The sequence below is a fragment of the Mesorhizobium sp. ES1-1 genome (assembly GCF_020164785.1).
Classification (GTDB): Bacteria; Pseudomonadota; Alphaproteobacteria; order Rhizobiales; family Rhizobiaceae; genus Mesorhizobium.
In genome coordinates this window covers 286159-341004 of record NZ_JAIUGX010000002.1, presented here as the reverse complement: position 1 = coordinate 341004, position 54846 = coordinate 286159, and the positions used below count along the sequence as shown (strand labels likewise).

The 54846-nt window shown below is 62.7% G+C and carries 59 protein-coding genes, 2 tRNA genes and 1 pseudogene (2 of these 62 cut by a window edge); 24 read left to right on the top strand and 38 right to left on the bottom strand.

Annotation, left to right across the window (positions count from 1 at the left end; all coding sequences use genetic code 11):
• Positions 1-549, bottom strand: the 5' portion of a protein-coding gene (locus LB513_RS04415; RefSeq protein WP_224662249.1) for a response regulator transcription factor. The gene continues 117 nt to the left of window position 1, outside the view; the window shows 549 of its 666 coding nt (coding positions 1-549); it begins with the start codon at positions 547-549; its stop codon lies beyond the left edge, outside the window.
• Between the two features lie 140 nt (positions 550-689).
• Here LB513_RS04415 and LB513_RS04410 point away from each other — a divergent pair, with 140 nt between their 5' ends.
• Together LB513_RS04410 and LB513_RS04405 are read left to right on the top strand one after the other, a co-directional pair.
• The gene (locus tag LB513_RS04410) at positions 690-1199 is read left to right on the top strand and encodes a hypothetical protein (protein ID WP_224662248.1); all 510 of its coding nucleotides are present in this window, start codon (positions 690-692) and stop codon (positions 1197-1199) included.
• 35 nt (positions 1200-1234) lie between these two features.
• On the top strand, positions 1235-1579 hold the full coding sequence (locus tag LB513_RS04405) for a hypothetical protein (RefSeq protein WP_224662247.1): 345 nt from the start codon (positions 1235-1237) through the stop codon (positions 1577-1579).
• 68 nt (positions 1580-1647) lie between these two features.
• Here LB513_RS04405 and LB513_RS04400 read toward each other — a convergent pair.
• Together LB513_RS04400 and LB513_RS04395 are read right to left on the bottom strand one after the other, a co-directional pair.
• Positions 1648-1724: transfer RNA gene (locus LB513_RS04400), tRNA-Arg, on the bottom strand.
• A 45-nt stretch (positions 1725-1769) separates the two neighbouring features.
• Entirely contained in the window at positions 1770-2075 is a 306-nt protein-coding gene (locus LB513_RS04395) for an ETC complex I subunit (protein WP_224662246.1), read from the bottom strand.
• 125 nt (positions 2076-2200) lie between these two features.
• Here LB513_RS04395 and LB513_RS04390 point away from each other — a divergent pair.
• A tRNA-Pro gene (locus LB513_RS04390) sits at positions 2201-2277 on the top strand.
• A 298-nt stretch (positions 2278-2575) separates the two neighbouring features.
• Here the strand turns inward: LB513_RS04390 and hdaA are convergent.
• The 3 genes and pseudogenes from hdaA to LB513_RS04375 form a co-directional block, all read right to left on the bottom strand.
• The gene (gene hdaA, locus LB513_RS04385; RefSeq protein ID WP_224662245.1) at positions 2576-3280 is read right to left on the bottom strand and encodes a DnaA regulatory inactivator HdaA; all 705 of its coding nucleotides are present in this window, start codon (positions 3278-3280) and stop codon (positions 2576-2578) included.
• A gap of 1 nt (position 3281) precedes the next feature.
• Positions 3282-4484, bottom strand: coding sequence for an AI-2E family transporter (locus tag LB513_RS04380; RefSeq protein ID WP_224662244.1), 1203 nt, complete (start codon positions 4482-4484; stop codon positions 3282-3284).
• Positions 4465-4575 (bottom strand): annotated as a pseudogene (locus LB513_RS04375) (CDP-alcohol phosphatidyltransferase family protein); the annotation flags it as partial. The gene LB513_RS04380 and the pseudogene LB513_RS04375, both read right to left, overlap by 20 nt.
• A gap of 166 nt (positions 4576-4741) precedes the next feature.
• Between LB513_RS04375 and purM the strand changes: the two are divergent.
• Positions 4742-5836: a phosphoribosylformylglycinamidine cyclo-ligase gene (purM, locus tag LB513_RS04370; RefSeq protein WP_224662243.1), complete on the top strand. Its 1095-nt coding sequence runs from the start codon at positions 4742-4744 to the stop codon at positions 5834-5836.
• Positions 5833-6546 (top strand): phosphoribosylglycinamide formyltransferase, encoded by a 714-nt coding sequence (gene purN, locus LB513_RS04365; protein ID WP_224662242.1) that lies wholly within the window; start codon positions 5833-5835, stop codon positions 6544-6546. Before purM ends, purN begins: the two co-directional genes overlap by 4 nt.
• Before the next feature lie 172 nt (positions 6547-6718).
• Here purN and LB513_RS04360 read toward each other — a convergent pair whose 3' ends face one another.
• The 12 genes from LB513_RS04360 to LB513_RS04305 all read right to left on the bottom strand — a co-directional run bounded on the left by LB513_RS04360 (position 6719) and on the right by LB513_RS04305 (position 18161).
• On the bottom strand, positions 6719-6943 hold the full coding sequence (locus LB513_RS04360; RefSeq protein WP_224662241.1) for a DUF680 domain-containing protein: 225 nt from the start codon (positions 6941-6943) through the stop codon (positions 6719-6721).
• Between the two features lie 51 nt (positions 6944-6994).
• Positions 6995-7219 carry a DUF680 domain-containing protein gene (locus tag LB513_RS04355; protein WP_224662240.1) on the bottom strand — a complete coding sequence of 75 codons (225 nt, stop codon included), beginning with the start codon at positions 7217-7219 and terminating at the stop codon, positions 6995-6997.
• 493 nt (positions 7220-7712) lie between these two features.
• Entirely contained in the window at positions 7713-8036 is a 324-nt protein-coding gene (locus LB513_RS04350; protein ID WP_224662239.1) for a DUF1036 domain-containing protein, read from the bottom strand.
• Positions 8037-8087: 51 nt separating this feature from the next.
• Entirely contained in the window at positions 8088-8315 is a 228-nt protein-coding gene (locus LB513_RS04345) for a hypothetical protein (protein WP_224662238.1), read from the bottom strand.
• 206 nt (positions 8316-8521) lie between these two features.
• Entirely contained in the window at positions 8522-10612 is a 2091-nt protein-coding gene (locus LB513_RS04340) for an ATP-dependent helicase (RefSeq protein ID WP_224662237.1), read from the bottom strand.
• An 81-nt stretch (positions 10613-10693) separates the two neighbouring features.
• Complete coding sequence (locus LB513_RS04335) at positions 10694-10858, bottom strand: hypothetical protein (RefSeq protein ID WP_224662236.1); 165 nt, start codon at positions 10856-10858, stop codon at positions 10694-10696.
• A gap of 486 nt (positions 10859-11344) precedes the next feature.
• On the bottom strand, positions 11345-13453 hold the full coding sequence (locus LB513_RS04330; RefSeq protein WP_224662235.1) for a molybdopterin-dependent oxidoreductase: 2109 nt from the start codon (positions 13451-13453) through the stop codon (positions 11345-11347).
• A gap of 82 nt (positions 13454-13535) precedes the next feature.
• Positions 13536-15413 (bottom strand): ABC-F family ATP-binding cassette domain-containing protein, encoded by a 1878-nt coding sequence (locus tag LB513_RS04325; RefSeq protein WP_224662234.1) that lies wholly within the window; start codon positions 15411-15413, stop codon positions 13536-13538.
• Positions 15414-15543: 130 nt separating this feature from the next.
• Positions 15544-15996, bottom strand: coding sequence for a MucR family transcriptional regulator (locus LB513_RS04320; protein ID WP_224662233.1), 453 nt, complete (start codon positions 15994-15996; stop codon positions 15544-15546).
• A 162-nt stretch (positions 15997-16158) separates the two neighbouring features.
• Positions 16159-16359 carry a hypothetical protein gene (locus LB513_RS04315; RefSeq protein ID WP_224662232.1) on the bottom strand — a complete coding sequence of 67 codons (201 nt, stop codon included), beginning with the start codon at positions 16357-16359 and terminating at the stop codon, positions 16159-16161.
• Complete coding sequence (locus LB513_RS04310) at positions 16352-17284, bottom strand: DMT family transporter (protein ID WP_224662231.1); 933 nt, start codon at positions 17282-17284, stop codon at positions 16352-16354. The genes LB513_RS04315 and LB513_RS04310 overlap by 8 nt, the downstream gene beginning before the upstream one ends.
• Before the next feature lie 43 nt (positions 17285-17327).
• Entirely contained in the window at positions 17328-18161 is an 834-nt protein-coding gene (locus tag LB513_RS04305) for a hypothetical protein (RefSeq protein WP_224662230.1), read from the bottom strand.
• Between the two features lie 110 nt (positions 18162-18271).
• On the opposite strand from LB513_RS04305, the gene LB513_RS04300 reads away from it, so the two are divergent.
• The gene (locus LB513_RS04300; protein ID WP_224662229.1) at positions 18272-19213 is read left to right on the top strand and encodes a LysR substrate-binding domain-containing protein; all 942 of its coding nucleotides are present in this window, start codon (positions 18272-18274) and stop codon (positions 19211-19213) included.
• Between the two features lie 101 nt (positions 19214-19314).
• On the opposite strand, the gene LB513_RS04295 is transcribed toward LB513_RS04300, so the two are convergent.
• A complete protein-coding gene (locus LB513_RS04295) occupies positions 19315-19827 on the bottom strand; it encodes a DinB family protein (protein ID WP_224662228.1) in 513 nt (170 codons plus the stop codon).
• A 60-nt stretch (positions 19828-19887) separates the two neighbouring features.
• Here LB513_RS04295 and LB513_RS04290 point away from each other — a divergent pair, with 60 nt between their 5' ends.
• Positions 19888-20580, top strand: coding sequence for a glutathione S-transferase family protein (locus LB513_RS04290; protein WP_224662227.1), 693 nt, complete (start codon positions 19888-19890; stop codon positions 20578-20580).
• A gap of 71 nt (positions 20581-20651) precedes the next feature.
• Here LB513_RS04290 and LB513_RS04285 read toward each other — a convergent pair whose 3' ends face one another.
• A complete protein-coding gene (locus LB513_RS04285) occupies positions 20652-20909 on the bottom strand; it encodes a DUF2934 domain-containing protein (protein ID WP_224662226.1) in 258 nt (85 codons plus the stop codon).
• Positions 20910-21104: 195 nt separating this feature from the next.
• On the opposite strand from LB513_RS04285, the gene ndk reads away from it, so the two are divergent.
• On the top strand, positions 21105-21527 hold the full coding sequence (gene ndk / locus LB513_RS04280) for a nucleoside-diphosphate kinase (protein ID WP_224662225.1): 423 nt from the start codon (positions 21105-21107) through the stop codon (positions 21525-21527).
• Between the two features lie 174 nt (positions 21528-21701).
• Here ndk and LB513_RS04275 read toward each other — a convergent pair whose 3' ends face one another.
• The 5 genes from LB513_RS04275 to LB513_RS04255 form a co-directional block, all read right to left on the bottom strand.
• Positions 21702-22178 (bottom strand): molybdenum cofactor biosynthesis protein MoaE, encoded by a 477-nt coding sequence (locus LB513_RS04275; protein WP_224662224.1) that lies wholly within the window; start codon positions 22176-22178, stop codon positions 21702-21704.
• A gap of 3 nt (positions 22179-22181) precedes the next feature.
• Complete coding sequence (moaD, locus tag LB513_RS04270; protein WP_224662223.1) at positions 22182-22439, bottom strand: molybdopterin converting factor subunit 1; 258 nt, start codon at positions 22437-22439, stop codon at positions 22182-22184.
• 1 nt (position 22440) lies between these two features.
• On the bottom strand, positions 22441-23037 hold the full coding sequence (gene pgsA, locus LB513_RS04265; protein ID WP_224662222.1) for a CDP-diacylglycerol--glycerol-3-phosphate 3-phosphatidyltransferase: 597 nt from the start codon (positions 23035-23037) through the stop codon (positions 22441-22443).
• Between the two features lie 158 nt (positions 23038-23195).
• Positions 23196-25259 carry an excinuclease ABC subunit UvrC gene (uvrC, locus tag LB513_RS04260; RefSeq protein ID WP_224662221.1) on the bottom strand — a complete coding sequence of 688 codons (2064 nt, stop codon included), beginning with the start codon at positions 25257-25259 and terminating at the stop codon, positions 23196-23198.
• Positions 25256-26020 (bottom strand): SDR family oxidoreductase, encoded by a 765-nt coding sequence (locus tag LB513_RS04255; RefSeq protein ID WP_224662220.1) that lies wholly within the window; start codon positions 26018-26020, stop codon positions 25256-25258. Before LB513_RS04255 ends, uvrC begins: the two co-directional genes overlap by 4 nt.
• A gap of 413 nt (positions 26021-26433) precedes the next feature.
• Here LB513_RS04255 and LB513_RS04250 point away from each other — a divergent pair, with 413 nt between their 5' ends.
• Complete coding sequence (locus LB513_RS04250; RefSeq protein WP_224662219.1) at positions 26434-27096, top strand: outer membrane protein; 663 nt, start codon at positions 26434-26436, stop codon at positions 27094-27096.
• 79 nt (positions 27097-27175) lie between these two features.
• Here the strand turns inward: LB513_RS04250 and LB513_RS04245 are convergent, their stop codons facing one another.
• Entirely contained in the window at positions 27176-27772 is a 597-nt protein-coding gene (locus tag LB513_RS04245) for a glutathione S-transferase family protein (protein WP_224662218.1), read from the bottom strand.
• Between the two features lie 329 nt (positions 27773-28101).
• On the opposite strand from LB513_RS04245, the gene LB513_RS04240 reads away from it, so the two are divergent.
• Positions 28102-28710: a hypothetical protein gene (locus tag LB513_RS04240; RefSeq protein WP_224662217.1), complete on the top strand. Its 609-nt coding sequence runs from the start codon at positions 28102-28104 to the stop codon at positions 28708-28710.
• A gap of 520 nt (positions 28711-29230) precedes the next feature.
• On the opposite strand, the gene LB513_RS04235 is transcribed toward LB513_RS04240, so the two are convergent.
• The 5 genes from LB513_RS04235 to LB513_RS04215 all read right to left on the bottom strand — a co-directional run bounded on the left by LB513_RS04235 (position 29231) and on the right by LB513_RS04215 (position 33413).
• Positions 29231-29683: a hypothetical protein gene (locus LB513_RS04235; protein ID WP_224662216.1), complete on the bottom strand. Its 453-nt coding sequence runs from the start codon at positions 29681-29683 to the stop codon at positions 29231-29233.
• A 167-nt stretch (positions 29684-29850) separates the two neighbouring features.
• Positions 29851-30699 carry a 23S rRNA (adenine(2030)-N(6))-methyltransferase RlmJ gene (locus LB513_RS04230; RefSeq protein WP_224662215.1) on the bottom strand — a complete coding sequence of 283 codons (849 nt, stop codon included), beginning with the start codon at positions 30697-30699 and terminating at the stop codon, positions 29851-29853.
• Complete coding sequence (locus tag LB513_RS04225; protein WP_224662214.1) at positions 30696-31307, bottom strand: hypothetical protein; 612 nt, start codon at positions 31305-31307, stop codon at positions 30696-30698. Before LB513_RS04225 ends, LB513_RS04230 begins: the two co-directional genes overlap by 4 nt.
• Before the next feature lie 133 nt (positions 31308-31440).
• Positions 31441-31890, bottom strand: a complete 450-nt coding sequence (locus LB513_RS04220) for a DNA polymerase III subunit chi (protein ID WP_224662213.1) — start codon at positions 31888-31890, stop codon at positions 31441-31443.
• Positions 31891-31916: 26 nt separating this feature from the next.
• The gene (locus LB513_RS04215; protein WP_224662212.1) at positions 31917-33413 is read right to left on the bottom strand and encodes a leucyl aminopeptidase; all 1497 of its coding nucleotides are present in this window, start codon (positions 33411-33413) and stop codon (positions 31917-31919) included.
• Here LB513_RS04215 and LB513_RS04210 point away from each other — a divergent pair.
• From LB513_RS04210 to rsmA, 7 genes are all read left to right on the top strand, one after another.
• Complete coding sequence (locus LB513_RS04210) at positions 33398-33733, top strand: hypothetical protein (protein WP_224662211.1); 336 nt, start codon at positions 33398-33400, stop codon at positions 33731-33733. The genes LB513_RS04215 and LB513_RS04210 overlap by 16 nt on opposite strands.
• Before the next feature lie 30 nt (positions 33734-33763).
• Complete coding sequence (gene lptF, locus LB513_RS04205) at positions 33764-34966, top strand: LPS export ABC transporter permease LptF (RefSeq protein ID WP_224662210.1); 1203 nt, start codon at positions 33764-33766, stop codon at positions 34964-34966.
• Positions 34963-36048 (top strand): LPS export ABC transporter permease LptG, encoded by a 1086-nt coding sequence (lptG, locus tag LB513_RS04200; protein ID WP_224662209.1) that lies wholly within the window; start codon positions 34963-34965, stop codon positions 36046-36048. The genes lptF and lptG overlap by 4 nt, the downstream gene beginning before the upstream one ends.
• Complete coding sequence (locus tag LB513_RS04195) at positions 36048-38483, top strand: LPS-assembly protein LptD (protein WP_224662208.1); 2436 nt, start codon at positions 36048-36050, stop codon at positions 38481-38483. The genes lptG and LB513_RS04195 overlap by 1 nt, the downstream gene beginning before the upstream one ends.
• Positions 38484-38570: 87 nt before the next feature.
• Positions 38571-39506 (top strand): peptidylprolyl isomerase, encoded by a 936-nt coding sequence (locus LB513_RS04190; protein WP_224662207.1) that lies wholly within the window; start codon positions 38571-38573, stop codon positions 39504-39506.
• Between the two features lies 1 nt (position 39507).
• Positions 39508-40536 carry a 4-hydroxythreonine-4-phosphate dehydrogenase PdxA gene (gene pdxA, locus LB513_RS04185; protein ID WP_224662206.1) on the top strand — a complete coding sequence of 343 codons (1029 nt, stop codon included), beginning with the start codon at positions 39508-39510 and terminating at the stop codon, positions 40534-40536.
• Between the two features lie 25 nt (positions 40537-40561).
• On the top strand, positions 40562-41410 hold the full coding sequence (rsmA, locus tag LB513_RS04180) for a 16S rRNA (adenine(1518)-N(6)/adenine(1519)-N(6))-dimethyltransferase RsmA (protein WP_224662205.1): 849 nt from the start codon (positions 40562-40564) through the stop codon (positions 41408-41410).
• A 33-nt stretch (positions 41411-41443) separates the two neighbouring features.
• Here the strand turns inward: rsmA and gmk are convergent, their stop codons facing one another.
• The 7 genes from gmk to fabD form a co-directional block, all read right to left on the bottom strand.
• Positions 41444-42100: a guanylate kinase gene (gene gmk / locus LB513_RS04175; RefSeq protein ID WP_224662204.1), complete on the bottom strand. Its 657-nt coding sequence runs from the start codon at positions 42098-42100 to the stop codon at positions 41444-41446.
• A 3-nt stretch (positions 42101-42103) separates the two neighbouring features.
• Positions 42104-42994, bottom strand: a complete 891-nt coding sequence (locus LB513_RS04170) for a YicC/YloC family endoribonuclease (protein WP_224662411.1) — start codon at positions 42992-42994, stop codon at positions 42104-42106.
• A 156-nt stretch (positions 42995-43150) separates the two neighbouring features.
• On the bottom strand, positions 43151-44383 hold the full coding sequence (mltG, locus tag LB513_RS04165; protein ID WP_224662203.1) for an endolytic transglycosylase MltG: 1233 nt from the start codon (positions 44381-44383) through the stop codon (positions 43151-43153).
• Between the two features lie 102 nt (positions 44384-44485).
• The gene (gene fabF, locus LB513_RS04160) at positions 44486-45748 is read right to left on the bottom strand and encodes a beta-ketoacyl-ACP synthase II (RefSeq protein ID WP_224662202.1); all 1263 of its coding nucleotides are present in this window, start codon (positions 45746-45748) and stop codon (positions 44486-44488) included.
• A 35-nt stretch (positions 45749-45783) separates the two neighbouring features.
• Positions 45784-46020 (bottom strand): acyl carrier protein, encoded by a 237-nt coding sequence (locus LB513_RS04155; RefSeq protein WP_006203723.1) that lies wholly within the window; start codon positions 46018-46020, stop codon positions 45784-45786.
• 210 nt (positions 46021-46230) lie between these two features.
• Positions 46231-46968: a 3-oxoacyl-[acyl-carrier-protein] reductase gene (gene fabG / locus LB513_RS04150; RefSeq protein WP_224662201.1), complete on the bottom strand. Its 738-nt coding sequence runs from the start codon at positions 46966-46968 to the stop codon at positions 46231-46233.
• 60 nt (positions 46969-47028) lie between these two features.
• Complete coding sequence (gene fabD / locus LB513_RS04145; RefSeq protein WP_224662200.1) at positions 47029-47970, bottom strand: ACP S-malonyltransferase; 942 nt, start codon at positions 47968-47970, stop codon at positions 47029-47031.
• Between the two features lie 367 nt (positions 47971-48337).
• Between fabD and LB513_RS04140 the strand changes: the two genes are divergently transcribed.
• The 7 genes from LB513_RS04140 to LB513_RS04110 form a co-directional block, all read left to right on the top strand.
• A complete protein-coding gene (locus LB513_RS04140; protein ID WP_411962681.1) occupies positions 48338-50173 on the top strand; it encodes an LTA synthase family protein in 1836 nt (611 codons plus the stop codon).
• A 353-nt stretch (positions 50174-50526) separates the two neighbouring features.
• Complete coding sequence (gene rpsF / locus LB513_RS04135; RefSeq protein ID WP_224662198.1) at positions 50527-51027, top strand: 30S ribosomal protein S6; 501 nt, start codon at positions 50527-50529, stop codon at positions 51025-51027.
• Positions 51027-51275: a 30S ribosomal protein S18 gene (gene rpsR, locus LB513_RS04130; protein WP_006203718.1), complete on the top strand. Its 249-nt coding sequence runs from the start codon at positions 51027-51029 to the stop codon at positions 51273-51275. Before rpsF ends, rpsR begins: the two co-directional genes overlap by 1 nt.
• Positions 51276-51486: 211 nt before the next feature.
• Complete coding sequence (gene rplI, locus LB513_RS04125; RefSeq protein WP_224662197.1) at positions 51487-52071, top strand: 50S ribosomal protein L9; 585 nt, start codon at positions 51487-51489, stop codon at positions 52069-52071.
• A gap of 170 nt (positions 52072-52241) precedes the next feature.
• Positions 52242-53543, top strand: a complete 1302-nt coding sequence (locus LB513_RS04120; RefSeq protein WP_224662196.1) for an SAM-dependent methyltransferase — start codon at positions 52242-52244, stop codon at positions 53541-53543.
• 64 nt (positions 53544-53607) lie between these two features.
• Complete coding sequence (locus LB513_RS04115; RefSeq protein WP_224662195.1) at positions 53608-53931, top strand: YnfA family protein; 324 nt, start codon at positions 53608-53610, stop codon at positions 53929-53931.
• Positions 53932-53934: 3 nt separating this feature from the next.
• Positions 53935-54846, top strand: the 5' portion of a protein-coding gene (locus LB513_RS04110; protein ID WP_224662194.1) for a small ribosomal subunit Rsm22 family protein. The gene runs 72 nt beyond the window's last position; 912 of the gene's 984 nt are visible here — the first part of the coding sequence; it begins with the start codon at positions 53935-53937; its stop codon lies beyond the right edge, outside the window.

Here is a 54846-nt window from a genome sequence, read left to right as displayed (position 1 = left end):
GGCATCACCGTCATAGACGCGCTCGAGCAGGTCGGCGCGCGTCAACACAACTTCCTTGCGCAGAACGAGGCTGGACAGCACGCGCCATTCCAGCCCGGTCAGCTTCAGCGGCAGGCCGTCCAACTCGAACGTGCCAAGTTGAGCGTCGAACGCCAGCGGGCCGCAGACAATTTTCGCTTGCGCGTGCCCGGCGGCGCGCCGCACCAGCGCACGCAGCCGCATGATCAGCTCCTCGGTACGGAACGGCTTGGTCAGATAGTCGTCGGCGCCGGCCTTGAAGCCCTCGACCTTCTCCGACCAGCCGTCACGCGCCGTCAGGATCAGAACCGGCAGGGTGCGTCCCGCGCTGCGCCAGGCCGTCAATATCGCCTTGCCTTCTACCTTGGGCAGGCCAAGGTCGAGAACAGCGACGTCATATGTCGCGGTATCGCCCATATGCTGCCCGTCCTCGCCGTTGCGGGCGATGTCGACGACGAAGTTCTCGCCGCGCAGGGCCTCCGCCAACTGGTTGGCGATCGAAGCATCGTCTTCAACGAGCAACACCTTCATCGGATCGAGTTTCCCGCTTGGCCTAGAGGCCGGCACCTACCCCCGCCGGCTTAACTGAAGCTGAACGGCCCGGTTCAGGCTGGGTTCCTAGGGGTCGGGTAGAACGGTTGCCATTCCACCACAACCGAAAGGCGCCCATCATGACCGATACCTCAGAAACCTCCCGTAAGGGGACAGTCGCCGGCCTGCCGGCCCGGGAACGCCGGCGACCCTATCTGACCGGCCTGTTTGCCGCCGGACTGATCACCGTCGGGCTGATTGCCGGAGCTGGCGCCACGATCGTGGCTGCTCCTCGCGACAGCGTCATGCTGATGCAGCCCACCAGCATCGCCAAGCTGTCGCCCTATAGCGACGTTGCCGTCAAGGGCAAGGTCGCCGAGATCTTCGGCAACAAGTTCGTCATCGACGACGGCAGCGGCCGCGCGCTGGTCGAGACCGGTCGACGCGGCGAAGGCGGCACTCTGGTCGCCGCTGGCGAAACGCTGACCGTGCAGGGCCGGTTCGACGACGGCTTCATTCATGGCGACCTGCTCGTTCATGCCGACGGCAAAGCCGAGAGCCTGAAGCCGCCTCGGCCGGGTCCCCGCGGCGTGCTCGACCGGCTGCACGGGCCGGATGTCGATACCGTCGTTCCCGGCAAGCCCGGATAAATGTTCACCCACGACCAAACCGAAAGGAAACAGAGATGAAGAAGCTCCTCCTGGCAGGCCTGGCCCTGACGCTCATGGCCACAACCGCCTTTGCCCAGGCCGACGCGCCGCCCCCGCCACCTCCAGCAGGCGTCGATGCAGCTGCCGACCAGACGCCGCCGCCACCGCCGCCGCCCGGCCCGGACGGAATGCGCGAACATCGCGGACCGCATGGCCGCGACGCCGGTCCGCCGCCGCCGCCACCATCTAAGGCAGCCCATTTCCACCTTCGACGCGGTGATGTCGAGATCGACGCAAAGTGTGCCGACGACGAACCGATGAAGGCCTGCGTGGAGTCGGCTTCGCAGCTGATCGACAAGTTGGCGGCTTTGCCGCGCTAGGCAGGTGCAAGCGACAAGGACGGGCGCCGAAAGGCGGCCGTCCGCATCCGGAACGGACCGAGGATTGTTGGCGATCCCGACAGGATTCGAACCTGTGACCATCGGCTTAGAAGGCCGGTGCTCTATCCAGCTGAGCTACGGGACCACTGGCCGGCCCTAAGGCCGGATCGATATCTGGCGCCGGCCGCGATCAATGCGTCCAGGGCGTCTTGCGGTCATAGCGGAAATTCTCCGCATAGGAAATCTGGCGGCGCTTGGCCTCTTTCGGCTCTTCGACCCTGTAGGCAAGGCCTTCCTTTTCGGCGTAGGCCACGGCTTCTTCCCTGGTTTCGAAGGTAAGCCTGATCTGGCTTCTCATGTCACCCGAGGTGGTATAGCCCATCAGCGGGTCGATCTTCTTGCGCGTCTCGGGATCGAATTCCAGCACCCAGTGGCCGGTCTTGGCCTTGCCGGACTGCATCGCGGTTTTGGCTGGGCTGAAAATGCGCGCGGACATGGCCACCTCGTTATTTTGCAAGGCAGCATCGCCGCCCCTTTGGTCCGTCATTACTGCGCAATGCGCATGGCGGCAAGGTTTTTGCTCTTGCCATGCCGCTTCGAAGCCACTAGGCACAAACCGTTCGGAGTGTAGCGCAGGCTGGTAGCGCATCTGGTTTGGGACCAGAGGGTCGGGAGTTCGAATCTCTCCACTCCGACCACTATCTCGAGTGACATACGAACAGCTTGGCGCGACGGGGGATCGAGGTCGGCCCTCGCTTTCGAGCACGAGCACTCTCCGGCTTTCGCCGACCTGGATGCCTTTGAAGGTAAGCTCGCCGGGCGAGAGCCCCACCACCCTCATTCCCGGCGAGCCTACAACCTGATCAGGAACGCGATCAGGACCGGGGTCAGCCGGCAAGCTCTCGTTGCAAGATCGAGGCCAGCGATCTTTCCCGAAATGACACACCGGATTGCCGGGACCGAGAGCACAGTGGCGAGCCGCCATATCAAGCCGGCCTAGTTGCCGAAATCGCCCTGCCCCTCATCCATGGCGCTGACGATTTCGGCGGTAAGCGCCCGGGTGATCGGCGTCTTGCGCTCCAGCGCGACCCGGTCCAATCGTTCCACCACGCGCATGGCGGTCGCCAGCGAGCGCTCGATGCGCCGCACCAGATACTGTACGACATGCGGTTCGACCTCGATCTGGCGGTCGGCGAACAGCTTGGTGATGACGCCGGCGAGCAAAAGGTCGTCGGGCTCGTGGATTTCGACAGTCGCCGCCGCCCTCAGTCGCGAGGCGAGGTCCGGCAGCGCCACACCCCAAGCCGACGGAAAGCGCCGCGCCGTCAGGAGCAGCGTGGAGCCCGCGCCGCGCACCGCATTGATCAAGTGGAACAGACCTTGTTCGTCCACCGCTCCTGCATCGACGTCGTCGATGAGCACAGGGCGCGCGCCGATATCAGCGATGCTGTCGCCAATGCCGCCGGCTTCGATGGCAACCGCGCCGGCATGGTCGCGCCAGATCGAGGCGAGATGCGTCTTGCCGGAACCGGCAGGGCCAGCCAGAACCACCACCGGCGAGGGCCAGTCCGGCCAGCGGTCGACCAACGCCACCGCGTCGCTATTGGTGCTGGATACGACGAGATCGTCGAGCGAATAGCCTATGCCGTGGCCGAGATCGAGCGGCAGCTGGCGCGGCGGGCCGGTTCGCCGGGCAGCCACGTCAGCGACGCGTGCGCGTGCGTTGGCCGCTGCGGTCGGGCCTCGGCTGTGGCGGCACGGGCGCCGCGCCACGACCCCTGTAGAGCGGCGATTCCAGATAGCGGGCTATGGCGAACCGCACCAGCACGGCCACCGCCGCCGAGGCCGGCACCGCGATGAGCAGTCCAACGAAACCGAACAGCGCCCCGAAGGCGAACAGGGCGAACATCAGCCATACCGGGTGCAAACCGACGCTCTTGCCGACCAGCCTCGGCTGCAGGATGTTGCCCTCGATGAACTGGCCGATGAAGAAGACCACCGCGACGGCGACGATCATCGTCCAATCCGGCCAGAACTGGACAAAGGCAACGCCGACGGCCAGCACCAGCCCGGTAAGCGAGCCGACATAGGGGATGAACGAAATCAACCCGGCGAACAGACCAATAAGAATGGCAAAGTTCAGTCCCGTCAGCGTCAAGCCTATGGCATACATGGCGCCCAGGACCAGGCACAGTGTCCCCTGGCCGCGCACGAAGCCAGCGGTCGCCGAGTTGATGTCGCGCGCGATGGCACGCACGGTCGCGACATTGTCGCGCGGTACCCAGCTGTCGATAACCGCGACCATGCGATCCCAGTCGAGAAGCATGTAGAAGGCGACCACAGGCGTCACCACGAACAGGCTGACCACCGAGACCAGGGCCATCCCGGAACTCCACAGCGAGGTGAAGACAGTGGTGACGAGGCCGAAACCGGAGGTCAGCAGCGAATTCAGCCCATCGCGCAAGCTGTTGGCATTGACGCCGAATCTTTGTTCTAGCCATTTCGGATCGAAGGATGTGAGCAGGCTCTGCAGCCGCGTTAGATATTCCGGCAATTTGCCGGCGAAATCGGCCATCTGCGTGGCCAGCACCGGAATGAGGATTACGAAAGCCAACACCAGCACGATGAGGAAGGTGATGAGAATGACCACCGTCGCCATGAGGCGGGACAGGCCGAGCCGCTGCAGCCGGTCAGCGACCGGGTCAAGAAAATAGGCAAGCACCATTCCGGCGACGAAGGGCAGCAGGATGTCGCTGAAGATATAGAGGAAGAGCGCAACGACGGCGGCGCCGGCCAGCCAGAAAAGGATCTGCCGGCGAAACGCGGCAGCCGTGACGATATCGACGGCCGCAGCCTCGATCACCGCCGCCTCTTTCTCGGATGTCAGGATCGGAGCCTTCGCCATAGCCGCTCATATGCCTCAGCCAAGGCACGAGATAGGCCGCGGCTGAAGCCATGGTCAAGACCCCGGACAGCAATATCGGGCCGGGCGCAAGGTCCGAGCTTCCAGCCATTGCGAGACGGATGCGCCACCGCGATGTCCAGCGCGCATGCGGCAAGCCGCTCCAGTTTTGTCGGGCTAAACAAGGCCCGCCTCGGTCGTTATCCTTGCGGACCGAAACCGTTCATGCGAAGAGCCCGAAAACGAGCAGGGAAAGTGCGATGACCAACCGTGACACGGGCCAGCCCGACACCGGCAACCGCGAGAACGGGCTCACCTATGCCGAGGCCGGCGTCGATATCGACGCCGGGAACCTCATGGTCGAGAAGATCAAGCCTCTGGTGCGCGCGACGCGCCGCCCGGGTGCCGATGGCGAGATCGGCGGCTTCGGCGGCCTTTTCGACCTCAAGGCGGCCGGCTTCACCGATCCGGTTCTCGTGGCGGCCAATGACGGCGTCGGCACCAAGCTGAAGATCGCCATCGATGCCGGCAAGCACGACACAATCGGCATCGACCTCGTCGCCATGTGCGTCAACGACATTGTCGTACAGGGCGCCGAACCCCTGTTCTTCCTCGACTATTTCGCCACCGGCAAGCTCGACCCCGAACAGGGAGCGGCCATCGTCGGAGGCATTGCGGAGGGCTGCCGGCAGGCCGGCTGCGCGCTGATCGGCGGTGAAACGGCCGAGATGCCCGGCATGTATCACGGCAAAGACTATGATCTGGCCGGTTTTGCGGTTGGGGCGGCTGAGCGCGGGCAGTTGCTGCCCACAGACGATATCGTCGAAGGCGACGTTCTGTTGGGGCTCGCATCGTCCGGACTGCATTCCAACGGTTTTTCACTGGTGCGCCGCATCGTTGCCACCAGCGGCATCGCCTGGGGCGGTGCGGCACCGTTCAACGATGACGCAAGCCTTGCGGAGGCGCTGCTCGAGCCGACGCGCATCTATGTGAAATCGATCCTGAAAGCCATCCGCAACACGCATGGCATCAAGGCGCTGGCCCATATCACCGGCGGCGGCTTCCCGGAGAACATTCCGCGCGTGCTGCCCAAGGACTTTTCGGCGGAGCTCGACCTCGAGGCGATCGACGTGCCGCGCGTTTTTTCGTGGCTTGCCAAGACCGGCGGCGTGGCGCCGGAAGAGATGATGCGCACCTTCAACTGCGGCATCGGCATGATCCTGGCGGTCGCATCCGGTCAGGCGGCACAGGTAGCCGCCGTGCTGCAGGAGGCCGGCGAAACGGTGACGCCGATCGGTCGTATCGTTCCTCGCCGCGACGCCGGCGTCATTTATCGGGGTTCGATCGGCCTATGAACATGCAGAGAAAGCGAACAGTCATCCTGATTTCCGGGCGTGGCTCAAACATGACGGCGCTGATCGCGGCGGCCAGCGATCCGGCCTTCCCGGCCGAAATCGTCGGCGTCATTTCAGATAAAGCGGATGCCGTTGGCCTCGGCATCGCCAAGGCGCGCGGCATCCCCACCGAGGTCGTTGCCCGCGCAGACCACGGCAGCAAGCAGGCGCATGACGCGGCGATCGGAGCAGCGCTCTTGGCTTTCAATGCCGAAATCGTGGCGCTGGCCGGTTACATGCGCATCCTCACCTCCGGACTGGTGCAGAAATGGCAGGGGCGTATGATCAACATCCACCCTGCCCTGCTGCCGGGGTTCAAGGGGCTCGACACTCACGCGCGCGCGCTGGCCGCCGGCCTGCGCATCCATGGCTGCACAGTGCATTTCGTCACCTCAGAAATGGATGACGGCCCGATCATTGCGCAAGCGGCCGTGCCGGTGGTGGTCGGCGACACCGCCGATACGCTGGCGGCGCGTGTTCTAAAGGCCGAGCACCAACTCTATTCGCTGGCGTTGAGGCTGGTCGCCGAGGGTAAGGCGCGGATGGAAGGCGGCCGCACCGTTCTTGCCCATTTCGACGACGATGCCGACAACGGCACTTCGCTGGTGATGGCACCGAACCCGCAGCGCGAGGAAGCCGACCTGGAACATTTGGCGCGGATTACGCTCTGAGCCGGGAGATGCCGATAAACCAGCAGCTTGGGATTGGCCACGCAAAATCGAGTCGGGAACACCCGTACAGAGATTATCTGCATAATAGGCGACGGACGCCTATCCACATTGCGCAAAAACAAGAGCGGTGGGCCAAGCCCACCGCTCTTTGTGTATTCCAAGGTCTTGGAGATCAGCGACCCCAGATGCCCTGGCCAGACTGAGCCGGCACGTTGGCGTTGGCGTCACCCTGGGCCTGGTCGGACTTCAGGATGGAACCGGTGTAAGTCGTGTCGACGTTGGTCGACTGGTCGGCAACCGGCTGGTTGACGTTGTCGGAACCAAAGTTATCGCTGCCGGCAAAAGCGGTGCCTGTTGCGACAAGGATGGCGGCGGCGGTAAGAGCGATCTTGGTCATTGTAATACTCCAATCTGAAATTTGTACTTGTGGGAGTTGTGGACGCTGAACTCAGCGCCCCCAGATGCCTTGGCCCGATTGAGCGGGTACGTTTGCATTGGCGTCACCCTGCGCCTGGTCGGACTTGAGGATCGAACCGGTGCGAGTGGTGTCGACGTTGGCCGACTGGTTGGGAACCGGCTGATTCACATTGTCGGAACCGTAGTTTCCGCTGCCCGCAAATGCGGTGCCGGTTGCAACGAGAATTGCGGCGGCGGTCAGTGCGATCTTGGTCATTTTGAGTACTCCAGTATGCTTTTGTTCTGTCCATCTAGTGGCGTGCCCTTGGGAGGAATTCGCGTCGCTTGGACCACCCCGAAATGGGTGGAGAGGCTTATATGTTCCAATCACGAAGATGTGCCCCGCCGAGTCCGATCCGGGTCTTGAAAACTGTGTCCGCTTCGAGCGGTCAGAATTTTGTCTTCCAAATCATGATGTTATAGGAACCGTGCTTTGGCATGGCATCACGCCAGCAGGCCCGGCGTTCATCCAGGGTGCACGGTCTGTCAACATAAATCGAACCGAACGGTTCGGTTTGAATGGATTTCGGTGTCACGGGCGCGTCTTTGCAGCCGACTATCGCCGGTCGGTGCACGCGGTTGAGCCGGCTACGAGCGCTATGGCAGAGAGATCATCCGGGTCTCATACCGGTCACTCGGGCCAGCTTGCCGCGCATATCGTGTTCGCGTGTTATTCCCCACCCGGTCTCGCAGCGATGGGGCGGCCTCGGCTACAGACGGATGTAGAGGTTCGAGGGCTTGTTGGCTCCGCCGTCGATGAGGCGAAATCCCAAGCGCCTGTCCGGCAACCCACTGAAGTTGGGGTTGTTCAACAGGCCGATGCACGCCTGAAATCGCGGCTGGGGACAATCCACCGGCCCGTATGGGCCGCCCCAGACACGACCGTCGGACGCCTCGGCATAGAAGGCAAGATAGCGGTTGTCGGTATCGATGGTCGTCTTGATGGTTTTTCCGAAATCTACCTGCCACCATCCCTGGACGTACCAGTCGCCACCGCCGGAGCCGCCGCATATGTCAGGCGCATAGGTCATCATGCTCACCCAGATGGGACCTTGAGTCTTGCCGACAAGGTGGATCCGCACCCGTCATGCCCCCTTCTTGGTGGAGGCCGCTTTCAGGCGCTGCGCGAGTGAAACCCGGCTGATGGTCTTCAGGTTCACCATGGGTGGAATATTGGCTCCCTCGGCGACTTTCATCCTCTTGATGGCAGCATGCGACTGCCAGCCATGATCGAGGACAAATTCCGCGTCCGTGCCGGATTCGGGGACAAGCTCGAAATCTCCCGGTCCGACGCCATCATCCTCACCTGCCATCGCTGCGTCCTCTCGCTTCAGGGAGTACCGATCGGGTCAGAGTGGGAACCAGCCGTCTCTTTGACCAGTCGTCAAATGACGACCATCGTCGTTTATCCACGGTCTCCCTCGATGTTGGATCGTTTCAAACACGGCGAGAATCGGATGAGGTGCCTGGCCAACCGACAGGGGACCGGCGTTATGCCTGGTGTGCCGTTGCCGGCGATCTATTTCCACATGCCGCGCATGCGGGCGCCGATATCGACGCGCACCTCAGGCCGGGCCGCCCTGCCCTGCGCGGCCTGCGCGCCCGGCCACGCCATCTGCTCGAAGGCGCCCAGAATGGAAGCGGGAATGAATCGCGTGCGCGAGGCGTAGACGTGGCGATCGCCTCGCGCTGCCTGCCCGTGCGTGAAGAAGCGTTGGGGCATGACCAGGTTGAGACTGTCCTTGGCCCGCGTCATCGCCACGTAGAGCAGGCGGCGTTCTTCATCGATCTCTTCCCTGGTTCCGACTCCAAGGTCGGCCGGAATGCAACCGTCGACGGTGTTGAGGACAAAGACGTTCTTCCATTCCTGACCCTTGGCCGAATGGATGGTCGACAGGATCAGATAATCCTCGTCGCGATGCGGTGGACCGGCCTGGTCACTCGTCGCATCCGGCGGATCTAGCGTCAGTTCGGTGAGAAACCGCTCGCGCGAGGCATAGGCCGCGCCGATCTGCTCGAGCTGAAGGAGATCGGCACGGCGCGTGGTCGCGTCCTCATGGAAGCGTTCCAGATGCGGCTCATACCATAACCTGACTTGCTCGAGGTCAGCCGGCCATTTGGCGCCGGCGCGCAGGCCGGAATAAAGCGAGACGAAAGCCGGCCAGTCGTCCGCGGCGCGTTGCGGCGGACGCCATCCGGCCAAGCCCATGGCTTCGTCAAGCGCTGTCGTCATCGTCTCGACGATCTGCGCGGCGGCCGAGGGCCCGATGCCCGGCAAAAGCTGCAGCACACGAAATCCGGCGACCCGGTCGCGCGGGTTTTCCGCGAAACGCAACACCGCCAGCACGTCCTTGACGTGTGCGGCATCGAGGAACTTCAGCCCGCCAAACTTGACGAAAGGAATGTTGCGGCGGGTCAGTTCGATCTCCAGCGGACCGCTGTGATGCGAGGCGCGGAACAGCACCGCCTGGGATTTCAGCGCTGTGCCTCCCTCGCGCTCTGCCAGGATCGTATCGCAGACGAAGTTGGCCTGCTCGACCTCGTCGCGCACGCTCACCAGTCTTGGCCTGTCCGTGGATTTGCGCTGCGACCAAAGGTTTTTCGTAAAGCGCTCCGAGGCCTCGCCGATCACCGCGTTCGCGGCGGCCAGAATCGTCTCGGTGGAGCGGTAATTGCGCTCCAGCATGACCACGTCGGCGGCCCGGGCGAACTGCTTGGGAAAGTCGAGGATGTTGCGCACTTCGGCGGCTCGGAACGAATAGATGGATTGCGCGTCGTCGCCGACCACGGTCAGTCCGGCGCCGTCGGGTTTCAGCCCCATCAGGATCGAGGCCTGCAACCGGTTGGTGTCCTGATATTCATCCACCAGAACGTGGTCGAAGCGTCCCCCGAGATGGACTGCTATCTCGGGCTCGGCCGCCATTTGCGCCCAGTAGAGCAGAAGATCGTCGTAATCGAGCACGTTCTGCGCCTGCTTGGCTTCGACATAGGAAGCGAAAAGTTCTTTCAATTGATCGGCCCAGCCAGCGCACCAAGGGAATGCGGCGCCCAGGATTTCGCCGAGCGGCGCCTGCGCGTTGACGGCGCGCGAATAGATGGCCAGGCAGGTGCCTTTGGTTGGAAAGCGCGATTCCGTCTTGGAGAAGCCGAGTTCATGGCGCACGAGGTTCATGAGGTCGGCGGAATCTTCGCGGTCGTGGATGGTGAAGGCCGGATCCAAGCCGATCTCCAGCGCGTAATCGCGCAACAGCCGCGCGCCGATGCCGTGGAAAGTGCCGGCCCAGGTCAGCGCATCGGTAACCACGGCAGCGTCACGACCGAGCACTTCGCCTGCGATGCGCTCGACACGCTTTGCCATTTCGGACGCGGCGCGGCGGGAAAATGTCATCAACAGAATGCGGCGGGGATCCGCACCCTTTACGATAAGGTGGGCGACACGGTGCGCCAGCGTGTTGGTCTTGCCGGAGCCCGCGCCCGCGATCACCAGCAGGGGACCGCCGATCTTGCCGTCGCCGTGCTCGACGGCAAGACGTTGGGCGTCGTTCAGACGGGCCAGATAAGGCGGTATGGTCGGGTCGCGAAACGTCGAATCAGATGCGGCGAGGCTCATCGCCCATCAAGCATCGTTTCCACTTTGTTCGCAACGCCGATGGCAGTTCCGCCGCGCCGATCGTCGGCTAGGGCGGCCGGGCTAACGACGCGCGTTGGCCGCCGACTGCCGACGCAACGCGCCCCGGTCATTTTGCGGTGGCGGCAGCAGGAGCGGATCTACCGCGTCCGGGACATCCTGGATCATTCGCTGGGTGACGCGGTAAGCGACATAGACCAAAGCGCCGGTGACAAGCAGACGAAACATGGCGGGATCTCCGTTGGAGCAGAAGGAACCGGCAAATTGACATTTGGTTCCTTTCTCCACCCGGTGACGGTGGCGCTGGAAGGTGGACCAAAATTCAGCTATGCCACGGTCTTCCCGTCCATGTCGGCGAGGCAGTCTTCAAGCAGTTCCAGACGGGACTTCGCGTTGCGTAATTCGTGCCCGGCTTCGAACCGCCCACGCCGCCCCTTGGATGATGCCGCCATGAGTTCGCACTCGAGTTCCGCGATGCGCGCACGCACGCGACGAGCCTCGTCCCGGCGTATTTCCTTTATCCATCCCCGCCCGCGCATCGATCGTCCTGCCAGTCCCCAAAGGCAGGCAGGACCATGCAGGGAAGACCCTAGTTTCCCGCAATCCCAAACGATATAAATTTAACTTCTGCTAAATTAGCATCGCAACGATGTAGCCAGATCGAGCGGAGGTGACGCTGGCAATGAAACTGTTCTTGAGCCGGCGGGCCACGGTTCAACTTGCCGCGCGCAGCCACACCTTGTTATCATGGAAGGCAGCCCCGCCATATGGCGCCGGCGCATCGGCGCCCGTGAGCACATTTATGCCCTCGCCGCGCTCATGAGCGCTGTTCGGCCAGATGCCCTCGGCGATGACGACGCCGCGCTTGATGCCGTCGAACAGTTTGGCGTGCAGCACCACCTCGCCGCGCTGGTTGCCGATTTCGACACGGTCGCCGTCGGCGAGCCCATGAGCGGCGGCATCGTCCGGATGCAGAAGAAGTTCCGGGCGGCCTTCCTTGGCCCTGGATACCGGCGTCTCGGCAAAGGTCGAGTTGAGAAAATTGCGCGCCGGCGAGGTCGCCAGGCGGAATGGATGCGCCTCGTCGGCGGCCTCGATGAGATCGACGTGATCGGGGAATTCCGGCAGGCTCTCCACCGGGCCCAACAGACCCATGCTTTTTGGCGGCCGGTTGGGTGCCGCCTGCCCGCGCCAATTGGCGCGGAAGTGAAACTTGCCGTCGGCATGGCCAAAGCCGTTGATGAAATGCGCTGCCTCGAAATCCGGCTGCAGGTCGACCCATTTGTCTTCCTTCAGACTGTCGAAGCTGCCCAGTCCGCGCTTGCCGAGGATGATGTCGATGTGCTGCTGCTCGGTGAGACCGAACCCTGGCCGGTCGGCGACGCCCAGGCGCCGAGCCAGTTCCTCGATGACGAAATGGTTGGTGCGGGGCCCTTCCGGCGGCTCGATCAGCTTCGGGCCGAGCGTGATGTGCTGGTTGCCGCCACCCTTGTAGATGTCGTCATGCTCCAGAAACATGGTTGCGGGCAGCACGACATCGGCGAGTTTCGCGGTGTCGGTCATGAACTGCTCGTGCACGCAGGTGAACAGGTCGTCGCGCAGAAAGCCCTGTCTCACCAGCCGCTGCTCAGGCGCGACATTGGCCGGGTTGGTGTTCTGGATCAGCATCGCCGTCACCGGCGGCCCTCCGTAGAGAGCGTCCGCCGCTCCGGTCAGCACCGGGCCGGTGCGCGACTGGTCGAGGTAGCGGATCGAGGGATCCCGCATTTTCGTGCCTTCCAGCACATCCTGATTGAGCCTGAAGATGCCGGAATTCGAATGAAAGGCACCGCCGCCCTCATATTGCCAGCAACCGGTGACCGCGGCTATCGACGCTGCCGCATGCATGTTGGCAGAACCATTGCGCTGGCGCGAGAAACCATAGCCGAGGCGGAAATAGGTTTTCTTGGTTGTGCCAACGATGCGGGCGAAGGCTTCGATCTCGGCCACGGTCAAGCCAGTGATCGCGGCTGCCCATTCCGGCGTGCGGGTCCGAAGGTGCGCTTCAAGCCCGGCAGGATCGTCGGTATATTTCGAGAGATAGGCGCGGTCCGCCATGCCTTCCCTGAACAGAACATGCATGACCGCGCAGGCCAAGGCGCCATCGGTACCGGGCTTCAGCGCCAGCCCGAGATCGGCCTGCCTCATCGTCGCGTTCTCGTAGACGTCGATGACGATGATCCTGGCACCACGCTCCTTGCGGGCCTTGATGGCATGGGTCATCACATTGACTTGGGTGACCACGGCGTTGGTGCCCCAGATCACGACGCAATCCGATTTCGCCATTTCGCGCGGATCGGGCCCGCGCAAGGCACCTACCCCCATCATCCAGCCGGTCCAGGCCAGGTTGGTGCAGATAGACCCGAAAAAGCCCGAGTATTTTTTCGCATGACGCAGCCGGTCGATGCCATCGCGCTGCACCAGGCCCATCGTGCCGGCGTAGTAGTAGGGCCAGACAGTCTCAGAGCCGTATTTTGCCTCCGCCGCGATGAACTTTTCGGCGACGAGATCGAGGGCGGCTTCCCAGCTGGATTCTTTCCAGGCGCCCTCGCCCTTGGCGCCGGCACGGATCAGCGGCTTCAGCAACCTGTCGGGATGATGGACGCGGTCGGCATAGCGCGCGACCTTGGCGCAGATGACGCCCGCGGTGTAGCTATTGGCCTTGGCGCCATGGACGCGGCCGATGCGGTTGCCATCAAGCAGCTCGACCTCGAGCGCGCAGGTCGAAGGACAATCATGCGGACAGGCCGAATGGCCGATACGAAGCTTGGCGTGCTGGTTCATCGGGGCAGATTAGCGGGTTTCGGTGTCGGCGTGTAGGGCCAGATGACCCGTCAAACTGCTCCCTCGTGGGGAGATTACGCACTCACTCCGCCGTACCTTCCTCATACTCCGCCGACATGGTCAGCCATTTTTCTTCATGGCCTGCCAGCGTTTGCGCGAGTTGCGAGCGTTCCTTGGCCAGCCGCGTCGCCGTCGAGGGATCCTTTTCGTAGATCGCAGGGTTGGCCAGTTCGTCCTCAATGCCGTCGATGCGCTTGCGCAGGCGGTCCATCAGCGCCTCGGTGGCGCGGATCTCCTTCGCCAGGGGTTCGAAAGTGGCGCGGCGCGCTGCGGCGTCGCGGCGACGGTCGGCCTTCGAGGCCTTGTCCGCCTCGCGCTTGCCGCGGCGGTCGCCCGATACGCCGGTGACCAGCGTCTTGTAGTCCTCGAGATCGCCGTCATACGGATTGACCGCGCCCTCCTTGACCAGCCAAAGCCGGTCGGCCGTCGCCTCCAGGAGATGGCGGTCATGCGAGATCAGGATCACCGCGCCCGGAAACTCGTTCAGCGCATGGATCAGCGATTCGCGGCTGTCGATGTCGAGATGGTTGGTCGGTTCGTCGAGGATGAACAGGTTCGGACCCTCGAACGCCGAGAGGCCCATGAGCAGCCTCGCCTTCTCGCCGCCGGATAGGTCCTTGGCGGGAGTGTTCATCTTCTCGGTCGACAGGCCGAACTGGGCGACGCGACCGCGCACCTTGGATTCCGGAGCCTCAGGCATCAGCCGGCGCACATGCTCGTAAGCGTTTTCCTCCGGGCGGAGATCGTCGAGCTGATGCTGGGCGAATATCGCCACCTTCAGGCCAGGCGCCACCGTCATGGTGCCGCTCTCCTGCTTGAGCCGGCCCGACAGCAATTTGGCGAAGGTCGACTTGCCGTTGCCATTGGCGCCAAGCAACGCGATGCGATCGTCTGCATCGATGCGCAGCGTCATCTTCTTCAGGATCGGCTGGCCTACGGTGTAGCCGACATTGACGTTGTTCAGCGCCACGATCGGCGAAGCCACCGTCTTTATGGGCTCTGGAAACGAGAATGGCCGCACCGTGTCGTTCACGATGGCGGCGATCGGCTTCATCTTCTCCAGCGCCTTGATGCGCGACTGCGCCTGCCTGGCTTTCGAAGCCTTGGCGCGGAAGCGCTCGACGAACGATTCCATATGCTTGCGGGCGGCCTCCTGCTTGACGCGCCCCTTCTCCTGCAATTCCTTCTGTTCCGCGTACTGGCGCGCGAACTGGTCATAGCCGCCCCGCCAGAAAGTCAGCTTCTTCTGGTCGAGATGGACGATCGAGTTGACGGCGCGGTTGAGCAGGTCGCGATCATGCGAGATCAGAAGCACGGTGTGCGGATATTTCGACACATAGTTTTCCAGCCACAAGGTGCCTTCGAGATCGAGATAGTTGGTCGGCTCGTCGAGCAGCAGCAGATCGGGCTCGGAAAACAACACCGCGGCAAGCGCGACGCGCATGCGCCAGCCACCGGAGAAGGACGAGGCCGGGCGCCGCTGCGCGGCATCATCGAAGCCAAGCCCGGCAAGGATTGTGGCGGCGCGGGACTCGGCCGAATGCGCGTCGATGTCGGCCAGCCGCATGTGGATATCGGCGATGCGGTTTGGGTCGGAGGCCGTCTTTTCCTCTTCGAGGAGCGCCGTGCGCTCAAGGTCCGCCTTGAGCACGATCTCGATCAACGGATCCTCGGTGCCGGGCGCCTCCTGCGCCACCTGGCCGATGCGCGTGTTCTTGGGCAGGCTGATCGAGCCTGTCTCGGAGGCGAGATCGCCCGTGATGGCCTTGAACAGCGTCGTCTTGCCGGTGCCGTTGCGGCCGACCAGGCCAGCCTTGGTGCCGGCCGGCAGGATCAGCGAGGCATGGTCGAGAAGCAGGCGTCCGGCCATGCGGAGCGAAAGGTCAGAGATAACTAGCATGGTGGCGCTTTTGCACCGGACACCGGCGCTTCGCAAGACCTTGCGGGCCAGTTGGCCGCGCAAGGCATGAAAACGGCGCCCGCAAAGGCGCCGTCAGCTGTAGTCAGGGTTTTGCCCGTCCGGGTACCCGTCAGGCCGTGGCCTTGCCTCGCTTGGTCGGCTTGGCAACGGCGAGCGGCGCCGCGGCCGGCTTGCGGCCAAGTCCCGTGGATTTTGCCAAGGCCGACCGTGTCGCCGAATAGTTCGGCGCCACCATCGGATAGTCCGGCGGGAGGCTCCATTTCGCCCGATAGTCGTCGGGGCTCAGGCCATAGTCGGTCCGGAGATGCCGCTTGAGCGACTTGAACTTCTTCCCGTCCTCCAGACAAATAATGTAGTCGGGAAATACCGACTTTTTCGGGTTCACGGCGGGCACCAGGCTTGGGCTCTCCACGACGGCCGTGCCTGCCAGTTTTCTAACCGAGGCGCTGACGCTGGCGATCAATTCGGGCAGCCCGGACGCCGGCAGCGGATTGTTGCCGACATAGGCAGAGACAATATCCGCCGTCAGCTCGATAACAGTCTTATCATCGATATTAGACAATTATTTCACCTTGCTTATGACAAAGTCATCTAATGCTTAGAAGACTTGTGTCGGTGTATCTTTTTGGCTTTTGTCCCCCAACGGACAGCCAAGCCTCAATAAGGAATCGAGACTCGGCAGAAGTGTTTTCACCGGAAATCGAGCTCGTGCAAATTAGAAAATCTAATACTTCGCAATAGCAGAGTTGGCGGCCGTTCGGTCGGCCAGGATCTCGAGAATACGCTTCCAGCGGGCGCAACGGGCGAAGTCCTTTTGCTGTATTGCCTTTTGCGCCTTCATAGCCGCGTGGAGCGTCGCTTCGGCGCCGAACTCCGTGATCAACCGATCGGCCTCGCGCGCGGTAAGGTCATCGTCGTCAACCATGGTTTCCGGCCTCCGAACGCTCCATACCAACGGCAATGCAGCTGCCGATGACCAGGACAGCTCCGGCGATCGCGGTCATCGTCAGCCGTTCGCCCGACAAGGTCAGCAGCACGGTCGAGGCGATCGGCGTGAGATAGGCGATGACCGCCACCCTGCCGCTGCCTCCGAGCTTCAAGGCGTGCGCCCAGAAATAGTATCCCAACCCCATGGGACCGGCGCCCAGATAGAGCCCCAGTGCAAAGTCCGCGCCGGTGGGCCAGGGGACGGCCTCCCAGGCACACCAAAGAAACGTCAAGGCGACACCGATCAGCGACGATGGCAGCAATAGCCGCTCCGGCGAGGTGGCCACCCTTCCGACCGCGACCGAATAGAAGGCCATGCACAGCGCGGAGCCGAAGGCGGCGAGATAGCCGAAGGGATGTCCTTGCAACCAGAAATGGGCCCGCCCGCCCGAAATCACGAGCCCGACGCCGACCAGGCCCAGGCCAGCGGCCAGGCCCAGCAGTGCCGGGCGCCGCGGATTTTCCAAGACTATGGCCGCGGCGGCGACCATCAATGGCCAGGTGTAAGCCACCAGATTGGCTTCGATAACCGGAACCGAAGCGAAGGCGGCATATTGCAGCACCATGGTGCCGACCAAACCGACAAAGCCGACAGCCGTCGCGACGAGCATGGCAGAGAGCCCCACGGGCGGCGGCGCCCTGTCCCGGCTAACCGACCGGATGACCGCGAAGACCAGCGCGGCACCGGCGAATTGCAGGAATTGAACCTGCGACACCGGATGGTTCGCCAACAAGGTCTTGCCGGCCAACGCGTTGCTCGACCACAAGGCGACCGCACCGGCGGCGAAGCCCAGCGCCGATATCGGGCGCCGCGGTCCGAGCCGGCACGTCCCGCTTAGGGCTTCATCCCTGCGCTTCACCATGGCCGGGCCGGAGCCGGCCTCCCTTTTCGAAGCCCGGGATCGCCTACCATGTCTCCCTGGCCATGGCTGTGACCGGCGCGTCGACAGCAGCCAGCACGGAACGCTCCTGCTGGAACCGTCGATATGCCGGCAGCTGATTGGTCCAGACATCCTCGGCAAGTTCGTTGACCCATTCGCGGTCATGATCATTGTCCGCGGCGAGATAGAACATGCGGTTGTCATCGACATAGGGTTTTGTCACGGAGCGCTGGTTGAGCACGAGCGTGACGCGTTCGCCGAACTGGATCGGAGCCGTACGATGCAGCACGCCAAGAAACTGGCCCAGCGTGGCATAGTTCATCTTGTGGTCGATGCGCATCACCCGGTTGCGCGGGATCTGACGGCCGGACTCTAGGATGGCGCGCCCGGTCTCCGAATCATCGCAATAGATCTCAAGATGGCCGCCAACGAGCGGATTGCTGATCGACAGGGGAATGAGTTCGGTGACCGGAACGCCATCGCAATGCCATTCGACCGCGCCGTCCCTGGGATTCATAAAGGTGACGGTCGAGCCGACGATCGACAGCGGGTACGGCTCGAGCTTGGTGCCCATCATGTCGGACAACCGCTCCAGGCGAAGCTTGTCGTGCAACAGTTCCTTGATCTCGGGAATGAACCGGTCGGCACCGGTGATGAAGGTCAGATCGAGGTGCTTGTGCACGGCGTGGCTGGCTTTGAGTTTTAGAGCGGCTTGCTCGATCGCGGCCAGCAGAGCCTGGTCATAGCCATGAAGAAACTGCGCGACACCGAAGCTCGACACTTTCCAGGCGGTGTCGTGGCCGATGATCGCTTCACGGCTCATCGCATAGCGAAGTTCGGGGATGGTGTGGGCGTTCATTCTACTTCTCCAGCACAGGGAAAACACTTGGTTAACAGTCGATTAGTTCACCCACCCCTGTAAAATTAGAAATGCTGGTGCTAGAGTAAGCCCAGCTTAAGGTCGAACCCGTGCGTCTGCTCAGTCAGGTCAATCTCAATTCGCTGAAGATCGTGGAAAGTGCTGCAAGGCACGGTAATTTCACGCGCGCCGGCGAAGAACAGTTCATCACCGCTTCGGCGGTGAGCCAGCGGGTCAAAAGCCTTGAGGATCAGCTTCGATTCAAGATCTTTCTGCGTGGCGGCAACGCCGTTTCACTGACCCCGGAGGGCGAGACCTACGTCTCGCGCGTTCGCGAGGCGCTTGAACGGATCGTCGCCGCAAGCATGGAGGCGACAGGCCAGTCGCAGGAGCACGTGCTGAAGATTTCGGTGCTGCCGACCTTTGCGGCGCGCTGGCTGTTTCCGCGGCTGCCGCTGTTCCAGCAGCAATATCCCGATATCGTGATGCGGGTTTCGACGTCCTACGCGACGCATGAGTTCACGACATCCGATTTCGATCTCGAGATCCGCTACGGCGACGGCCACTTTCAGGGGCTACCGTCCGATCTCCTGTTTCGAGAAGACCTGACGCCGGTGTGCAGCCGGAAGCTGTTCCATGAGGTTCTCGGAGACAAGCCGCTGTCGAAGGTCACACCCGACGACCTCAAGCACTTCACCCTGCTGCATTCCGACACCTGCACGCAGAATTGGCAATCATGGCTTGGCTTCGCCGGGGCCAGTTTCGTGCTCAGCGAAACCAAGAGCATCTATTTCGACTCCTGCATGATGTCCTACGAGGCGGCCAATGCCGGCATGGGTTTCGCCGTCGCCAATCGCGCCTATATGTCGAAAGACATCCTTGCCGAAAGGCTGGTGGCTCCGTTTGCCGTCCACCATCCGAACACGGCCGGCTGGTATTTTGTCTGCCCGCAAAAGTCTTTTGGAGCTCGCAAGGTGCAGTTGTTCAAGCAATGGGTTATGGCGGAAGCGGCCTTGACGCAGAGCCAACTCAACAAAGAGGTCCATAGCTGAATACGGGTCGACCGGTGGCCTTCGGCACGGTTTTCCCGGGATTGCTCCAGGCTTGACTGACGCAATTGCTAAGGGGAGCGCCATGCGCTCCGGGCATGTCTCTAGGCGTACTGCCTGCCCTCAGGGGTTCGTTGGAAGTTTATCAAGTCCAGCGCCACGCTGGGCTTGCCGAGCATCGTCAAGATCGTATGCGCCTGGCCACGATGATGCGTCTGGTGGTTGAACAGGTGGGCGAGCGCCGGCGCCAACCGTTGCGATACCGTACGCATGTCCGAGACCGTCATATAGGCGAACCGGCCGGCCAGCGCCATGTCGCTTAGACCGCCGACCCAGTCGATGATCCTCTGGTCCTCGGCTTCTCGCGTCATGCGCAGCACGGGCAAGGCCCGATGCATGATCGCATCCAGCGCCGTCGGCGCGTCTCCCTCTCCGGTAAAGCGTTTCATCCAGATGCGATCGGTCACCAGGAGATGATTGAGCGTGCCGAGCATCGAACGGAAAAAGGCGCCCACGTCACGGTTGTATTCCTCGTCGTCGAGCGTGGCAGCGGCATCGAAGATGCGGTTGTTGGCCCATTGATTATAGGCCGCGAACATCATGAAATGCTGTCTCATGGCTTCCCCTCGGCACGCGTCGACAAGGGGCCTACCTAACCTGCGAGGACGCGCACGCCAATGACCATTCTGCTCTATGATCTCGTCGGACATGACGCCACACGTCCGTTCAGCCCGCATTGCTGGAAGGTGGCGATGTCGCTTGCGCACAAAGGGCTGGACCGGTCGAGCGTGCCGACGCGCTTTCTTGAGGTTCCAACCGTCGAGGGCGGCGTCTCGAAGACCATTCCGGTGATACGCGACGGCGAAAAGGTGGTCGCTGATTCCTTCGCCATCGCTCTCTATCTGGATGAGGCCTATCCGCAGTTGCCGACGCTGTTTGGCGGCGAAGGCGGCAAGGCGATGGCGCGCTTCGTCGAACGGTGGACCCAGCTGACCATTCATCCCTATGTGACGACCGCAGCGATCATGGACCTGTATGAGATGCAGGACGAGGAGAACGCCGCCTATTTCCGCCGAAGCCGGGAGCAGCGCCTTGGCAGAAGGCTGGAGGACGTCGTTAGCGCGAGAGACGCCGGTCTGGCGGCCTTTCGTGTCGCCCTTGAGCCGCTACGCTCCCTGCTCGCTCAGCAGCCATTCATCGGCGGCGCATCGCCGCTGTTTCCCGATTACATTGTGTTCGGCGCCTTGCAATGGGCACGCATAGCCACGCCTTACACTTTGCTCGAGGACGGGGACCTCGTGGCACAATGGTTCTCCCGCTGCCTCGACCTGCATGGCGGACTTGGACGAAAGGTTGCCGCAGCGGCGTGACGCCACGACGCTTTAGCCTGAAGACCTGGAGGCCTTGGTCCGTCCCGCGGACCAAGGCCAAGCGGCCGGATCTACTTAGCGGACTTCTTAGGCTTGTCGGCCTTCGGCCTGCTGGCTTTGGGTTCGCTGGCCTTTTCTAGCTTGGAACTAGTTTTTGCCTTGCCAGCGGCGGCTGCCTTCGTGGCTTTCGACGGTTTCCCGGCGCTATCCCGGTCGATGTCTTGGGCGGCCTGGCGCCAATGGCGCTCGTGATGGCCGGCCGGTTGCCCCTCCTCCTCCCAGATTTGGTGCGCACGCTTGCGAATGCGCTCCTGACGATCGTCTGTCATGGTCGTTTGTCTCCATTCGCGCCGACTTCAGCGTGGCGCCGACAGCACACTATAGCAAGCAAAGAACGGCTGTGTAGCCGTCTGCAATCGGCTTTCAGTCCGCCTCGTCGGTCCTCCACGCCCCTTGGCAATGGGCCGGGCGGCTTGTATAGAGCCCGCCACTCCCAATTCCCATTCTCATCACAAGGACGACCCATGGCGATCGAACGCACCTTTTCCATGATCAAGCCGGACGCGACCCGGCGCAATCTCACCGGCGCCATCACCAAGATGCTGGAGGATGCCGGCCTGCGCGTCATCGCTTCGCGTCGGGTGTGGATGAGCCGCCGCGAGGCCGAAGGATTCTACGCTGTGCACAAGGATCGCCCGTTCTTCGGCGAACTGGTCGAGTTCATGTCGTCGGCCCCGACCGTCGTGCAGGTCCTGGAAGGCGAGAACGCCATTGCGCGCAACCGCGAAGTGATGGGTGCCACCAACCCGGCCAATGCCGCCGAAGGCACCATCCGCAAGGTGCACGCAATGTCGATCGGAGAGAATTCGGTGCATGGTTCCGATGCGCCGGAAACCGCAGCGCAGGAAATCAAGTACTGGTTCTCGGACACCGAAGTCGTCGGCTGAGCCGAACTTGCTGGATTACAAGAGAAAGGGCCGGCACCGCGCCGGCCCTTTTTCTTATGCCCGGCCAGCGGCGCATCGAAAAGCCCCCGTTGCCACACGCTCCCTGACCCAGACTGGAAATGTCCAATCCGGTCCCCGGCCGACACTCGGCCAGCAGATTGGCCAGCCCTTACCCTATTCGGATGACGGCCAGCGGCGCGCGGCGTTGGCGTCGGTATCCTTGGCGTCGACCCAGCCGCCCTCAGAGCCGTCAGCGCGATGCTCCTTCTTCCAGAAGGGCGCACGCGATTTGAGATAATCCATAAGGAAGTCCGCCGCCTCGAACGCGGCCTGGCGATGGGTCGACGCAGTGACCACGAGAACGATATTCTCGCCCGGCCGGATTTTGCCGTGCCGGTGGATGACGGTGAGCCCCTGCAACGGCCAGCGCGTAAGAGCTTCGGCCGCAATGCGCTTGATTTCCGCCTCCGCCATGCCGGGATAATGTTCGAGTTCCAGGGCCGAGAGCGTGCCCTTTTCGTCGCGGCAAAGGCCGGAGAACGTCACCACGGCGCCGATGTCGGTGCGGTCCTGCGTCAGGCTGGCGATCTCGGCGGCGATGTCGAAATCCTGGTGCTGAATCCGCACCTTTGGCACCAGGCCGTCCGGCATCGATCAGCCCCCGGTCATCGGCGGGAACAGCGCGATCTCGCGCGCGCCCGATATTTTCTCGCGGTGGTCGACATGTTCCTGGTTGATGGCGACGCGGATCACGTCTGGATATTGCAGCGCATGCTCGTATGCCTCGCCACGCGATTTCAGCCAGCGTAGGAGGTCGGCGACGGTGTCGATCCCCTCAGGCAATTCGACATCCTCCTCCGGCATGCCGATCCGCTCTCGCACCCAGGCAAAGTAGATGAGCCGGGTGGTCATCTCATTCGTCCATGATGTGCTTGAGGCCGGCGCGAAAATAGTCATAGCCGGTGTAGAGCGTAACCAGGGCAGCGATCCATAGCAGCACCAGTCCGGTTTGTGTCGTCAGCGGGAAGATCTTGTCGCCGGCCGGTCCGACCAGCAGGAACGCGATGGCGACCATCTGGATCGCGGTCTTCCATTTGGCAAGCTGCGTTACCGGCACCGAAACCTTGAGCGCCGCCAGATATTCGCGCAGTCCCGAGACGAGGATCTCGCGGCACAGGATGATGATCGCCGCCCATAGCGACCAACCGGCAATGCCGGCATGGCGGTCGGTGTCGGCGGCCAGAAGCAGCAGGCAGGTTGCGACCAGCAGCTTGTCGGCGATCGGGTCGAGCATTTTGCCGATGTTGGACGTCTGCTGCCAGGCGCGCGCCAGATAGCCGTCCAGATAATCGGTAATGCTGGCCAGCAGGAATATGATCAGCGCCGACCAGCGGGCGAAGTCGCTGGACTTCAGATGGCCTTCGAGAAAGAAGCACAGGACCACCAGCGGCACCGCGACGATGCGGGCGTAGGTGAGCATGTTGGGCAGGTTGAATGCGCGCTTGGCCATGTCGGGGAACTCTTTCTGCCTGCCTACTCAAATCAGAAGCTGGTGTAGGGGGTCAACAGGCCAGAATCGACTGGCCAGCCAAAAATACCGTAAGCCGCGCCCAGGGCATGATGCACGGTGCCGTGCCAAAACCGCTACACACTTTTGAGCGATGTGCATCAACTCTCGTGAAAATGATTGTAGACCAGCTTCGCAACCTGTTCTGAAATACCGCCGACCTTTCTGAGATCCTCGATGGCGGCGCGGCTGACCGCCTTGGCTGTTCCGAAATGCATCAGCAGGGCGCGCTTGCGGCCCGGGCCGATCCCACTGATCTCGTCGAGCGGGCTCTTGACCATCTCCTTCTTGCGGCGCGCCCGATGCGAACCGATGGCGAAACGATGCACCTCGTCACGCAGGCGCTGGACGAAATAAAGCACGGGATCGCGGACCGGCAGCGAAAACGAATCCCTGCCCTTGACGAAGAAGCGCTCGCGGCCGGCGTCGCGATCCTGTCCCTTGGCGATACCGATCGCCACGACCCGATCCTCGATGCCGAGATCGGAGAGGATCTTGCGCACAGCCGTCATCTGTCCCTGGCCGCCGTCGATCAGGATCACGTCGGGCCAGGCCGGGAAGCCGCCGGAAAGGTCGTCTTCGACGTCATCCTCCCCCGCAGCTTCGTCGACCACCCCGCCATCGCCATGCTCCTTTAGAAGCCGCGAGAATCGCCGCTCCATCACTTCGCGCATCATGCCGAAATCATCGCCGGGCGTGATCTCGGTCGAGCGGATATTGAACTTGCGATACTGATTCTTGACGAAGCCCTCGGGCCCGGCGACGACCATGGCGCCGACGGCATTGGTGCCCATGATGTGCGAGTTGTCGTAGACCTCGATGCGCACCGGCGGCTTGGGCAGGCCGAAGGTCTCGGCGAATCCGGCAAGAAGACGAGCTTGCGTGGATGTTTCGGCCAGCCGCCTGCCGAGCGCTTCGCGCGCATTCTGCAAAGCGTTGTCGGTCAGGTCCTTCTTCTCGCCGCGTTGCGGAACCGAGATCGATACCTTGCGACCGGCGCGGGTCGATAGCGCCTCGGCAAGCAGTTCCTGGTCTTCGACGCCATGCGAGAGCAGAATGACGCGCGGCGTCGGCTTGTCGTCGTAGAACTGCGCCAGGAACGAGCCCAGCACCTCCGCCGCCTCCAGCGCCGGATCTGCCTTGGGGAAGTAGGCGCGATTGCCCCAGTTCTGGCCGGTGCGGAAGAAAAACACCTGGATGCAGACCTGTCCGCCCTCCTGATGGATGGCGAAAACATCTGCCTCGTCGACAGTCGCCGGATTGATTCCCTGATGGCTCTGGACATGCGACAGCGCCGCGAGTCGGTCGCGATAGATGGCGGCGCGTTCGAAATCGAGGTCCTGCGAGGCCTGCTGCATGGCGGCGGAAATTTCCGTCTTCACCTTCTGGCTGCGGCCGGAGAGAAAGTCCTTCGCCTCGGCGACCAGTTCAGCGTACTCGACATGCGATATCTCGCCGGTGCAGGGGCCCGCGCAGCGCTTGATCTGGTAAAGCAGGCAGGGACGCGTGCGGTTCTCGTAGAACGAATTCGTGCAGCTTCGCAGCAAGAATGCGCGCTGCAGCGAGTTGATGGTGCGCCCGACCGCGCCGGCAGAAGCGAACGGGCCGAAATAGTCGCCTTTGCGCGAGCGCGCGCCCCGGTGCTTGTAGATGCCGGGTGAGACGTGATCTCCGGTCAGGAGGATATAGGGGAACGACTTGTCGTCGCGCATCAGCACATTGAATCTGGGCCGTAGGCGCTTGATAAGATTGGCTTCGAGCAGCAGTGCTTCGATCTCGGTGCGGGTGACGACGAACTCCATCGTCGACGTCTCGCGCACCATGCGGCCGATCCGATTGGTGTGGAATCGCCCTTGCGCATAATTGGTGACGCGCTTCTTAAGGCTGCGCGCCTTGCCAACATAGAGCACGTCGCCAGCGGCGTTCATCATCCGGTAGACGCCGGGTGCGTTGGGCAGCCGCTTGACCAGCGTCTGGATCACTTCGGCGCCGACCATGCCCTCGGCGTCGCCGGCATGCGGCGTCCAGTCGATGGCGGTGAAGGCGACGTCCGGGCCGACGGGTTCGACGATTTCGTCCAGCGACTCATCCTCGACGTCGAGTTCGACGTCAGGAGGCATGTCGTCGCCCTGGCGTGGCCTGTTTTTTTGATCGGTGGGACTCATTGCGCCATGCCTGTCACATCGGGCGTCTGCCATGCAAGATGCTGGCCGCCATCAAGCGCGATCATCTGGCCGGTGATCGACCGCGCTTCCCAGAGATAACGGATTGTGGCGCCGAATTCAGCCAATTGAGGGCCGCGCCCAAGGATCAAGCCATCGACCTGCGCGGCAAAATCGCTTGCGTCCTGGCGGGCACTCTTCAGGGCCGGCCCCGGACCGATGCCGTTCACGCGGATGCGCGGCCCAAGGGCCTGTGCCATCATCTGAGTTTCCGTCCACAAGGTCGATTTCGACAGCGCATAGGAGAAATAAAGTGGGGTAGGTCGCCACACACGCTGATCGATGATGTTGACGATCAGTCCCTCCTGCCCCTCGGGCAGCGCACGGGCAAAATCCCGGCCCAGAAGGGCCGGTGCCTTCACATGGACGGCAAAATGTCGGTCCCAGGCCTTCCAGTCGAAATCCAGAACCGAATCGTCCTCGAACAGGGATGCGTTGTTGACAAGCAACGACACGGGTCCGAGGGCCGCTTCCGCCTGGCCGATAAGATCGCCGGCGGCGCCCATGTCGGTAAGGTCGGCGGCGACCACCGCCGCGCGGCCACCGGCCACCACGATCGCGTCGGCCAGCGCCTGGGCTTCGTCGCGCGAGCGGTGGCAGTGAATGGCAACGGCGAAACCATGGCCGGCTAGATCCTGGACGACCGCCCTGCCGATCCTTTTCGCGCCGCCCGTCACAAGCGCGGTGCCAGTGGCTTTGCTCATTCGCTGTCAACCCTCAATTGTGGTCCGAAAAATACCCCGCCGGCGAATTATGGCCCTCCATCCGTTAAACGGCGTTCGCACGTTGGGCAGCACTGTGGCGATGAGGCCAATCTCGCCACCAAACGCATTCCCGGTGGCACGATCGCCGCCCAAATATAGGTGGCCAGAGTCCTTGTACCAAGCGGCGTGCAGCGCAACACGGATGATCTACTGACATCTCGCTGTTGCGAAGATGCAACGTCAAGGTTCGGCCTCATTCGCGCCGGGGAATGACCCAAGTTCAGGTTCGCTTCAGCCGCATTTTGACACGACATTTGGAACCGACGAACGCCAGATCCGTTTCACCCCCCGGACGGGTTGATGGCGATCGTGAGAAAAAAGCCTGTGTCCTGTGGCTTAAGGAGTAAAGAACAATGCAAGCCGATCTCAAATTTGCACGGCCGCTGGCCGTAGCTCTGGGCCTCTTCGCCCTTACTGGAACTGCCTATGCCGCGGACGTCGTTTCCGAGGAACCGCCGGCACCCGCGCCGATAGCTGAACTGCCCGTCGCGTCCTGGGCCGGTCCTTATGCCGGTCTTAACGTTGGTTATGGTTTCAGCGGCCATACCAAGGAGAAGGATCTGGGTATCGACAACGTTGACGTCGGTACCAAGGGTTTCGTCGGCAGCGTCTTCGGCGGCTATCAGTGGCAGCAGGAGAACTTCGTCTACGGTGCTGAAGGCGAACTCGGCTATAATGGCGTCAAGGGCGATGAGCGTGGCGTTAATTCCAAGGCCGGCTTCGAGGGCTCCTTGCGAGCCCGTCTCGGCTATGCCATGACGCCGGAAATCCTGCTCTACGGTACCGGCGGTCTTGCCGGAAGGAGCTTGAAGGTTGAAGATAACACGTACGGCTCGGACCGCGCGACCATGCTTGGCTGGACGGCCGGCGTCGGCACCGACATCAAGCTCACCGACAATGTGTTCGGTCGCGTCGAATATCGTTACACCGATTTCGGCAGCAAGAGCTTTGATGGCATCGGCAAGGTCAAGGCCACCGATAACCGCGTTACCTTCGGCGTTGGCATGAAGTTCTAAGTCGTTCTAGCGACGACACGAAAAGCCGGGCCTCGCGCCCGGCTTTTTTTGTGGCAATCGCTGCGCTCTGTCGGAGCGATCAGGACGGAATACAGGCTTTCAGCTCTGGAAACTTTTGGTCGAAGCGGGCCATCCATCTGGTCAGCCTGGCGCGGCCCTTTTCCCATTTGCCGGCGAAGCGCAGCGCAAGATAGCCGAGGCAGGCGCGCAGGGCCATCTGCCCGGCGGTGATCTTCCTCGGCAGTTTTGGCGGATTGGCGTTCAGCAGATCGAGCGCAGCCGTGATCTTCGCCCACTGGCGATCGAGCCAAGGCTGATAGGCCATTTCCTCGGGCCGCATACGCCGCTCGTAGACCATCGACAATGCGCAATCGCAAATGCCGTCGGCCATGGCCTCCAGCACTTCCGCCTCCAGCCGCTTGTCAGGGTTACGTGGAAACAGCGCACTCTTCGACAGCCTGTTGAGATATTGGGTAATGACGCGGCTGTCATGGATGGAGCGGCCATCATCAAGCACCAGCACCGGAATCTTGCCGAGCGGATTGGCTTCCATCAGGGCCGCTGGCTTCTCCTCCGTCTTCGTTGCAGCCAGTTCGATGGCAATGCCGGCATAGGCGGCGGCCATGCGCACCTTGGAGCTATACGGAGAAGCAGAGGCGTAGAGCAGTCTGGGCATGATGCGTTTCCTGTTGGCGGCCTGGACTGTCGACCGGGACCGGCTGGCAGGCAACGGCCACGCTCCAGGAAAAGGACGTCCAGAAACGAGGTCGCGCCCGCATTTCGGGTGCTTGCACTGGGCGGACGCGTCAGAGCACCCGCACCAGTTGGGCAAACGTGGCAGCCTGTCCGGCGCGGCGCATCTGACCCATTGTGCACATGTTCTCGCACATGGACCGTGAACCGGGTCCGTTTTGTCGGAAGGGCATGCGCCAGCTACAGGGTCGGGGTCGCCCCGCGCGCCCCTCGGGAGGGCACGCGGTGCTTTGGTGAAGCCTGTGCTACGTCTTGGCTGGCGTCTTTGCCTTTGCCGGTGTGGCCTCGGCCTTTGCAGATGTGGCCCTGCCCTTCGGCGCCGCAGCCTTCTTCACTTCGGGCTTCGTTGCCGCCGGGGCAGCCGCTTTCTTGGCCGGCGCTGCCTTGGCAGCCGGCTTTGCAACCGCTGTCGCGGTCGTCGCTTTCTTGACGGCGGGTTTTGCGGCGGCCGCCTTGGCTGGCGCGGTCTTCGCCGCTGCCTTTGCTGGCGCTGGCTTTGCCGCCGCCTTGGCTGGCGCGGTCTTCGCCGCTCCCTTTGCTGGCGCTGGCTTTGCCGCCGCCTTGGCTGGCGCTGTCTTTACTGCCGCTTTCGCCGGCTTTGTCGCCGCCTTCACTGCTGGCTTCGCCGCCGCTTTGGCCGCTGGCTTGCTAGCCGAAGCCGCCTTTGCCGCCGGCTTCGCCGCGGCCTTGGCTCCTGCCGCCTTCGCCTTGGCAGCTGGTTCCGCTTTCTTCACCGCCGCCGCGACCTTCGCCGTAGCCGCTTTCACAGGTGATTTCTTCGCCGGTGTCTTGGATGCCGGCGCCTTGGACGACTGTTTCGCCATATCATGCCCCTTGCTTTACGCCGACGGCCGTGAATGACCCGGCGGCCAATGCATATCTGACTCGCACCTCGCTAGCCAGCGAAGCAATGGGCATGATTTTCCCTGCTTAGACTCCTGCTACGAGCCGAATCTGAAAATGCGAACCTTCACAGAATCCGCTGTTGATCTTCGACCGTCGTCGTGAGTCATCGATCAATCACTGCCGCATCCAGTCAGGCCGATCTTTCCGCTAACTCGCAAGATTAGACGGCTGCCTTACGCCTTGATTCTTAGTTATGAATTTACGAACTACTTCATTCTCATTGCGACCGTCTTGCACAATCAGCCAATCTACATCATGAAAGCGTTTTTCGGCGGACAGGTCGCTCCAATTGGCGCCGCGGTTACACCGGCCGCAATCGATGGACGCTGACGAGCCAGGGCACGCGGCTTAGATTCTTGGTCGGGCGGAAATAGAGCGGTGAACGCTCCGGTGGAGCGATGCGTCGATGCCGGCAACCATCGCATGCCCGCCCGCAACGATGCCGGCGCGCGACCTTAGGGTGAGAAAGCAGTGCTCAGCGCAGGATGCGGCAGCTGCCGTTGTAGACCATCCAGCGGTCGAAGCCCGAAACACAGAACTCGACATTGTCGCCGATCGAGGCGAAGCCCTGCCCTTCTTCGATCAGGTACCAGATGGCCCGGTCGCGGCCGTCGGACAAACTGACGGTGGCGCCGCAATAGCGGCGACCGATGGGCCAGGTTTCATTGGCCGGCAAATAGCGGTGCTGGTGAATGCGCTGGAAATCGGTGATTCGCACATCCGGAAGATGGGGGACGTGATGCACCTGATAGGAAAAGCGGCTGGTGATCTTGTTGAGCACCCAGGCTTCGCCACAGACGCCGCTGTCTTCATCGGAATAGATCTGAAGGTCGGCCGCATGCGCCGCTTGCATGACGCCAAAGGGCGCGGCAAGTGGAGTGCACAGGGCAATCAGTGCGGCAAGCGCGGATTTGGCGAAGCGAGTCATGGCAGCCTCATATGAGCGATTGCACCCACTGTGGGGATTCGCTCGGCGGCGGTCAAGCGGTTGTGTGACCGAACGGTCCCGGGTTTGAACTGGCTCGGCCAAGCCCAGGTGCCCGAAGCGGCGGCATGCCCCGCCGTAATTCACGGGGCGCGAGCAAGGCCGAGGTCCTATTCTCCGGCCAGCCACTCCAGAGACCAGTGGGCGGGCTTCGCCAGGGCGAGCACTCTGTGCAGCACTGGCAACAGAACCCGCAATTCCCCCTCCAGCGTGAAGGGCGGGTTGACCACCACCAGGCCGCTGCCGTCGAGACTGGGTTCCGAAGATGCCGGTTTGATCTCGAATTCAATGTCCAGAAGCCTCGGGATGCCGGATTGCTTCAGCGCCTTCCTGAAGGCGATGATCGCCTTGCGGTCCTTGATCGGATACCAGAGTGCATAGATGCCGCCCGGCCAGCGCCTGTGCGCCCTTACCAGCCCGTCGACGAGGCGATCAAACTCTCCCGGTTCCTCGTAGGGCGGATCGATAAGCACCAGTCCGCGCTTTTCCTTCGGCGGCAGATGCGCGCCGAGCGCCAGCCAGCCGTCGAGCTCTATGATCCGGGTCTGGAAATCGCCGGCAAACAGCGTCCTAAGCTTCGCGACATCCTTGGGGTGCAGTTCGATCGCCGACAATCGATCCTGCTTGCGCATGAGATGGCGCGCGACGAGCGGCGAGCCGGGATATTTCTGGATACCGCCATCGGGATTGAGCGCGCGCACCGCATCGAGATAGGGCGCCAGCAGCGCAGCCGCAGGTCCGTTGAGCGGCGCATCGGTCAGGCGGCCGATGCCGCCCAGCCACTCGCCGGTCTTCTGCGCCTCGACCGAAGACAGGTCGTAGCGACCAATGCCGGCATGCGTATCGATGACGCGAAACGCCTTGTCCTTGTGCTTGAGATATTCCAACAGTCGCGTCAGCACGACATGCTTGACGACATCGGCGAAATTTCCGGCGTGATAGGCGTGGCGATAATTCACCTGGATCCCCTGCCCCAGCGCGGCGCTGGCGGCTGCGAATTCGGATTTTCTGGCCGGCCGCCACCAGAGCGCAGGGTCAGCAGAAACCCGATCAATCCGACGGCCAGCAGGGCAAAACCAATCGGCCGCGCACGCCCGTCGGCCTCGCCCGCACCGGAGCGCAAGATGAGATCGACCGCGCGCATCGGAATGTCCTCCGCGTCGCCCTGACCGACGGTAAAGGTGTAAGGGCCAGGGTTGACGGTCGCGATCACGCCGGCCTCATCGCGGAAAATCCTGTAAGGCAGTTGCGGGCTGGCCTGGCGAGGGTTGTCGGAATGATTGAATTGAAGGGTCGACGCGAGTTCCGTGCGGCCGTTTGTTGCGGCGGTCAGCGTCAGCACGGTGTGCTGCTGCGAAACGATGCGCTCGGCCCGAGCCGTCAAATCGACCAGAACCCGCACCGGCGCGTCGCGGCTAGCGAGCGGCACCGTTACCGGCTTGAAGCGACCCTGCTCGTAGACCCGCCAGGTGCCAATCTCGTGACCGGAGAAATTGGTGATCGCCCAGGGATAGGCGAAACCGACACCGGCGCCGGCAAGGATGAGCAGGACAAAGAGAAAGCGCATTCACATCACCGAGAGGGTTACAGGTTGCCAATAGCGCCTGAATGAAAAAAAGGCGATGGACAGATCACCAGTCGCAGAATCCGCAGTGCCGCAAAAGGCGCAGCCGATCAGGCGCGCTTGCCCAATCGGGGCCTCAGGCTTTGCGCTCCCAGCGCCGATCGGGTGTCTGCTGCCAGTAGGTCACTGCGTGGCCGGCATCCTTCATCAGCTTCCACTGTCCCCGCGCGGCTTCGACCTGGGCCGAATCATGCCCGTCGAACAGAAATACGGCGCGCTCGTAACCGCCGAGATCGGGCGGTGAGGCACCGTCGACGAGGAACCTTATCCTGGCCCCGTTGGGGTTGGCGTCACCCGTGGTCAACAGGATCGGCTGGTCGCCGGGATAGGCCTCGCGGTCGGTCCCGTGCGCGAGAAACGAATCGTCTCGGAAGGTCCACAGATGCTGGTCGAGCGCGTCGCGCCGCTCCTCGGTGCCGGTCTGCACCACGGCGCGCCAGCCACGGTCGGCGCTGCGTTCCAGCAGGCCGGGCAAGGTCTCCTCCAGCGTCGACTCGGTCAGGTGGTAAAACAGGACATCGGCCATGGCTTCAGCCTGTCGGCTCTATGCGTTCACTGCTCATAATTGTCGCGCACCAGCCGATCGAGCAGCCGCACGCCGAAGCCAGAACCCCAGGACTGGTTGATCTCGCTCGACGGCGCGCCCATGGCGGTGCCGGCGATGTCGAGATGCGCCCAGGGCGTATCCTTGACGAAGCGCTGCAGGAATTGCGCGGCGATGGTGGCGCCGCCATAGCGGCCGCCGATGTTCTTCATATCGGCGTTCTTGGAATCAATCAGCTTGTCATATTCGGCGCCGAGGGGCATGCGCCAGAGCCGCTCCTGCGTTGCCTGGCCGGCCGCCGTCAGCCTCTCCGCCAGTTCGTCATTGTTGGAAAACAGGCCGGCGTAATGCTGGCCGAGCGCCACCATGATGGCGCCGGTCAGCGTCGCCAGGTTGACCATGACTTTCGGCTGGAAGCGGTCGTTGCAGTACCAGAGCGCGTCGGCCAGAACGAGGCGGCCTTCCGCGTCCGTGTTGAGCACTTCGATGGTCTGACCCGACATCGAGGTCACGATATCGCCGGGGCGCTGGGCATGGCCGTCGACGGCGTTCTCGACAAGGCCTATGATGCCGACGACATTGGCCTTAGCCTTGCGGGCGGCAAGCGCGTGCATCAGCCCGGTAACGGCCGCCGCGCCCCCCATGTCGCCCTTCATGTCCTCCATGCCCGAGGCAGGCTTCATCGAATTACCGCCGGTATCGAAGGTGACGCCCTTGCCGACGAAGGCGATCGGAGTGTCCTTCGGCTTGCCGCCATTCCACTGCATGACGGCCAAGCGGGCACCCCTCGGCGACCCCTGGGCGACGCCGAGCAGGGAGCCCATGCCGAGCTTCTTCATCTCCTTCTCGGCCAGGAGCTCGACCTTGACGCCAAGCGCCTCCAATTCCCCGGCGCGGGCTGCGAACTCAACCGGGCCAAGGGTATTGGCCGGTTCGTTGACCAGATCGCGCGCCAGCAGCACGCCGTCCACGACCGCCTCGGTCTCGGCGAAAGCCTTCTTCGCGGCCGCCGGATCGGCGGTATGGATGGTTATCTTGGCCGGCTTTTTCGATTCGGCCTTGCCGTTGTCTTTGTCCTTCCTGGTCTTGTACTTGTCGAAGGAGTAGCCGCGCAGGAGAATGCCCGCCGCCAGGCTCGCGGCGTCCTTGCCGCTCGGCGAGGCGCCGACCAGGTCCAGCACAACGGCCACATCGGCTGCCTTGCGCAACGATGCGGCAATGGTGCCGCCAAGTTTCAGCCAGGCATATTCGTCCAGGGCCGACACCTTGCCGACGCCGATTGCAATCAGCCTATCGAGGGAGCTTGCCTCGGGCGCCAGCACTTCGACGACAGCGGCGAACTTGCCGGTGAATTCGGCCACGGGAAAGGCCCGCTCCAGCGTATTGCCCGGATCGCAGGCCCTGGCTGCATCACTACGATCGCCTTCCTCCGCGGACAATACGAAGACGCTGCCTTTCCTGGGGGTGGAAATTTTGGCAAAGGCGATCGATGGTCTGTGATTCATTATGTCCTGCTTTCGGGGAAACCTGGCTTGCGGCACAGCGGTTCGAAGCGAAGCGCGACATTTGGTCGTTTTCGGGCATTTGGCAAGACTTTGCCAAACGCCCTTCCCATATGACCAGCGGAATCGATGGCGATTCTTGTCGGGCCGGCCCCGCTTTTGGCCGCAAGTTGTTGTTAACCATCGATGTTCTCCCTTTCTTATCCATTGACGCCGACACTCCTGCTGCCTGGGCGGGTGACGTGGAACGGGACCGGATCGATCACCTGATGGAGCCAGTTGTGCAGGCGACGCCGGACAGCTACCCTTGCGCGGTGGCATGATGCCGTTCGAAGAAATCGAGAAAAGCCTTCATGAAGGTTGTTGAACGCTACATCATGCGCCGCACTTTCGTGGTCTTCATCGCCGCGCTTGTCTGGACGCTGGCGATCGTGTGGACGACGCAGGTTCTGGCAAAGATCGATCTGGTCACCGACAGTGGCCAGTCGGCGCTGACCTTCTTCGAGGTCGCGGGGCTGATCCTTCCATCCATAATTCCCATCGTCGTGCCTTTCGCGCTGGTGGTGGCGGTCGCCCAGACGCTCAGCGTCATGAATTCGGATTCCGAGCTCGCCGTCGTCAACGCCTCGGGCGCCTCGCGCTGGACGATCGTACGGCCGATCATCCTTCTGGCGCTGGCGGCGAGCGTCTTCTCCTTTGCCGTCGACAATGGCATCGACCCCTATGCCCGCCAGAAAAACCGTGCCCTTGTGGCTTCGTCTCGCGCAGACCTGCTATCGCTGATCATCCAGGAGGGCACGTTCCGCAAGATCGAGAACGGGCTGTTCCTGCAAATCGGCGAGCGGCTTCCCGACAATCGGCTGGGCGGCATCTTCGTCGCCGATTCGCGCGAGGAAGGCGTCAATCTCGTCTATTACGCCAAAAGCGGCAGCGTCATCGACCGCGCGGGTGAAAAGGTGCTGATGATGAATGATGGTGTCATTCATCGCAAAACCCTGACCGGCGACCTCAGCGTCATTCGGTTCACTTCCTACGCTTTTGACATGTCCGCCTTCATGGCGGCGGCATCGGCCGTGACGCTGCTGCCGAAGGATCAGACAACTCAGTACCTGCTCAATCCGAGCGCCAACGACAAGCACTATCAGCAGAATCCCAACGAGTACCGGGCCGAAGTCGACCAGCGATTCTCGGAATGGACCTATTCCATCGTCTTCGCGTTGATCGCGCTCGCCGTCGCGGGCGACGCGCGCTCGCATCGCGAGGCGCGCGTCAACCCGCTGATCACGGCCATCGCCATATCGCTGTTCGTGCGCTGGCTGGGGTTCTTCGCGGCCAGCAAGGCCGACGAGGTTCCGCAATACGCCTATATGGTCTATGGCGTGCCCATCGCCGCGGCCGCGGTGGCGATCTGGTTCATCGTTTCGAACCGAACCATGGAACTGCCGGTGGCCTGGGCGGACTGGGTGACAAGTTTGGCCAGCCGCCTCGGCGACAGCTGGCATGCCGTCAAACTGCGTCTTTCCGGGCGTGATGCTTCAGGTCAGGGAGCCGGTTGATGGGCTGGACGCTGGGCCGCTATTTCTTCTTCCGCTATGTGACGATCACGATCTGGTTCTTCATCGGCCTGCTCGCGCTGGTGTTCCTGATCGACTTCACCGAGCTTTCGGGCCGCACCACAGGCCTGCCCGGCTTCACCTACGGAACGGCCCTGGCCATTTCCGGACTTCGCATGCCGATGATCATGCTGCAGACGGTGCCCTTCGTTGGCCTCTTCTCGGCAATGGCGACGCTGGTTTCGCTCAATCGGCGCTATGAACTGGTCATCGCCCGGTCGGCCGGTGTTTCCGCGTGGCAATTTCTGTTGCCTTGCTGCATCGGGGCGCTGCTGTTCGGGGTGCTTTCGGTGGGCGTCATCAATCCGCTCGCGGCGCATGCCTTTTCCTGGTCAGAGCAGATCGAGACCCAATTGCGCTCCGGCAAATCGAACACGGTCTCGGCCGATGCGGCTCCGTGGATCCGGCAAAAGACGAGTTCGGGCGACACCATCATCGGTGCAAGAGCCATTCTCAACCAGGGCCTCGAGATGGCTGACGCCGTATTCTTCGTTCTCGACCCGCAAGGCAACATCGTCGCGCGCAAGGACGCCGAACGCGCCTTCCTGCGGGACGGCTATTGGGAGTTGCAGAACGTAAAGACCTTCCAGAACGGGACAATCCAGGCAGCCGACAGCGATCGCGTGCCGACGAATCTGAAGCCTGAATTCGTGCAGGAGCGGCTGGCGCGGCCCGAGACGATTCCCTTCTACGAGCTGCCCGGCAAGATCGAGGTTGCCCGCTCGTTCGGCCTCAAGGCAAATGCGTTCGCCATGCAGTTTGATTCTCTCGTGGCGTTGCCGTTCCTTCTCGTCGCCATGACGCTGATTGCGGCAACAGTTTCAATGCGATTTGCTAGGATGGGACAGTCGGCAACGATGATTCTGGGTGGCATCGTGGCCGGGTTTCTGCTTTATGTCGTTTCGGTCCTGGTCAAGGCGTTCGGCATCGCGGGGTTTGTGCCGACTGTTCTAGCCGCCTGGGTGCCAGTCGTGGTAGCTATGTTCTTCGGGGTGACTTTCCTGTTATATAAGGAAGACGGCTAGTGACGGAGGCGTTTTTGCCCAGCAACAGGCAGCATGCTTTGGCGCGCCTCTACGCGGCGAGCGCCTTGGCGTGCCTGCTTGCCTGCGGAGTCCCTTTGCCGGCGTTCGCACAGGACGTCAGTGAGTTGGCGACCAAGGTGCCGTCCGGCTCGCAGATGCTGCTGGCCGCCGACACGCTGGTTTACAACAACGACAACCAGACCGTGACCGCCGTCGGCGCCGTGCAGATCGACTACGGCGGCAATCGCCTTGTCGCGCAGCGCGTCGAGTACAACCGCAAGACCAAGCGGCTGGTGGCAAGCGGCAATGTCGAAGTCGTCAACAGCGACGGCACCAAGATCAATTCGCAGCATATCGACCTTACGGATGATTTCGCGGACGGCTTCGTCAACGCGCTGCGCGTCGAAACCATCGATAAGGCCTATTTCGCCGCCGAAAGCGCCGAGCGCATGGGCGGCGTGCTGACCACGTTCCACAATGGCGTCTACACCGCCTGCGAACCGTGCGAGGACAAGCCCGACAAGGCGCCGACATGGCGCGTCAAGGCCAGGAAGATCATCTGGAACGGAGAGAAGAAGACGGTTCGCTTCGAGAACGCGAATTTCGAGTTCTTCGGCTTCCCACTCGCCTATCTGCCCGCATTCGAGATCGCCGACCCCACCGTGAAGCGCAAAAGCGGCTTCCTGATCCCCGGCATCGTCTACGAGAGCGATCTCGGCGTCGGGGTGAAAATCCCGTATTATCTGGCCCTGGCACCGACTTATGACCTTACCGTCACCGGCACCGGCTATACGAAGCAAGGCTTCCTCGGCGAGGCCGAATGGCGCCAACGCTTCAACAATGGCGAGTACACCCTGAAGATCGCCGGTATTCGGCAGCAGGATCCCGACACCTTCGTCGACCCGGATGGTTTCCCTGGCACGTTGGGACACAACGTCAATTCGGGCGAAGTCGGAGATCCGAACAGGTTCCGCGGCATGATGGGAACCCAGGGCAAGTTCGCCATCAATCCCCGCTGGGATTTCGGCTGGGATGTGTTGCTTCAGACCGATAAGAATTTTTCGAATACGTACAATATCGAGAAATACAACCAGTACGTCCACCAGTCGTCGGTTTATCTGACGGGTCTCAACGGCCGGAACTACTTCGATGTGCGCGCCATGCATTTCGAGGTTCAGGAAGACGCGCTAGACAGCAATCCCGCAGCGCGAAGCGGGCAACAGCCCTGGGTGCTTCCCTCGCTCGACTACGCCTATATCCCCGACGTCTCGGTCGGCGGCGGCCAGTTGTCCCTCAACGTCAACGCGCGTGTGCTGCGTCGCGACGATCTCGATGAGACCTACTTCGACCAATACGATCCCTCGTCCGGCACGCAGCGCGTGCGCGGCATCGAAGGCGAGTCAGGCCGGCTCACGGCGGAAGCCGAGTGGAAGCGGACATTCATCACCGATGGCGGGCTGGTGCTGACGCCTTTGCTGGCCTTGCAGGGGGACGCCGACTACGTCAATGCCTCATCCGGATCGCTTGCCGCGATCAATCAGATGGCGACCAATCTGGGCGAGCAAGACGACGTGCGCTCATCGTTTTCCCGCTACATGGCGACCGCCGGGCTGGAGATGCGCTGGCCCGTGCTGTTTTCCGGCCTAAGCTCGAGCCATGTGTTCGAGCCGATGGCCCAGGTCTTCGTACGTCCCAATGAACAATATGTCGGTGGCTTGGCCATCCCCAACGAAGACGCACAGAGCATGGTCTTCGACGCGACCACATTGTTCGAGCGCGACAAATTCTCCGGCTATGACCGCATCGAAGGCGGTTCGCGCGCCAATGTCGGGGTGCGCTACTCCGGCTCGTACAATAATGGCTGGGGCACAAATGCGATTGTCGGCCAATCCTACCAGCTTGGCGGCGAAAACTCCTACGCCGCGCCGGACCTGGTCAATGTCGGCGCCGATTCGGGGCTGGAAAGCTCCAAGTCCGATTATGTTGGCCTGTTCGGCATCAACAGCCCTAACGGTTTCGCGGCCTCGGTCAGCGGCCGTTTCGACGAACAGACCTTCGAGGTTCGCCGCGCCGAGCTGAAGGCCGCCTATTCCGGCCTACCGGTTTCGCTGAGCGCCAAATACGCGTTCATCGAAGCCCAGCCCCTCTACGGCTTTACGACCGACCGTCACGAGGTCACGCTGGGAGCTTCGACGCACCTTGCCGAGAACTGGCGCGTCTTCGGGACAGGAACCTACGATCTGCAGGAGAGCCTGCTGGTGAAGGACGGCGTGGGCTTCGCCTACAATGATTCCTGCTTCACCTATCTGATGACCTACTCGCAGTCGCGCGACCTGAACACCAGGGAGGTGACGCAGAGCATCGGCTTCAACCTGTCGTTCCGCACCTTGGGCGATTTCGGCTCGTCGACCAATGCCGTCGACACGATCCAGTAGTCGGCGACATCGTTTTGCCGCATAGGGCTGGCACCGGTTCCGCGCACCGGGAACGATCAAATCGGACGCAGCCGGAATAGAATTGGGATGCCAAGGATGAGGAAATACCTCTTTTCAGCCGGGTTCGCGCTGCTTGTGGCGGCGACGTCCGTGTCCGTCACCCTGATGATGCCGCAGGCCTTCGCCAGCGAGATCAAATATGTGGTCAACGACATTCCCGTCACCACCGGCGACATCGCGCATCGGTCCGCATTCCTGAAGCTGCAGCGCAAGAAGGGCGACGCCGGCCAGGAAATGATCGACCAGACCTTGCGGATGGCCGAGGCGAAGCGGCTTGGCATCCGTATCAGCGACGCTCAGGTCGATGCCGCCTACCAGCGCTTCGCAACCAACAACAAGATGCAGATCAGCCAGCTCGACGGCGTCATGGAGAAATCCGGCGTCACCAAGGGCCATTTCAAGGAATTCATACGCGCGCAGATGGCCTGGAACCAAGCCCTGACCGCGCGCTATCGGTCCGGCGACGGGACGGGCAAAGTCAGCGAACAGGATCTCGTGAAGAAGATGCTCGAGAAGGGCGGAGCCAAGCCGAGCGCCACCGAGTACATGCTGCAGCAGGTCATCTTCGTCGTTCCCGCCGCCGAACGACGGGCGACACTGGCCAAGCGTAAGCGCGAGGCCGATGCCATGCGCGCCCGTTTCAATGGCTGCGGCACGACGCATGCGTTCGCCAAAGGCCTGATCGACGTGACCGTTCGCGACCTGGGCCGAGTCTTGGCGCCGCAACTGCCGCCGGACTGGGCAGAGCAGATCAAGGCGACCAAGGTGGGCGGAGCCACCGTCACCCGTGAGACCGAACGCGGCATCGAATTCATCGGTATTTGCTCGTCACGCGAAGTGTCGGACGACAAGGTCGCGCAGATGGTGTTCCAGAACGAAGGCTCCAGCGACAAGAACGCCGACGAGCTCAGCAATAAATATGTCGAAGAGCTGAAGGCGAAAGCCCGCATCGTCAAGCGCTGAAATGGGCCGCTCGATGACATCGCTTGCGCTAAGCGCCGGCGATCCGTCCGGAATCGGGCCTGAAATTGCCGTCGCGGCCTATATGGCGCGCGACACAGCGGGATTGCCTCCGTTCTATCTGCTCGCCGACCCGGCCCTGATCGCCTCCCGGGCGCGCCGCCTCGGCATTTCGCTGCCGATCGTGGAGACCACATCGGCAGAGGCGGCCCAAGTCTTTGCGCGGGCCTTGCCGGTGGTTGCGCTCGCCGCCCGTTGCGTCGATAGCCCGGGCCTGCCGCAGCCGGTAAACGCGGCGGCCACGATCGAGGCCATCCACCGCGCAGTCGCCGACTGTCTCGCCGGCGCGGCAGCGGCCGTAGTCACCTGCCCGATCGCCAAGAAGCCGCTCTACGATGCCGGCTTCCGCTTCCCGGGCCACACCGAATATCTGGCGCATCTGGCTGCCCGCCATTGCGGCGTCGAAGCGATGCCGGTGATGATGCTGGCCGGTCCCGACCTGCGGACGGTCCCCGTCACCATCCACATAGCGCTGGCCGAGGTGCCGAAGGCGCTGACGACCGAGCTCATCGTCGCCACCGCGCGCATCACCGCGACCGATCTTATCAGCCGCTTCGGCATTGCGGGGCCTCGGCTGGCTATTGCCGGCCTGAACCCACATGCCGGCGAGGGCGGAGCCATGGGCCTCGAGGATGAGCGCATCGTGCGCCCTGCCGTCGACATATTGCGCGCGGAGGGCATCGATGCGTTCGGCCCCCTGCCCGCCGACACGCTGTTCCACGCCCGGGCCCGGGCTGGCTACGACGTTGCCCTTTGCATGTACCACGACCAGGCATTGATCCCGGCCAAGGCGCTGGCCTTCGACGAGGCCGTCAACGTGACGCTCGGCCTCCCTTTCGTTCGTACGTCGCCCGACCACGGCACCGCTTTCGACATCGCGGGCAAGGGCCTGGCGCGCGCCGACAGCCTTATCGCGGCGCTGAAACTCGCCAGGCAGCTTGCCGACACCGACGCAAAGGCCGCGGCCGCGTGAGCGCCGCCTGCCCGGATCTCGGAGCATGAGCATAGACGGGCTGCCACCGCTGCGCGATGTCATCGAGCGCCACGGTTTGCAGGCGAAGAAGGCGCTCGGCCAGAACTTCCTGCTCGACCTCAACCTCACCGGCAAGATCGCGCGGGCCGCGGGTGACCTGACCCTGTGCACGGTGATCGAGGTCGGGCCCGGGCCGGGTGGATTGACCCGCGCGTTGCTGGCCAATGGGGCGCGGCGCGTTATCGCCATAGAGCGCGACGAGCGCTGTCTGGCGGCGCTCGCCGAAATCTCGGAGCACTATCCGGGCCGACTGGAGATCGTTGCCGGCGATGCGTTGAAGACGAATTTCTCGGCGTTGGCCGGGGCGGACAGTAGCGAGCCGGTAAGGATTGTTGCCAACCTGCCCTACAATATCGGCACGGAACTGCTGGTGCGGTGGCTGACCGCGTCGGCGTGGCCCCCTTTCTACGTCTCGATGACGCTGATGTTCCAGCGCGAGGTTGCTCAGCGGATCGTCGCCCCGCCCGGAAGCGATGCCTATGGCAGGCTGGGCGTGCTAGCCGGCTGGCGCACGCAGGCCAGGATCGCCTTCGACGTGCCGCCACAGGCGTTCACGCCGCCGCCCAAGGTGACCTCGTCGGTGGTGCATCTGGAGCCGCGCGCCATGCCACTGCCGGCGGATGTCAAGAAACTCGGCCGCGTCACCGAAGCCGCCTTCGGTCAACGCCGCAAGATGCTGAGGCAGAGCGTGAAAAGCCTTGGCGGCGAAGCTCTGCTCGAACGCGCAGGCATCGATCCGACAAGGCGGGCCGAGACCTTGAGCGTGGAGGAATTCGTGCGCCTGACGAACGCGGTGGACGCTGACGGCTGGTGAACGACGAGGAGGGCCTCGCTCAGGTCCCTCGTCTTACTCTGTCTGCTCGTCCAGTAACCCGGAAACGAAATCGAACAAGCCCGGCCGGCGGTCCCGCCGCAGGCGTTCGGCAATGACGATACCGCGCACTTCCGCGAAGGCGCGGTCGAGATCGTCATTGATGATGACGAAATCATACTCCTTCCAGTGCTCGATCTCGTTGCGCGCGTTTTTCAGGCGCGTCTCGATCACCGCTTCCTGGTCCTCGGCGCGGCGTTTCAGACGCGACTTCAATTCCTTCATCGACGGCGGCAGGATGAAGATGGAGACAATGTCGGCGCGCATCTTTTCCTTGAGCTGCTGCGCGCCCTGCCAATCGATGTCGAACAGCATGTCGCGGCCCTGGGCCAGCGCCAGTTCGGCCGGCTCGCGCGGCGTCGCGTAGCAATTGCCATGCACCTCGGCCCATTCGAGCAGCGCGTCGGAATCGCGCAGGCGCTCGAATTCGCGCATCGTGCGGAAATGATAGTGAACCCCCTCGATCTCACTGCCGCGCCGGGGCCTCGTGGTAACCGAAACCGACAGTTCGAGGCTGGAATCGCTCTCCAGAAGATTGCGCGCAATCGTCGACTTGCCGGCGCCGGATGGCGACGACAGGACGAGCATCAGGCCTCGCCGGCGGATGCGGGACCCCAAATCCTTGGCAACCATCGGCTACTCCAGATTCTGGACTTGTTCGCGAAACTGGTCGACCACGGCCTTCAACTCCAAACCGATCGCGGTGACGGCCGCAGCGTTGGACTTCGAGCAGAGCGTATTCGATTCGCGGTTGAATTCCTGCGCCAGAAAATCGAGCTTGCGGCCGACAGCACCGCCTTGGCCGAGCAGTAAGCGAGCGGATGCGACATGCGTCTTCAGCCGGTCGATCTCTTCGCGAATATCGGCTTTAGTGGCAAGGAAAGCTGCCTCCATGTGCAGACGGCTGGCGTCCAGGCCGGCGGAGGCGTCCAACAACAGGCCGACCTGCTCGGCGATCCGCTCGCGGATGGCCGCCGTTTCGCGCGATGGATCCGCCTCGGCGCGCAGTGTCAGCGCCTCGATCGTGTCGACATGTCCAAGCAGCAGCGTGGCCAATGCCGCGCCCTCGCCCTGCCGTGCTTGCTCCAGCCCTTTCAGGGCCGCCTCGAATGCGGCGATGATCGCGATGTCCAGCGCTGCCCGCGCCTCTTCGGTCTCTACGGTTTCAGGTATGTCGAGGACGCCGCGCAGCGAAAGCAGCCCGTCGGCGGTCGCCGGCGCCGCGCCGAACTGTTCCTGCAAGCGTTTGGCTAATCCGGCCAGATCCTTCAGAAAGGCTTCATTGACGACCGGCTGCGCTTGAGAACCGGCCGCCCGGCCGATCGTCAGCGTCGCCTGGAAATTGCCGCGTGAAAAGCGCTTCTGCAGCGTCTGCCTAACGGCAGGCTCAAGCCGCTCGAAGCCTTGCGGCAGCCGCAGGCGGACTTCGACGCTCTTGCCGTTGACGGATTTGACCTCCCACGCGATCGAAGTGCCTTCATGCTCGGCGACGGCACGGGCAAAACCGGTCATGCTCTGCAAATTCATATAGCCCACAAACCCTTGGCGCATCACCCCTCGGCCGGCAACCGGGAAAGGAAGGTACGCTGTTTGAAAATCACCTAGTGCGGACGCGACGAAATCGAAACGCGGCGCTCTTCCAAATGTCAGGGCATTGCGATCCAGGCAACGCCTTTCATCATGTTAATCGGCCGCGTCGGCATCGCCGGCGGCTTCACTGCCATCGGCCGGCTTGTCGGGGTCAGCCGGCTTGTCGCCATTGCTGTCGGCTGCCGCCTTGGCGGCATCATCGGCCTGCTTCTTCTGCAACGCGCGATAGCGGGCCACGTTTTCGTTATGCTCTTCCAGCGTCGCCGCGAAAACATGGCCCCCGGTCCCATCGGCAACGAAATAGAGATCGTCGGTCTTGGAAGGATTGGCGACCGCCTCGAGTGCGGCCCTGCCGGGATTGGCGATCGGCGTCGGTGGCAGCCCGCTGATGACGTATGTGTTGTAAGGCGTCTGCTTTTGGATATCCGACTGGTAGATGGGGCGGTCGGCCGGCTTGCCCTCCCCGCCGAACAGGCCATAGATGATGGTTGGATCGGATTGCAGGCGCATACCCTTGGCCAGACGATTGAGGAAGACGGCCGCCACGCGGGAGCGCTCGTCGCCCTTGCCAGTTTCCTTCTCGACGATCGAGGCCAGGGTGACGAACTCCTCGATGTTTGCCAACGGGAGGTCGGGCGCGCGCCGCGCCCAGACATCCTCGACCAGTCTCTTCTGATCCGCCAGCAGCTTGTCGACCATCTGTTGGCGCGTCGCGCCGCGCGTGAAGCGCAACGTGTCGGTGGCAAGGCTGCCCTCGGGCGGAGTAGTGGCCGGCATGTCACCGCTCAACGCGGCCTCGTCGGCGATGCGCTTCAGCGCCTGCTGGACCGTCAATCCTTCGGGGATCGTCAGCGAATACATCACCGACTTGCCGCTCTTCAAAAGCTCCATGATGTCGCGCATGGACGCCTTGGGCTTGATTTCATACTCGCCCGCCTTCAGCGCTGAATCATTGCCAAAGGCCCGCACGCCAAGGCGGAACACGCGCGAATCGCTGATCAGTCCGCGGCGCTCGAGCTGGTCGGCAATATCCTGGACGCCGCTGTTCGGCTTAACCAGGAACGTGTCGCCATTGGCCGACGGACCAGGCTCGGTGAATTCCTGCTTGCCGAGATAAAGAGCGACGCCGGCTGCCAGAACCATCAGCATCACCGAGGAGATAACGAAGTTCATGAACACGACGACCTGGCTCCGCGATGCACGCGAACGCTTCGGCGGCGGAATGCCGGCTTCCGGTCTCAAAGCCTCATTAGCCGTCTTTGGCACGATCGGCCCCGACGTCGGACGTCGCCCGAATTCCCCGCTTCCCGCCGGATCTGTGTTCATCTTGCCCTGCCGTTTGATCGCCCAACGAATCCCCTGCGGCAGAGTAGGGGTGAATATGGCAAAATTGACGACACACCGCCGCGTGGCCCGGCGGCCCTACCGTCAGCCATTGTAGCGCTGGAAGACGAGCGAAGCGTTGGTTCCGCCGAAGCCGAAGGAATTGGACAGTGCCACATCGATCTGGCGGGCCCGAGGCTTGTTCGGCACCAGGTCGATCGCGGTCTCGCGCTCGGGGTTGTCGAGATTGATCGTCGCCGGCGCGACATTGTCGCGGATGGCGAGGATGGAAAAGATCGCTTCTGCGGCACCCGCCGCTCCCAGCAGATGGCCGATCGAAGACTTTGTCGACGACATGGATATCTTCGAAGCGGCATTGCCGACGAGCCGCTCGACGGCTCCCAGTTCGATCGTATCGGCCATGGTCGAGGTGCCGTGTGCATTGATGTAGTCGACGTCGGCGGGCGTCAGCCTGGCCCGGTTCAGCGCGGCCGTCATGCAACGGAAGGCGCCATCGCCGTCCTCGGCCGGCGCAGTGATATGATAGGCATCGCCGGTGAGGCCGTAACCGGTCACTTCGGCGTAGATCTTCGCGCCGCGGGCCTTGGCGTGCTCGAGTTCTTCGAGCACGACGACACCGGCGCCTTCGCCCATGACGAAACCGTCGCGATCGCGATCGTAAGGGCGTGATGCCGTTTCCGGTGCGTCATTCCGATCGGTCGACAGCGCCCGGCACGCCGCGAAGCCGGCGATGGACAGCCGCGTCACTGGCGCTTCGGCGCCACCGGCCACCATGACGTCGGCGTCGCCCCACATGATCAGCCGGGCGGCGTCGCCGATGGCGTGCGCGCCGGTCGAACAGGCCGTCACGACGGCGTGGTTCGGGCCCTTGAGCCCGTGGCGGATGGAAACCTGACCAGAGACCAGATTGATGATCTGGCCAGGGATGAAGAAGGGGCTGATGCGACGCGGGCCGCGCTCCTTGAGGATCATCGCATTCTCGGCGATTCCCTCAATGCCGCCAATACCTGAACCGATCAGGACGCCCGTGGCGCACTGTTCTTCATGCGTCTTGGGTTCCCATCCGGAATCCTTCAGCGCCTCATCGGCGGCCGCAATCCCGTACAGGATGAAGTCGCCGATCTTGCGCAATTCTTTCGGCTCGAGCACGGCTTCGGGATTAAAGGTGGCATTGGAGCCGTCACCACGCGGAATGACATGGGCGATCTTGCAGGCAAGATCCTCCACCTCGAACTCGGTGATGCGCTTGGCGGCGCTGCGGCCGGTCAGCAGTTCCTTCCAGCTGTGCTCGAAGCCCATGCCGAACGGCGACAACAACCCAAGGCCCGTGACGACGACACGCCTCATCGCAGGTCCTCCCCCGGTGGTAACTGCGGAAAGCGTCAGGCCGAAGCCTTGTCGATGTACTTCACCGCGTCGCCGACCGTCAGGATGGTCTCGGCCGCGTCGTCCGGAATCTCGACGCCGAATTCTTCCTCGAACGCCATGACGAGTTCGACCGTGTCGAGGCTGTCGGCGCCCAGATCGTCGATGAAGCTCGCCTGCTCCGTCACTTTGTCGGCGTCGACACCAAGGTGCTCGATGACGATCTTCTTGACGCGCTCTGCGGTGTCACTCATTTTGGGGCATCCTCGTCTTGTGTTTTGTCTGTCTTCGTTAGCGGGCGGAATGCCGCTAATCAAGCTGAAAGATGGTCCTGCCGGAAACGCACCAGCGGCGACCGTTTTGGCCCGAACCGCCGGGTTGCGGGCCGCCTTACACGAAAAACGACCTTGGTCCAAGGCGAAATGGCTCTTTTCACGTCCGGCTGGACCGCTGCAGGACAGCGTTCAGATCATCGCCATGCCGCCGTTCACATGGATGGTCTGGCCCGTTACATAGGCCGATTCGGCGGAGGCGAGATAAGCGACGGCGGACGCCACTTCGGCGCTGGTGCCCATTCGGCGCGTCGGGATAGCCGCCATGATCGCTTCCTTCTGCTTGTCGTTGAGCTTGTCGGTCATTGCCGATTCGATGAAGCCGGGAGCAACGCAGTTGACGGTGATGTTGCGCGTGGCGATCTCCTGCGCCAGTGATTTGGAAAACCCGATCATGCCGGCCTTCGAGGCGCAGTAATTGGTCTGCCCCGGATTGCCTGTGACGCCGACAACGGAAGTGATGTTGATGATGCGGCCGTAGCGACGGCGCATCATCGGATGGGTCAGTTCACGGGTCAGCCGAAAGACGGCGGTGAGGTTGACCTCGAGCACCGTATCCCAGTCCGCGTCCGACATGCGCACGAAGAGACCATCCTTGGTGATGCCGGCATTGTTGACGAGAATGTCCACGCCTTCGAGCTCGGCCTCCGCCTTCTGGCCGAGCGCCTTGACCTCATCGCGATTCGACAGGTTGGCCGGGAACAGCTTGACCCGTTCGCCAAGCTCGTCAGCCAGCGTCTCCAATTTCTCCACGCGCGTGCCATGCAGGCCAACGATGGCGCCCTGCGCATGCAGCACGCGCGCGATCGCCTCGCCGATTCCTCCCGATGCGCCGGTGACGAGCGCCTTGCGGCCGGTTAATTCAAACATGTCTTTCTCCTGGTTGAGAAGAGAACACCGTTCGCACGGATGGGGCGAAATGACATCCGCTTAAACAAGCGCCGCCAGCGCCGCCTCGACATCGGCAGAGGTTCCGGCGGCTGACGTAGCGATATCGCGGTTGATGCGACGTGCCAAGCCGGACAGCACCTTGCCGGCGCCGATCTCGTAGAGCGTGGCAACGCCGTTGGCGCCGAACCATTCCACCGTCTCGCGCCAGCGCACACGGCCGGTGATCTGCTCGACCAGGCGCCGCGCGATCTCGTCGGGATCGCTGGTCGGGGTTACGGTGACGTTGGACAGCACCGGCACCACTGGCGCAAATTTCGTTACACCCGCGAGTGCGTCACGCATGACGTTGGCGGCCGGCGCCATCAACGCCGAATGGAAAGGCGCCGAGACCTGCAGCATCAGGGCCCGCTTCGCGCCCTTCTCGGTGCATAGTTTGGCCGCGAGCTCGACCGCGGCCTTGGCGCCGGAAATCACGAGCTGGCCGCCGCCATTGTCGTTGGCGACCTGGCAGACCGACCCTTCGGCAGCGTCGGCGCAGGCGGCTTCGACCTCAGCCTCTTCCAGTCCGATGATGGCTGCCATCGCGCCCTCTCCCGCCGGCACCGCCGCCTGCATGGCATTGCCCCGTATGCGCAGAAGTCGCGCAGCGTCGGCGACCGAAACGAAACCGGCCGCGGCGAGCGCGGAATATTCTCCCAGTGAGTGGCCGGCTACATAGGCGACCTTGTCCTTCAACGAGAAGCCACGCGATTCCAGCGCCCTGATGGCAGCCAGCGACACGGCCATCAACGCCGGCTGCGCGTTGGACGTCAGGGTCAAAATCTCCTCTGGCCCCTCCCACATCAGCTTCGATAGATTCTCGCCGAGAGCCTCATCGACTTCCTGGAACACCGCGCGCGCCTGCGGAAACGCGTCGGCAAGGTCCTTGCCCATGCCGACAGCCTGACTGCCTTGTCCGGGAAAGGTGAATGCAACGGTCATGCGGAAGCTCCGAAGGGCTGGTTTTGCTTGCCTGAAAGGCGAGTTTTTCTTGCCTGTGACGCAAGGCGGCACGCCAAGTCAAGTCACTTCCGACCGGAGGATTCGCCGTTGCTGACGCAATGCGTGCCCCAAAAGGTCTTTTCGCCGATCACACCTGATGAAAACCGCTCACGAATCGTTTGCTGGCTCTTCTTATTTGCGCCGCAGGCGCTAGTTTCGCGTGACAATTCGATGACAAACGCGTGACGATCAGTTGCTGGGTGGGGAAGTTAAGTTGGTAAAGAGTTCGAAGAGCGTCGGCAAGGTGGCGCCTCAGTTCCTGGAGGATGACCCATCGACCGGTTATCTGCCCGGCAGGACATGGCCCATGCTGCGTTATGGGCTGATCAGCCTGGCGATGTCGGCCGTCCTTGTGTTCGCGATCGAACTGATCGTGCGCGGCGATTTTGCGGGCACCGTCTCCTTCTTCCTGCAACCGCTCAAGCCAGGCTGGACGACGATCGTGGTCTTCGCCCTGATCTTGGTTGGCCTCGACGCGGTCCTCGGTCGCAGCCACCAGAGCCTGATGATCGTAGCGCCGCTGACACTGGCTCTCGCCTTCGTCGGTCACCAGAAGTCGCATTATCTCGGCGACCCGCTTTATCCGACCGACTTCCTTTATGCGCGTCAGATCTTCGCGCTGCTGCCCCTGCTGGTGCGCGACCGGCCGATGACCGCCCTGGCGATGGTGGTCGGGATCGTCGCCGGCCTGTCGCTGCTCGCCTATGGCTGGCGGCTCTGGCGCCGCAAGGTGCCGGTGCTCAGCCGCAAGGGGCGTCTCGCTCGGCTGACGCTGGCGGTGCCGCTACTCGCCTTCTTCGTTTCGATCATGGATTATGCGACCTTCTCCTGGACCAGGGACAGGCTGCAGATCATCCCGATCATGTGGGACCAGAAGGAGAATTATGCCTCCAACGGGTTTGCGCTGGCCTTCGCGCTCAACGTGCCGATGGCCCATGTCACCGCTCCGCCCGGCTATTCCGAAAAGGCGATCGCGGCGATTGCGCGGCCCCAGGTTGCGGCCTCCGTTCCTGATGAAAAGCCCGACATCATCATCGTCATGAGCGAATCCTTCTGGGATCCGACCCAGTTGCCCGGCGTCACCATCTCACCGGATCCGATCCCGAATGTGCGGGCGCTGCGTTCGGGCTCGATGTTCTCCCCTGAGTTCGGCGGCATGACCGCCAACATCGAGTTTGAGGCGCTGACCGGTTTTTCCAATGCATTCCTGCCTCCCGGCAGCATCCCCTACCAGCAATATGTGCGCACCCCGACGCCTTCGCTGGCAACCTTCCTGAAAAGCGAGGGCTACGAGGCACGCGCGATCCATCCAGGCACCAACTGGTTCTGGAACCGCGGCGCGGTTTACGCCGATTTCGGCTTCAGCGACTTCAAGTCGGAAGAGACGTTGCCGCCTTTGGCAAAGCGCGGACCGCTGGCATCCGACGCGGCGATGACCGACGAGATCATCAGCGAAGCCGATGCAAGCGACCAGCCTGTGTTCTTCTTCGCGGTCAGCCTGCAGAACCACGGCCCGTACGAACCGCGCCGCTACGACAGCCCGACCCACACGGTACAGGCGCCTATCAGCCAATGGGCACGCGAATCACTGGTCAGCTACGCCGAGGGCTCGGCGGACGCCGATCGCGGCCTCGAGCGGCTCGTCGAATGGGCAAAGAACCGCTCCCGCCCAACAGTCATTGCCTTCTTCGGCGATCATCTGCCGCCGCTCGGCCCGGTCTATGTGGAAACCGGTTTCCTCAAGGACAATGTGGCGCCGCGCAAGGAAGCCTCGACGGACGCCGCCATTCTGCATCACGACACGCCGCTGGTCATCTGGTCCAATCGCACGGGTCCGGTCCAGGACCTGGGCACCGTAAGCCCGGCCTTCCTGCCCTATCATATCTTGAAGTCGGCGGGGATCAGCCACCCCTATTACACGGGCTTCCTGGGCGAGATGAGCAAGCGCTACCGCGTGGTCGACCGCAACCTCCTGCTGACGTCGGCTGGCGGGGCCACGCCGGATTGGGCCCGCCAGAAGCAGGTCGACCCGGCGATCAACGATTTTCGCCTGTTGCAGTATGACATGATGTTCGGCAAGCGCCACGCGGCGCCCGACTTCTTCCCCGAGACAGTCGACAAGCTCGTCGCCCATACGAGTTGAGTGGATTGCGCCGTGTGATTGCCGTTGCCGAGAACGAGCGAGTGGACGTTCTTGGCGCCGGATCACCGCCTCCGTAGAACCAAGGACGCCGTTAACCCTTGCGTGGCGGCAGAATTGCTGTATAGACGCCCGCAATCTGCCGGTCCCAGCTGGGGGCTGAACGGAGGGCCGGAGGTTTTCTCGGAAACCTTCGTGTGAAGCCAGAAGCGCTTCCGCCTCCCGTGTCTCCGCTCTCGACCGTCTCGTTATGCTCCTTTCTTCCCCGTGCCTTCACAGGATCGCGGGTCAGAGAAGTTGCAGAGGCTTTTGCCGCCGGGAACCGGGAGAGAAACGAAGAAAGGCAAAGAACCATAATGGCTCTCTACGAACATGTGTTTCTTGCCCGGCAGGACCTCTCGCAGCAGCAGGTCGATGCTCTTGTCGAACAGTACAAGGGTGTCATCTCCGCGAATGGCGGGTCCGTCGGCCGGGTCGAGAACTGGGGACTGAAGTCCCTCACCTACCGGGTTAACAAGAACCGGAAGGCTTACTACACGCTGATGGATCTCACCTGCCCGCCGGCCGCGCTCAACGAGATGGAGCGCCAGATGGGCCTATCCGAGGACGTGCTGCGTTTCCTGACCATCAAGGTCGACGCGCATGAGGAAGGCCCCTCGGCGATGATGCAGAAGCGGGAAGAGCGTTCGGAACGCGGCGGCTTTGGCGACCGCGATCGCGGCGACCGTGGCCCGCGTTCGTTTGGCGACCGTGATCGTGGCGACCGCGGCGATCGTCCGCCGCGTTCATTCGGCGATGCCGGTGCCGATCGTGGTCCGCGCCGTCCGCGCGAAGGCTTTGAAGGGGGTGCAGAATAATGGTCGACATCAACCAGATCCCGACCCGGCGCCCTTTCCATCGTCGCCGCAAGACCTGCCCGTTCTCCGGCGCCAATGCGCCCAAGATCGATTACAAGGACGTGCGTCTGCTGCAGCGCTACATTTCCGAGCGCGGCAAGATCGTGCCGTCGCGCATCACCGCCGTCAGCCAGAAGAAGCAGCGCGAACTCGCCAAGGCGATCAAGCGCGCCCGTTTCCTCGGGCTGCTGCCTTACGTGGTTCGCTAAATTTACTAGAGCGGGCGGTTCGCCGCCCGCCATTCCCGACCGTGACGGGCGCGGCCGGTGGTACACAAATCCCGAGTTGGATTTCATGGTGAAATCCTAACTGCCGCGACAGGCAGGACAGCGACCGGCGCCATGCGCCCCAAGCTCCCTGACCTGTTCCAAAGATACTCGGCGTCGATCCCCGATCACGCTCAACCGAAGGAACAAAACCATGGACGTCATTCTTCTCGAGCGCGTATCGCGCCTCGGCCAGATGGGCGATACCGTCAAGGTCAAGGACGGCTTCGCCCGCAACTTCCTCTTGCCGCAGGGCAAGGCGCTGCGTGCAAACGAGTCCAACAAGAAAAAGTTCGAAGGCCAGCGCGCCCAGCTCGAAGCCCGCAATCTGGAGCGCAAGTCGGAAGCCGGCCAAGTCGCCGAGAAGCTCGACGGCAAGAGCTTCATCGCCGTTCGCTCCGCCGGTGAAACCGGGCAGCTCTACGGTTCCGTCTCGACGCGCGACATCGCCGACCTGCTGACGGCCGAAGGCTTTACGGTCAACCGCAACCAGATCCTGCTCAACCAGCCGATCAAGACCATCGGTGTCACCAATGTGGCGATCGCGCTGCATCCGGAAGTCGAAGTCACGATCACGCTCAATATCGCCCGCACGGCCGAGGAAGCCGAGCGCCAGGCCAAGGGCGAGACGCTGACGACGGCCGAAGCCATCTATGGCGACGACATCAACGACAATGCGCGGCCGGAGAACTTCTTCGATCCGAACACCGAGTTCGGCGGCGACGAGGACGACGCCTGATCGCCAGACCGGAGCGCCACGTCGACGCTCCATCTGTTGTCACTTCCAGTCACTCTGGACCAATGCCCGGGTCGCACGATCCGGGCATTTTGTGCCAAAAGGAACTTTCCGAAACCCTACATATTGATGCAGAATAGCCAACCTGTCTGACCGAGAGGGGACATTTGGTCATGAATATCCTGCTGTCGCGCGTTCTCGACCGCCTGGTGCGCACGGGCAATCTCAAAGTCACCGGACCGAAGGGCTCGACGAACGTGTTCGGCGACGGCAGCGGCGAGCCGGTGCATCTGCACATCAAGACCAGGCATGCCGAGCGCGCCATAACCTTAGATCCGATGCTGGCTGTGCCGGAATCCTACATGGATGGCGAACTGGATATCCTCGAAGGCGGCGTGCTCGGGCTGATGCGCATCGCTTTTCAGAACATGGGCAGCGGTGGCATCGACGCTACATGGTCGAAAGCCATCGAGGGCCTGCGCCATGCCTTACGGCGACTGCAGCAGATCAACACCGCGGCGCGTTCGCGCCGCAACGTGCAGCGCCACTATGATTTGTCGGGCGATCTCTACAGGCTCTTCCTCGACGAGGACATGCAATATTCCTGCGCCTATTTCGAGCAGCCGGACATGACGCTCGAGGAGGCTCAGGCGGCCAAGAAACGCCACATCGCAGCCAAGCTCAGGTTGAAGGCCGGCCAGACCGTGCTCGACATCGGCTCGGGCTGGGGTGGGCTTGGGCTTTATCTCGCCAAGGCGTTCGACGTCGACGTGCAAGGGGTGACGCTGTCGACCGAACAGCATGGCGTCGCCACCGACCGGGCGCATGCGCAAGGGTTGGAAAGCCGCGTGCATTTCGAGCTCAAGGACTATCGCGAGCTCAACGAGCGGTTCGACCGCATCGTCTCGGTCGGCATGTTCGAGCATGTCGGCGTCAACCATTTCCGCACCTTCTTCGACAAGAGCGCCACGCTGCTGAAGCCGGACGGCGTCATGCTGCTGCACACGATCGGCCGCTCGGGCGTGCCGTGGGCGACGAGCGCCTTCATCCGCAAATACATCTTCCCCGGCGGTTACATCCCCTCCCTGTCGGAGGTCATGCCGGCGATCGAGAAGTCGGGCCTTGTCGTCACCGACATCGAGATCCTTCGCCTGCATTATGCCGATACGCTCAAGCATTGGGGCGAGCGCTTCGCCGCAAACCGCGACAAGGCGAAAGCGATCTATGACGAGCGCTTCTGCCGTATGTGGGAGTTCTACCTGGCGGCTTCCGAAGCCGCCTTCCGCTGGCAGGACCTGGTTATCTTCCAGATTCAGATCGCCAAGAAGAACGATACGTTGCCTGTCACGCGAGACTACATGGGCAAATGTGAAAAAGCGCTCGAGATGCGCGACATGGGACACCGGGAAACGGCCCCGGTCAAAAAGAACCCAGCCAAGCCAACCCGCCGCCGCAGGGTAGCCGACCCGGAATAGCATTGCCGCTTGCCATTGCCGGCCGATGCCATGAAAAGAGCCTCGTGATCGCGAGGCTCTTTTCATGACTTATCTCCTCTACGCCACCGCCGCGCTGGCCGAGATCGCCGGTTGCTTTTCATTCTGGGCGTGGTGGCGGCTGGAAAAGTCGCCGATGTGGCTACTGCCCGGCCTCGCCTGCCTAGCCACGTTCGGATTTCTGCTTGCGCTGGTCGATGTCAGTGCCGCTGGGCGCGCCTATGCGGCCTATGGCGGCATCTACATCGCGGCGTCGCTCTGCTGGCTGTGGGTGGTGGAAGGCGTGCGCCCCGACCGCTGGGACCTTGCCGGTGGCACGCTTTGCATCGTCGGCGCGTCGGTGATCCTGCTCGCCCCACGGGGAGCCTGACCCGTGGAACTGCCAGCCTCGCTTCGCCAGGGCGTCGAGCGCCTGCTGGAGAACATTCCGCTCTCCTCCCTGAAGCGCGCGGCGAAGACGCTCTCCGACCGCTATCGGGCGGAAACGCGCGACGGTCGCCTGCACATGGCGCAGGATCAGGCCGTGCAGGCCTATCTTGCGACGCGGCTGCCGGCGACCTATGCCGCCATTCGCGCCAGCCTCGACGCACTGAACGAGGCTCGGCCAGACTTCTTGCCAAAAAGCCTGCTCGATATCGGCGCCGGCCCCGGCACGGTGCTTTGGGCCAGCACGGATCTGTGGCCTGACCTCGAACAGGCGGTTCTGCTCGAAGCCAGCGCGGCGGTGCGCAAGGTTGGCGAGATGCTGGCGGTTGATGCGATTGCCGCGGAGATCACCTGGCTGGCCGGCGACGCCACCATCGATCTGGCCGCGCTCAAACCGGCCGACCTGGTGACCTGCGCCTATGTGCTCGACGAGATCGTGCCCGCTTCCCTGCCGAAACTTGTCGCGCAACTCTGGCAGCTTACCGCCAACACGCTGTTGGTCGTCGAGCCAGGTACGCCCGCCGGTTGGCAACGCATCCTGGCCGTTCGCGCGCAGCTGATCGAGGCCGGCGCGCATGTGCTGGCGCCGTGCCCGCATGAAGCGGCCTGCCCGTTGGCGCCCCCCGACTGGTGCCATTTCGCCCGGCGTGTGGCCCGCTCGCGCCTGCATCGGTTGGCCAAGGATGCCGAAATGCCGTGGGAAGACGAGAAATTCATCTTTGTCGCCGCCTCGCGTCAGCCCGCTGCCTTGCGTTCGTCCCGTGTACTAGCGCCGCCGAAATCGGGATCTGGGAAGGTCTTGCTCAAGCTTTGCGAAGAGAACGGCACCGCCAAGGAAAAACTGTTCACCAAGCGCGAC

Excerpts from the sequence above, each read along its gene's own strand:
- LB513_RS04410 (WP_224662248.1), top strand. The coding sequence starts at position 690 with ATGACCGATACCTCAGAAACCTCCCGTAAGGGGACAGTCGCCGGCCTG.
- LB513_RS04405 (WP_224662247.1), top strand. The coding sequence starts at position 1,235 with ATGAAGAAGCTCCTCCTGGCAGGCCTGGCCCTGACGCTCATGGCCACA.
- LB513_RS04395 (WP_224662246.1), bottom strand. The coding sequence starts at position 2,075 with ATGTCCGCGCGCATTTTCAGCCCAGCCAAAACCGCGATGCAGTCCGGC.
- LB513_RS04380 (WP_224662244.1), bottom strand. The coding sequence starts at position 4,484 with ATGGCGAAGGCTCCGATCCTGACATCCGAGAAAGAGGCGGCGGTGATC.
- purM (WP_224662243.1), top strand. The coding sequence starts at position 4,742 with ATGACCAACCGTGACACGGGCCAGCCCGACACCGGCAACCGCGAGAAC.
- purN (WP_224662242.1), top strand. The coding sequence starts at position 5,833 with ATGAACATGCAGAGAAAGCGAACAGTCATCCTGATTTCCGGGCGTGGC.
- LB513_RS04360 (WP_224662241.1), bottom strand. The coding sequence starts at position 6,943 with ATGACCAAGATCGCTCTTACCGCCGCCGCCATCCTTGTCGCAACAGGC.
- LB513_RS04355 (WP_224662240.1), bottom strand. The coding sequence starts at position 7,219 with ATGACCAAGATCGCACTGACCGCCGCCGCAATTCTCGTTGCAACCGGC.
- LB513_RS04350 (WP_224662239.1), bottom strand. The coding sequence starts at position 8,036 with ATGATGACCTATGCGCCTGACATATGCGGCGGCTCCGGCGGTGGCGAC.
- LB513_RS04345 (WP_224662238.1), bottom strand. The coding sequence starts at position 8,315 with ATGGCAGGTGAGGATGATGGCGTCGGACCGGGAGATTTCGAGCTTGTC.
- LB513_RS04340 (WP_224662237.1), bottom strand. The coding sequence starts at position 10,612 with ATGAGCCTCGCCGCATCTGATTCGACGTTTCGCGACCCGACCATACCG.
- LB513_RS04335 (WP_224662236.1), bottom strand. The coding sequence starts at position 10,858 with ATGTTTCGTCTGCTTGTCACCGGCGCTTTGGTCTATGTCGCTTACCGC.
- LB513_RS04330 (WP_224662235.1), bottom strand. The coding sequence starts at position 13,453 with ATGAACCAGCACGCCAAGCTTCGTATCGGCCATTCGGCCTGTCCGCAT.
- LB513_RS04325 (WP_224662234.1), bottom strand. The coding sequence starts at position 15,413 with ATGCTAGTTATCTCTGACCTTTCGCTCCGCATGGCCGGACGCCTGCTT.
- LB513_RS04315 (WP_224662232.1), bottom strand. The coding sequence starts at position 16,359 with ATGGTTGACGACGATGACCTTACCGCGCGCGAGGCCGATCGGTTGATC.
- LB513_RS04310 (WP_224662231.1), bottom strand. The coding sequence starts at position 17,284 with ATGGTGAAGCGCAGGGATGAAGCCCTAAGCGGGACGTGCCGGCTCGGA.
- LB513_RS04305 (WP_224662230.1), bottom strand. The coding sequence starts at position 18,161 with ATGAACGCCCACACCATCCCCGAACTTCGCTATGCGATGAGCCGTGAA.
- LB513_RS04295 (WP_224662228.1), bottom strand. The coding sequence starts at position 19,827 with ATGAGACAGCATTTCATGATGTTCGCGGCCTATAATCAATGGGCCAAC.
- LB513_RS04290 (WP_224662227.1), top strand. The coding sequence starts at position 19,888 with ATGACCATTCTGCTCTATGATCTCGTCGGACATGACGCCACACGTCCG.
- LB513_RS04285 (WP_224662226.1), bottom strand. The coding sequence starts at position 20,909 with ATGACAGACGATCGTCAGGAGCGCATTCGCAAGCGTGCGCACCAAATC.
- ndk (WP_224662225.1), top strand. The coding sequence starts at position 21,105 with ATGGCGATCGAACGCACCTTTTCCATGATCAAGCCGGACGCGACCCGG.
- LB513_RS04275 (WP_224662224.1), bottom strand. The coding sequence starts at position 22,178 with ATGCCGGACGGCCTGGTGCCAAAGGTGCGGATTCAGCACCAGGATTTC.
- moaD (WP_224662223.1), bottom strand. The coding sequence starts at position 22,439 with ATGACCACCCGGCTCATCTACTTTGCCTGGGTGCGAGAGCGGATCGGC.
- pgsA (WP_224662222.1), bottom strand. The coding sequence starts at position 23,037 with ATGGCCAAGCGCGCATTCAACCTGCCCAACATGCTCACCTACGCCCGC.
- uvrC (WP_224662221.1), bottom strand. The coding sequence starts at position 25,259 with ATGAGTCCCACCGATCAAAAAAACAGGCCACGCCAGGGCGACGACATG.
- LB513_RS04255 (WP_224662220.1), bottom strand. The coding sequence starts at position 26,020 with ATGAGCAAAGCCACTGGCACCGCGCTTGTGACGGGCGGCGCGAAAAGG.
- LB513_RS04250 (WP_224662219.1), top strand. The coding sequence starts at position 26,434 with ATGCAAGCCGATCTCAAATTTGCACGGCCGCTGGCCGTAGCTCTGGGC.
- LB513_RS04245 (WP_224662218.1), bottom strand. The coding sequence starts at position 27,772 with ATGCCCAGACTGCTCTACGCCTCTGCTTCTCCGTATAGCTCCAAGGTG.
- LB513_RS04235 (WP_224662216.1), bottom strand. The coding sequence starts at position 29,683 with ATGACTCGCTTCGCCAAATCCGCGCTTGCCGCACTGATTGCCCTGTGC.
- LB513_RS04225 (WP_224662214.1), bottom strand. The coding sequence starts at position 31,307 with ATGCGCTTTCTCTTTGTCCTGCTCATCCTTGCCGGCGCCGGTGTCGGT.
- LB513_RS04220 (WP_224662213.1), bottom strand. The coding sequence starts at position 31,890 with ATGGCCGATGTCCTGTTTTACCACCTGACCGAGTCGACGCTGGAGGAG.
- LB513_RS04210 (WP_224662211.1), top strand. The coding sequence starts at position 33,398 with ATGGTCTGTGATTCATTATGTCCTGCTTTCGGGGAAACCTGGCTTGCG.
- LB513_RS04215 (WP_224662212.1), bottom strand. The coding sequence starts at position 33,413 with ATGAATCACAGACCATCGATCGCCTTTGCCAAAATTTCCACCCCCAGG.
- lptF (WP_224662210.1), top strand. The coding sequence starts at position 33,764 with ATGAAGGTTGTTGAACGCTACATCATGCGCCGCACTTTCGTGGTCTTC.
- LB513_RS04190 (WP_224662207.1), top strand. The coding sequence starts at position 38,571 with ATGCCAAGGATGAGGAAATACCTCTTTTCAGCCGGGTTCGCGCTGCTT.
- pdxA (WP_224662206.1), top strand. The coding sequence starts at position 39,508 with ATGGGCCGCTCGATGACATCGCTTGCGCTAAGCGCCGGCGATCCGTCC.
- rsmA (WP_224662205.1), top strand. The coding sequence starts at position 40,562 with ATGAGCATAGACGGGCTGCCACCGCTGCGCGATGTCATCGAGCGCCAC.
- gmk (WP_224662204.1), bottom strand. The coding sequence starts at position 42,100 with ATGGTTGCCAAGGATTTGGGGTCCCGCATCCGCCGGCGAGGCCTGATG.
- LB513_RS04170 (WP_224662411.1), bottom strand. The coding sequence starts at position 42,994 with ATGAATTTGCAGAGCATGACCGGTTTTGCCCGTGCCGTCGCCGAGCAT.
- mltG (WP_224662203.1), bottom strand. The coding sequence starts at position 44,383 with ATGAACACAGATCCGGCGGGAAGCGGGGAATTCGGGCGACGTCCGACG.
- fabF (WP_224662202.1), bottom strand. The coding sequence starts at position 45,748 with ATGAGGCGTGTCGTCGTCACGGGCCTTGGGTTGTTGTCGCCGTTCGGC.
- LB513_RS04155 (WP_006203723.1), bottom strand. The coding sequence starts at position 46,020 with ATGAGTGACACCGCAGAGCGCGTCAAGAAGATCGTCATCGAGCACCTT.
- fabG (WP_224662201.1), bottom strand. The coding sequence starts at position 46,968 with ATGTTTGAATTAACCGGCCGCAAGGCGCTCGTCACCGGCGCATCGGGA.
- fabD (WP_224662200.1), bottom strand. The coding sequence starts at position 47,970 with ATGACCGTTGCATTCACCTTTCCCGGACAAGGCAGTCAGGCTGTCGGC.
- LB513_RS04140 (WP_411962681.1), top strand. The coding sequence starts at position 48,338 with ATGCTGCGTTATGGGCTGATCAGCCTGGCGATGTCGGCCGTCCTTGTG.
- rpsF (WP_224662198.1), top strand. The coding sequence starts at position 50,527 with ATGGCTCTCTACGAACATGTGTTTCTTGCCCGGCAGGACCTCTCGCAG.
- rpsR (WP_006203718.1), top strand. The coding sequence starts at position 51,027 with ATGGTCGACATCAACCAGATCCCGACCCGGCGCCCTTTCCATCGTCGC.
- rplI (WP_224662197.1), top strand. The coding sequence starts at position 51,487 with ATGGACGTCATTCTTCTCGAGCGCGTATCGCGCCTCGGCCAGATGGGC.
- LB513_RS04120 (WP_224662196.1), top strand. The coding sequence starts at position 52,242 with ATGAATATCCTGCTGTCGCGCGTTCTCGACCGCCTGGTGCGCACGGGC.
- LB513_RS04115 (WP_224662195.1), top strand. The coding sequence starts at position 53,608 with ATGACTTATCTCCTCTACGCCACCGCCGCGCTGGCCGAGATCGCCGGT.